We start from the raw sequence: 56,482 nt of genomic DNA, 5'->3' as shown, positions 1-56,482 counted from the left end.
GGTAGTGAGTGGGAGAAGTTCGACGAGGCCAGTCTCCTCCCCAGACTACTTCCGCAGTAGCCGGTAATCGCTATATTCAGTCGTTACCAAATGTCTGGAATCCCATTCATGGAAAGCCTGATCAGTATCGAATGCTTCGTGCGCAGCGCCGAAGCCGGCAGCTTTGCCGCAGCCGCCCGGCGATTGGGGCTGACGCCGGCGGCAGTGAGCAAGAATGTGGCGCGGCTGGAAAACAACCTTGGCGTGCGCCTGTTCCAGCGCAGCACGCGCAGCCTAAAGCTGACCGAGTCCGGCGAGCGCTTCCTGGACGAAGCCAGCGGCAGCCTGGCAAGCCTGCAGAGCGCCATCGCCAACCTGGCCAGCGCCGATGGCCAGCCCAGCGGCGTACTCAAGGTCAGCATGGGGCTGGTGTTCGGCCGCGACTACATCCTGCCGCTGCTGCCGGACTTCCTCGAACGCTACCCGGCGATCCGCCCGGACTGGCACTTCGACAACCGCCAGGTGGACCTGATCAGTGAAGGCTTCGATGCGGCCATCGGCGGAGGATTCGAGCTGCCGCCGGGCGTGGTGGCGCGCAAGCTCTCGCCGGCGCACCTGGTGCTGCTGGCCTCCCGGGACTATCTCGACACACATCCGCCGATCCGCTACCCCAGCGACCTGCCCAGCCACGACGGCATCCGCATCCGTTCACCGCAGACCGGCCGCGTGCGTCCCTGGCCGTTGGTCAACCGTCAGCACGCGCAGGCTCCCATCGCCCTGAAGGAACGCATGACCCTGAGCGACCCGGAGGCAGCCTGCTCCGCCGCCCTCATGGGGCTTGGCATCACCCTGGTGAGCATGCAGCACGCCCTGCCGTACCTGGACGATGGCCGGCTGGTGCGGGTGCTGCCGGAGTGGTACGTCAATGCCGGCAACACGTCCATCTACTTCACGGCACAGAAACTGCTGCCGGCCAAGACCCGCGCGTTCGTCGACTACGTCGCCGATCACTTCCGCAACAGCGGCCTGGAGCAGCGATTTTCGGCGATCTGACGAGTGACGCGATAGATCCGCTCTTTCCTGATGGACATCAGAATTACAGTGAATTCGTCGTGAAAACGCTTGTCGATAATTAGCAAGCTAACTTAATTTCGAACTTCTTCGAGACGCAAACATCAGGAGAACCCGAATGAAAAAGTACGCTCTGCTGCTCGCCGCAGTGTTTTCCGTACCGGCCTTTGCCGACAGCGCACTGTGCGATAGCAACCTGCAGACCCTGAACGACTTCATGGCGACCGCCAGCCAGAACGCCACCGGGGTGAAAGTGAACGTCGTCCACGACTACATCGCCAAAGCCGAGGAAGCCAAGAAGGCCGGCGACTACAAGGAGTGCGTCAACCAGACCACCCAGGCGCTGCGGGTGATCCACAAGCCGGCCAACCGTTGACCGGCGCACGAAAAAAAACCCCGCTTGGCGGGGCTTTTTCATGGCACAGGGACGAACTCAGCCACAGGAAACCTGGTGAACCACGCCCCGATCGTCGACATCGATGTTCAGGCGCTGCGAGTTGTACTCCATCGTCACCGGCTCGTGCGGGCGCAGTACGCGGGAAACGCTGGCGCCGGCATCGCGGCGGGCCTCTTCGGCCAGCGTCGGGGTGATGGCCTTGCCGATCAGCGACTGCACGGCCTTGGCATTGCAGGCGCCGGACAGCGCGGGCGGAGTCTGCGCAGCCTGTGGGGCGGTATCGGACGAGGAGTCCTTCGAGCTGCACCCGGCCAGCGCGGCAACGGCGAAGATCGACAGCAGTGTGCGGTTCCAGGACATGGGGTTCGAGGGCATTGAAGGTCTCCCTGATTGCGTGAAAGAGCGCAACCTTACCAGCATGACCGTGCCGCCGGGGCGGCCAAGTATTGCAACCTGATGCACGGAAGAGCCGGCACAGAGCCACAGCTGGCCTTTTACACAACATTTACACTGCCGCCGTTACGTTTCCCGCCCGGGCGGATGTCTCATGGATACGGACCCCACGTCGGGCTCTCCAGGAGGTGCATCATGCTTCGCCGTCTCCCCCAGTTCGCCGTCCTCTGCGGTTGCCTGGCCCTCGCCGGACAGGCATCGGCCAACAGCAACAGCGATGCCGCCGCCATCGGCGCGGTAGTCGGCGCCGTGGTCGGGGGCGCTATCGTCGCCGGATCGGCCCCGGCGCCCTACTACGCGCCGCCCCCTCCGGCGGCCTACTACCCGCCCCCGCCACCGGTGTACTACCAGCCCTATCCGGTCTACCGGCCGGTGGTGGTGGTCCCGCCACCGCGCTACTACAGCCCGCGCTATTACGCGCCGCGCTACTACGGTCCGCCGGCCTACTACGGCCCGCCCGGCCATTACCACCACTGGTGACCACTCCAGGCCCCGCTTCGCGCGGGGCCTGCCGTTTCAGTCAGGCAGGCGGATGCTGCCGGCCAGTTCCTCGAACAGCGTCACCACGGCGCGCAACGCACGGCAGTCCGGGCGAGTGAGCAGCCAGAGGTTGGTGCTGCAGCCGGGCAACTCTCCCCCCAGCACCTGCAAGCCATCGCCGGGACGCAGCAGGAACGCAGGCAATGCCGCCAGCCCAAGCCCGGCGCGGCACAGATCGAGCACCGAGAGCATGCTGTTGCAGCGGTACGCGGGGATCACCGCCGGATACGCCTGCCGGCGCCAGGCGACGCTGGAATGGTCGGGCAGGAACTCGTCCGGGGCGATCCAGCTCATGTCCTGCCAGGGTCGTCCGCCCTGCTCGGCGAGATAGTCGCGGTGCGCGCAGAGCACGTAGTGGACGTCCCCCAGGTTGCGCCCGACCAGGTGCTCGGGCGGCGCACTGGTCAGGCGCAGGGCGATGTCGGCGTCGCGGCGGCTGAGGTTGGCGAAGGCGTTGGAAGTGGTGAGTTCCAGGTTGAGTGCCGGGTAGCGTTTCATGAAACGGGCCAAGGCCGGCAGCAGCAGGCCCTGCAGCACGGTGTCCGAACAGGTCAGGCGCACGGTGCCGCTGAGCACGTCGTGGCCCTGCTCCAGGCCGAGCCGCGCGGCTTCCAGCGCCTGCTCGGCCAGCTCCGCCTGGCCGAGCAGGCGCTGGGCGGTAGCGGTCGGCAGGTAGCCGTTGCGGCCCTTCTCGAACAGCGCCGTGCCCAGCGCCTTCTCCAGGCGGCGCACGGCGCGGAACACCGTGGAGACATCCACATCCAGCAGCTCCGCCGCGCGGGCCAGGCTGCCGCCGCGAACCAGTGCCAGCACCAGGGCGAGGTCGGCGTACTCAAGGCGATATTGCATAGGTGCATTCCCGGATTGCGCAACCGCCCATTTCGATTGCGTCTGCGCAACTATAAATTGCCACCATCGACACGCCAATGGGCACCAGCGCAACGGGGGAAGCAAGCATGGGACGGCGACGCAAGGTTCTACGAATCGGCCTGATCGGCGACCGCGACAGTCGAGTGCTGGCCCACTGGGCGATTCCCCTGGCCTTGCAGCAATCCCTGCTGCCGCACTCCGGCACCTTGCGCGTCGATTGGCTGGACACGCAGCGCCTGGCCGACGGCCTGCCCCTGGAGAACTACTCCGGCTTCTGGTGCACGCCCGGCGGCCCATACCGCGATACCGAAGGCGCACTGCGCGCCATCAGCTACGCGCGCACCCGCGGCGTGCCCTACCTGGGCACCTGTGCGGGCTTCCAGCATGCATTGCTCGAGCGCGCGCGCAACCATCTTGGCTGGAGCGACGCAGCCCACGGCGAACTGGACCCACAAGCCACCCGGCCAGTGATCGAGGCGCTGCCCTGCTCGCTGGTGGAAGTCAGCGAGAACATCCGCCTGCGCCCCGGCTCGCGGCTGGCGGCGATCTACGGCATGCCGGGCATCCGCGAAGGCTACCGCTGCAACTACGGGGTCAACCCCAGGTACCAGGCGCAACTCTTCGGCGGCGGCCTGCACGCCACCGCGCACGGGGAGGATGGCAGCATCCGGGCGCTGGAGGCCAGCGACCATCCGTTCTTCATCGCCACCCTCTTCCAACCTGAACGCAAGGCCCTGGCCGGTATCTCCGTGCCGCTGGCGGAAGCCTTCCTCTGCGCCGCTTTCCGTCACGCGGCGAACACCACAAGGAGCCCGGCATGACCCCGCAACCACCCTATTACGCTGTGATCTTCACCTCCCGCCGCAGCGAAATCGACAGCGGCTACGCCGACACCGCCGAGCGCATGCTGGAACTGGCGGCCCGGCAGGACGGCTTCCTCGGCGTCGAATCGGCGCGCGGCGCGGACGGCCTTGGCATCACCGTGTCCTACTGGCGCGACGAAACGGCAATCGCCGCCTGGCGCGCGCAATTCGAACACCGCCAGGCTCGGCAGCGCGGGCGCCAGGAATGGTACGACGCCTTCGATGTGCGGGTGAGCCGCGTCGAGCGGGCCTATGCCTTCCGCCGCGACGGCGACAGCGGCAGCCAGAGGCTGGCCATCGACGCGAGCACGCAGGCCACCCCGACCAGTTGAGCGGCGCCCACGCGCTCGCCCAGCAGCAGCACGGCGAACAACAGCGCACTCACCGGCACCAGCGCGGTGAACAGCGACGCCTCGCTGGCGCTGACCCGCGCCGCCCCCGCGTACCACAACAGATAGCCGCCCACTGTCGGAACGATGGCGTAGTACAGCACAGCGAGGCTTGCCGCACCGAAGCGCAGTGCCGGCTCGAAGAAAGCCGGGATGGCCGTCAGCAACAGGCCGATGGCGCACATCAGGGTCGACAGTACCAGCGGCTCCACCGGCCGCCGCAGCGCCTTGTTCAACAGAATGAACAACGCCTCGCTGGCGACCGCCCCCAGCACCAGAAGGTTACCCAGCCACGAACCGGTACCATCGCCTGCAGCGGTCGTCACCAGCAGCACGCCGGAGGTCGCCAGCCCCAGCGCTGCCAGCAACCGCCAGGATGGACGCTCGCGCAGCACGACCAGGGAAAACAGCGCCGCCACCACCGGCAGCAGCCCCATGATCACCCCGGCGGAAGAAGCCGAGGTGAGCCGCAGGCCCTCGATCAGCAACACCGTGTAGCCCACGCTGCCAGCCGCGGCCTGGGCCACCAGCAGCATGCCGTCACGCCACCCCGGCCGCGGCCAAGAAAGCCCGCGCCAGTACATCAGGCCAAGAAACAGCGGTAGCGCAAAGGCCAGGCGCAGCGCGCTGGCGACGAAGGGCGAGAGACCGTCGGCGATCACCTTGCTGGCAGTGACGGTACTACCGACCAGGATCATGGCCAGCGCGAGACAGCTATAGGGGTACAGCTTGGACGACATGGGCAGCGGCTCCGTGAATGACGAGCCGCCAGTGCATCAGCCGACAGCCATCGGCTTCTTGAAGGAAATTGCAGTCAGCGCAGCGAAACGGCGTAGCGGTACGGAGAAAGACCGTAGAGCCGGCGGAACAGGCGGGTCATGTGGCTCTGATCGGCGAATCCGCAACGACAGGCGACATCCGCCAGCGTCCCACCCTCGGCCAGCAACCGGCGCGCCAGCTCCAGGCGGCGCTGCAACAGGTAGGCGTGAGGCGTCAGACCGTAGGCGCGGCTGAACCCGCGCAGCAACTGGAAGCGGCTGAGCTCCGCCGCCTCGGCGAGGTGCGCCAGGGTCAGCGCCTGGCCTGGCTCGTCATCGATCAACGCCCGGGCGCGCGCCAGACCCGAAGCAGTATGCAGGCTCGCGGCCAACGGTGCGCAGGCTCCCACGATCCGTAGCAGGTCGAACAGCGCCTCTTCGCCTGCGAGCGCCGCCGCACTTCCCCTCGCGAGCGTCAGGCTGCCATACAGCCGCTCGAACGCCGCCTCGGCGCGTGGGTCGAGCAGCGCCGGCGAAGCCAGGGACGGATGGCGCTCCCCACGGTCGCCGGCTTCGTGCAGCGCCGCGGCCAGGAGGTCAGGCGCGAAGTAAAGCATCCGCCATGCGCGCGGTTGCTCGCCAATGGGCGTGCCGTCATGCAGTTCGCCGGGGTTCACGCTGATGGTCCAGCCTGCACCCGCCTCGACCATCCCGCGCCCACTGAGCGAGCGTTGTGCGCCCCGGTCGATCAGGCCGATGCCGTACTGATCGTGGGAATGCCGGGGAAAGCTGTGCTCGCTCACGGCCTCGACGGCGTGTATGCCAGGTCGATGGCAGGGCGGCGAAGTGAAACGGCCGATCGCCACGGCGCAACTCCTGCAGGAAGGTAATCGGCAGGGTAACCGCTCACCCGGCCTCTGCGAATGGCCGGCGCGACGTCTTCGCGACATCTTCCGCTCCAGCGGCGACAACCGACGCCCAGCGCACGCGCAGCTCCGCTACGCTGAGACAGTCGAATACGGGAGAGCTCCATGCACCCAAGAAGCCGCGAATTACAGGCCGCGTACCTGAGCGAAATCCGTGGCGAGGCGTTCTTCCTCGCCCTCGCCGGCTACTTTCACGAAGGCGCCAGCGCGCTGCGCCTGCTGGCGCGCCTGGAGCTGCGCACCGGCCAGCGTATGGCGAGCCTGCTGCACCGGCACGGACTACCACTGGGTGACCTCGACGCCGCCCGCGCCAAGGGGCGCGAGCGGGCCCGGGAATGGTCGACACTCAACTGGCAGCAGGCACTGGAGCGCCTGGAGGACCTCGTGCGGCCCTTCGTCGAGCAGTACGACACCCTGGCCGAACAGGCCAGCCGGGCCGACCAGCCGGCGCTCGATGCCCTGGCCCTTCACGAACGCGCGCTGCTCGACTTCACCCGCCTGGCCCGCCAGGGCCGGATGGAAGCCGCGCAGGAGGTCATCCACCGCCAGCTCGCCGAACCGGCATGAGCGGGCCAACGCACGCGGAGCAGAGCATGTCCCCTTTCCACCTGGCCATTCCCGTCCACGATCTGCCCCTGGCGCGCCGTTTCTACGGCGAAGTATTCGGTCTGCGCGAAGGGCGCAGCAGCGAACGATGGGTGGACTTCGATTTCTTCGGCCACCAACTGGTCATCCACGAACACCCCCGCACCGCCAGCCAGGAAGCCGCGCACACCAACCCGGTGGACGGTCACGACGTGCCGGTACCGCATTTCGGAGTGGTGCTGCCCTGGGAAGAGTGGGAGCGCCTGGCCCGGCGCCTGCGCGAACGCAATACACAGTTCGTCATCGAGCCCCACGTGCGCTTCAAGGGACAAGTCGGCGAACAGGCCACCCTGTTCCTGCTCGACCCATGCGGCAACGCTCTGGAATTCAAGGCGTTCAAGGACATCGGCCAACTGTTCGCCCACTGAACCGCTCGTCCATCCTAGAATTACCCTTCACAAGCAATGGAAACTTCCTACATAAACTGACGGAACGTCGCCATAGGATCGCTACCGTGTCGAACTGCGAGGTGACCCGGTGTGCGTCCAATCCGTTTGCTTCCCGTACTCCTGCTGCTGGCCCTGAAGGCACCGCTGATCAAGGCGGACGAACTCGATGTGCCTGTCTGGCGCAGCTACTCCGCTGAATACGCCACCAGCGACGTGCAGGCATCGCCCGTCGCCAGCGCCAGGCCACGCGACTTCAGCCCCACCCGTCAGCGCATCGTCCAGCGCGCCCGCGAGTTGATCGGCCAGCCCTATCGCTGGGGCGGCGAATCCCTGGCGACCGGTTTCGATTGCAGCGGGCTGCTGGTGTACCTGTTCCGCAGCGAGGCCAATCTCACCCTGCCACGCACCACGGCGTCGATGATCCAGCAGAGAGAGCTGGAGGTGGCGCGCAGCGACCTGCAGCCCGGCGACGCGGTGTTCTTCAACCGCAACGGCAGCGGCAACACCCGCCATGTGGGCCTGTACATCGGCAACGGGCGTTTCATCCATGCGCCGCGCACCGGCCAGACGATCCGCATCGACTCGCTGAGCAACCTGTACTGGCAGCGCAGCTATACCACCGCACGCCGCTTCCGCGGCTGAGCCCGGGCTCAGCGCGACGCGGCGGCATCGCCCTCGCTGGCGATCCGCGAGCTGTCCCAGCCGCCGCCCAGCGCGGCGATCAGTTGCACGCTGGCGGTCAAGCGGGTGCCCAGCAGGGTCAGCACGGTGCGCTCGTTGGACAGCGCAGTGGCCTGGGTGGTGACCACACTGCTGTAGTCGATGGTGCCGGCCTTGTACTGGTTGGTGGTCAGCCGCAGCGCTTCGCGGGCGGAGTCGAGCGCTTCCTGCTGCACGCCGCTCTCCTCCTCCAGCACCTTGAGCTGGACCATGTAGTCCTCCACCTCGCGGAAACTGTCCAGCACGGTCTGCCGGTAGCTGGCCACGGTCTGGTCGTAGCTCGCCTCGGCCTGTTCGACCTGGGAAGCGATCAGGCCGCCGTCGAACAGGGTCATGGCGAACTGCGGGCCGATGGACCAGTAGCGGTTGGGCGTCTCGATCCAGTTCTGGAAACTGCCGCTGCGGTAGCCGCCAGCGGCGGTCAGGGTCAGATCCGGGAACCAGGCGGCCTTGGCCACGCCGATCTGCGCGTTGGCGGCAATCACCTTGCGCTCGGCCGAGGCGACATCCGGGCGCCGCTCCAGCAGTTGCGACGGCAGCAGCGCCGGCACCTGCGGCAGGCCGGGCACGGCGTCCACCACGGCGAGGCTGAACTGCGCCGGCGGCACGCCGACCAGCACGGCGATGGCGTGCTCCAGTTGGGCGCGCTGGTACTTCAGGTCGATGGCCTGGGCTTCGGTGCTCTTGAGCTGGGTGCGCGCCTGGGCCACGTCAGCCTTGGTGACGATGCCTGCGTTGTACTGGTTCTCGGTGAGTTTCAGCGAGCGCTGGTAGGCCTCCACCGTCTCGTTGAGCAGCTTGATCTGCCGATCCATGACCCGCAGTTGCAGGTAGTTCTGCGCCAGCTCCGATTGCAGCGACAGGCGCGAAGCGGCGAGGTCGGCGGCGCTGGCATCCATGCTTGCGGTATCGGCTTCGAGCTGGCGGCGCAGCTTGCCCCACAGGTCCATTTCCCAGCTCACGCCGAGGCTCGCCGAGTAGCTGTTGCTGATCGAGCTGCTGCCACCGCCGCTGCTCACCGTGGAGCCGTCGGGCAGGCGCACGCTGCCGCCGCTGCCGGTGCCCTGGCCGGAGCGGGTCTTGCCGACGTCGGCGCTGACCGTGGGGAAGAACGACGAGCGCGCGCCCCTGGTCAGGGCCTGGGCCTGGCGGTAGGAAGCCACCGATTGCGCCAGGGTCTGGTTGGCGGCAACCAGGCGCTTCTGCAGGTCATTGAGCGTGGCGTCGCCGTACAGCTCCCACCAGGCGCCGTGATGCAGCACATCCTGCGGCTGCGCCAGGCGCCAGCCGTCGCCCTCCTTGAAGCTGGCCGGAACCGTCAGCTCGGGACGCTGGTAGTCCGGGCCGATGGCGCAGCCGGCCAGGGCCGCGGCCAACGCCAGGGCCGACAGCGGAATGAGCAGGGAACGCGAGCGGGTCATACGGGTGTCTCCAGGGCGCCATCGGTGCGCACGCCTCGCTTCTGGTTGACCCAGTGGCGCAGGCGGTCGAGGTAGAGATAGACAACGGGGGTGGTATACAGGGTCAGCAACTGGCTGCCGATCAGGCCGCCAACGATGGTCATGCCCAGCGGGCGGCGCAGCGCGGCATCGCCGCCAATGCCGAAGATCAGCGGCAACGCGCCGAGGATCGCAGCCAGGGTGGTCATCATGATCGGCCGGAAGCGCTTCATGCAGGCTTCGAGGATCGCGTCGCGCGGCGACAGGCCGAGGGTTCGCTCGGCGTCGAGGGCGAAGTCGATCATCATGATCGCGTTCTTCTTCACGATGCCGATCAGCAGGATCACGCCGATCAGCGCGATCAGCGACAGCTCGGTGCGGAACAGCATGAGCGTGAGCATCGCGCCGACGCCGGCAGAGGGCAGCGTGGACAGGATGGTCAGCGGGTGCACATAGCTTTCGTAGAGGATGCCGAGGACGATGTACACCGCCACCAGCGCCAGCAGGATCAGCCAGGGCATGTCGTTCTGGGTGTCCTGCACCGCGCCGGCATTGCCTTCGAAGGTGGCCTGGATTTCCATCGGCAGATGCAGCGGCTCCAGCGCCGCCATCACCGCGTCGCGGGCCGGGCCGATCAGCGCGCCGGGCGCCAGGTTGAAGGAGAAGGTGGTGGCGGCGAACTGCCCCTGGTGGTTGACCGTCAGCGGCGCGCGGCTCGGCTCCACGTGGGTGAACGCCGACAGCGGCACGCGCTGGCCGTCGCTGCCGATGACGTAGACCTGGCGCAGCTCCTCCGGCGATTCCTGGTAGGGCTGGTCCACCTCCATCACCACGTGGTACTGGTTCAGCGGGTTGAAAATGGTCGATACCTGGCGCTGGCCATAGGAATTGTTCAGCACCGAATCCACGTCGGCGACGTTCACGCCGAGGCTGGCCGCGCGGTCGCGGTCGATCACCAGGCGGCTCTGCACGCCCTTGTCCTGGGCATCGCTGTTCACGTCGGTCAGCAGCGGAATCTTGTTCAGCACCGCCTCGACCCTGGGCGCCCAGTCGCGCAGCAGGACCAGGTCATCGCTGCGCAGGGTGAACTCGTACTGGGCGTTGCTCTGCCGGCCGCCGATGCGCACGTCCTGGCCTGCCTGCAGGTACAGCGTGGCGCCGGGAATCTTCGCCAGTTGCTTGCGCAGGCGGTTGACGATGACATCCGCCGAGTCGCGCTCGCCGATGTCCTTCAGGGTGACGAAGAAGGAGCCGGTGTTGCTCGACTGCCACTTGCCGCCACCGACGAAGCCCACCACGTTCTCCACCCCCGGATCCTGGGAGAGGATGTTGCGGAACTCCGCCATCTTCTGGTCCAGGGCCTGGAACGAGATGCTCTGGTCGGCCACCGCGAAACCGCGCAGCCGCCCGGAATCCTGTTGTGGCAGGAAGCCCTTGGGCACCACCACGAACAGGTAGAAGTTCAGCGCGATGCAACCGAACAGGATCACCACCATCAGCCGCGAATGCTCCAGCGCCCAGCTCAGGCTGGCGCGGTAGCGCTGCATGAAGGCGACGAAGTAGCGGTTGCTCTGGCGCCCCACCGAGGCCTTCTTCGGCCCCCGCTCGACCGGTTTGAGCAGGCGTGCGCAGAGCATCGGCGTCAGCGTCAGCGACACCACCAGCGACACCAGGATCGCCGCCGCCAGGGTTACCGAGAACTCGCGGAACAGCCGTCCGGTGATGCCCCCCATCAGCAGCAGCGGAATGAACACCGCCACCAGCGACAGGGTCATCGACAGCACGGTGAAACTCACTTCCCGCGCGCCACGGATCGCCGCCTTGATCGGCGGGTCGCCCTCCTCGATGCGCCGGGCGATGTTCTCCACCACCACGATGGCGTCGTCCACCACGAAGCCAGTGGCGATGATCAGCGCCATCAGCGACAGGTTGTTCAGCGAGAAGCCGGCCAGGTACATGACCGCGAAGGTGCCCACCAGCGATACCGGCACCGCCAGGCTGGGGATCAGCGTGGCGCGGCCATTACGCAGGAACAGGTAGACCACCAGGATCACCAGCACCACGGAAATGATCAGGGTCAGCTCGGCTTCCTCCAGCGAGGAGCGGATCGACGGGCTGCGGTCGTCCATCACCGACAGCTTCACCTGCGGGCCGAGCACCTCCTGGATGATCGGCAACTGCTCGTGGATGGCGTCGGTGGCCTCGATGATATTGGCGCCCGGCTGGCGGGTGATGATCAGCAGCACCGCCGGAAGGTTGTCGGAGAAGCCGGCGTTGCGCACGTCTTCCACCGAGTCGCTGACCCGCGCCACATCCTTCAGGCGTACCGCCGCGCCGGTCTCGGCGTTGTAGTGGACGATCAGCGGCGCGTACTCGCTGGCCTTGCGCAACTGGTCGTTGGCGTCCACCTGCCAGTGCCGCTCGCCGAACTCCAGCGCGCCCTTCGGGCCGTCGGAGTTGGTGTTGGCGATGGCGGTGCGGACATCGTCCAGGGAGATACCGTAGTGGCTGAGCTGGTCCGGATTGACATCGACCCGCACCGCCGGCAGCGAGGAACCGCCGATGCTCACCTGCCCCACGCCCTTCACCTGGGCCAGCTTGGGCGACACGATGGTCGAGGCCAGGTCGTACATCTGCCCGCGGGAATAGGTATCCGAGGTCAGGGTGAGGATCATGATCGGCATGTCCGACGGGTTCGCCTTGCGGTACGTCGGGTTGTTCGGCATGCCGGTGGGCAGCAGGCTCATCGCCGCGTTGATTGCCGATTGCACTTCGCGCGCCGCGCCGTCGATGTCCTTGGACAGGTCGAACTGCACGATGATGGTGGTGTTGCCCAGCGAACTGCTGGAGGTCATGTCGGTGACCCCGGCAATGCGTCCGAGCGAGCGTTCCAGCGGCGTAGCCACCGTGGACGCCATCGTCTCCGGGCTGGCGCCGGGCAGCGAGGCCTGCACCATGATGGTGGGGAAATCCACGTTGGGCAGCGGCGCCACCGGCAGCAGACCGAACGAGAGGATGCCGGCGAGCATCAGCGCCAGGGTCAGCAGGCTGGTAGCGACCGGACGCAGGATGAACGGGCGGGAGATATTCATCACCCGCGCTCCGCCGGATCGATGCTGTTCACATCAAGCCCATGACGGCCACGCCAGGCCGCCCAGCGTGCGGCGAGGCGGTCGAAGTACAGGTAGATCACCGGCGTGGTGAACAGCGTCAGCAACTGGCTCAGCAGCAGGCCGCCGACCATCGTGACGCCCAGCGGCCGGCGCAGTTCGGCGCCGGCTCCACCGGCGAGCATCAGCGGCAGCGCGCCAAGCAGCGCCGCCATCGTGGTCATCAGGATAGGCCGGAAGCGCAGCAGGCACGCCTGGTAGATGGCTTCGTGCGGCGGCTTGCCTTCGTTGCGTTCGGCGTCGAGGGCGAAGTCGATCATCATGATCGCGTTCTTCTTCACGATGCCGATCAGCAGGATGATGCCGATGATCGCCACGATGCCGATGTCCTGGCCCGCCAGCATCAGCGCCAGCAACGCCCCCACACCCGCCGAGGGCAGCGTGGAAAGGATGGTCACCGGGTGAATGAAGCTTTCGTAGAGGATGCCCAGCACGATGTACATGGTGATGATGGATGCCAGCACCAGCAACAGCGTGTTCGACAGCGACGACTCGAAGGCCTGGGCCGCGCCGCGGAAGCTGCCCTGCAGGCTCACCGGCATCTCCATCTGCGCCTCGACGTCGCGGATCGCCTGCACCGCCTCGCCCAGGGCCACGCCCTTGGCGAGGTTGAAGGAGATGGTCGCCGCCGGGAACTGGGCGATGTGGTTGATCGCCAGCAGCGTGTGGCGCTCCTCCACCCTGGCAAGGCTCGACAGGCGCACCTGGGTACCGTCGCTGGACGGCACGTAGAGGTTCTCCAGCGATTGCGGGCCGATCTGGAACTCCGGCGCAACCTCCAGCACCACGCGGTACTGGGTGGCCTGGGTGAAGATGGTTGAGATCAGCCGCTGGCCGAACGCGTTGTACAGCACGCTGTCGATGCTCGACAGGCTCACGCCCAGGCGCGAAGCGGTGTCGCGGTCGATGTCGATGTAGGCCTGCAGGCCCTTGTCCTGCCAGTCGCTGGCCACGTCCGCCAGCTCCGGCAGTTGCTCCAGGCGGTCCACCAGTTTCGGCACCCATTCCGACAGCACCTCGGGATCGGCGTCCTGCAAGGTGAACTGGTACTGGGTACGTGCGATACGGTCTTCGATGGTCAGGTCCTGCACCGGCTGCAGGTACAGGCGGATGCCGGCGACCTTGTCCAGTTCCGGTTGCAGGCGCTGGATCACCTCGGTGGCCGTCAGGTCACGGTCGGCGTGGGGCTTGAGGTTGATCAGCAGCCGCCCGGTGTTGAGGGTGGCGTTGGTGCCGTCGACGCCGATGAACGACGACAGGCTCTCCACCGCCGGATCCTGCAGCACTACCTTGGCCAGCTCCTGCTGACGGCTGGCCATCGCCTGGAAGGAAATCGACTGCGGCGCTTCGGCGATGCCCTGGATCACCCCGGTATCCTGTACCGGGAAGAAGCCCTTGGGCATGACGATGTACAGCAGCGCGGTGAACGCCAGGGTGGCGATGGCCACCAGCAGGGTCAGCGGCTGATGGCGCAGGACCACGCGCAGGGCGGCGGCATAGCGCTCGATCATCTGCTCGATGAAACGGCCGGCGGCGCGGGCGAAGCGGCCCTCCTTCTCCGGCTCGACATGGCGCAGCAGCTTGGCGCTGAGCATTGGCGTCAGGGTCAGGGAAACGAAGCCGGAAATCAGGATCGCCACTGCCAGGGTAATGGCGAATTCGCGGAACAGCCGCCCGGCGACGTCGCCCATGAACAGCAGCGGAATGAGCACCGCGATCAGCGAGAAGGTCAGCGAGATGATGGTGAAGCCGATCTGTTTCGACCCCTTGAGCGCGGCGTCCAGCGGCGAGTCGCCCTGTTCCAGGTAGCGGGCGATGTTCTCCACCATGACGATGGCATCGTCCACCACGAAGCCGGTGGCGATGGTCAGCGCCATCAGCGTCAGGTTGTTGATCGAGAAGCCGGCCAGATACATCACGCCGAAGGTGCCGATCAGCGACAGCGGCACGGCGAAGCTGGGGATCAGGGTGGCGGAGAGGTTGCGCAGGAACAGGAAGGTCACCATCACCACCAGGCAGACGGCGAGGAACAGCTCGAACTGCACGTCGGCGACCGAGGCGCGGATCGTCGTGGTGCGGTCGGTGAGCACCGTCACTTCGAGGCTGCCCGGCAGGGTCGCCTGCAACTGCGGCAGCATCTTCTTGATGCTGTCGACCACCTCGATGACGTTGGCGCCCGGCTGGCGCTGAATGTTCAGCACCACTGCCGGCGAATTGTTGGCCCAGGCAGCCAGGCGCACGTTCTCCGCATCGTCCTCGACGCTGGCGACATCGCGCACGCGCAGCGGCGAGCCGTTCTTGTAGGCGATGATCAGGTCACGATAGGCGTCGGCCGACTTCAACTGGTCGTTGGCATCCAGCGTGGACGAACGCGTAGGCCCGTCGAAGCTGCCCTTGGGCCCGTTGAGGTTGTTGTTGGTGACCGTGGTTTGCAGGTCTTCCAGGCTCAGCCCCGCCGCGGCCAGTGCGGCCGGGTTGGCGCGAATGCGCACCGCCGGGCGCTGGCCGCCGCTGATGCTGACCAGGCCGACGCCGGAAATCTGCGAAATCTTCTGCGCGAGGCGCGTGTCGACGAGGTCCTGGATCTGCGGCAGCGGCATGTCCGGCGACATCACCGCCAGCGTCAGGATCGGTGCGTCGGCAGGGTTCACCTTGCTGTACACCGGCTGGTTCGGCAGGTCCTTGGGCAACAGGCTCTGAGCGGTGTTGATCGCCGCCTGCACTTCCTGCTCGGCGACGTCGAGGTTCACCTGCAGGCTGAACTGCAGTGTGATCACCGAAGCCCCGCCGGAGCTGGTGGAAGACATCTCGTTGAGGCCGGGAATCTGCCCAAGCTGGTTCTCCAGCGGTGCGGTGACCGAGGACGTCATGATGTCCGGGCTCGCGCCGGGATACAGGGTCACCACCTGGATGGTCGGGTAGTCCACCTCCGGCAACGCTGAAATCGGCAGGAAGCGGTAGGCGATGATCCCCGACAACAGGATCGCCACCATCAACAGCGTGGTGGCGACCGGCCGCAGGATGAACAGGCGTGACGGGTTCATTCGCTCTTACCGCTGTCCCGGACCGGGTTGTCGGAGCCGAACGGCTTGGCCGAAGCCTTGTCGCCCTGCTCGCTGGCAGCCGCGCGGGCCTTCTCGTCGGACTCGACGATATTCATGCGCATGCCGTCGCGCAGTCGGTCGGTGCCCTCGACGACCACGCGGTCGCCCTCCTTCAGGCCCTCGGTGACTACCACGCGCTCACCCTCGCTGGTGCCCAGGGTCACCAGTTGGCGCCTGGCCTTGTTCTCCTCGCCGACCATGTACACATAGGTGCCATCGTTGCCACGTTGCACGGCGTTGGCCGGAATGGTCAGCACGCCGGGCAGCATCTCGGCGAGCAGGCGCACGTTGACGAACTGGTTGGGGAACAGCTTGTGATCGTCGTTCTCGAAACCGGCCTTGAGCTTGACCGTACCGGTCGTGGTGTCGATCTGGTTGTCCAGCGTCTTCAGCACGCCGTTGGCCAGGATCTGGTTCTGGTTGCGGTCCAGTGCCTGCACCGGTACCGGCTTGCCGCTATACAGTTCGCGGGCGATGGTGCCGAGTTGCTGCTGCGGCAGGCTGAACACCACGGAGATCGGCTTGACCTGGGTGATCACCACCAGCGGCGTGGTGTCGCCGGAGGTGACCAGGTTGCCGACGTCCACCTGGCGCAGGCCGACACGCCCGGAAATCGGCGCGCGCACCTGGGTGAATTCGAGGTTGAGCCTGGCGTCGCTGACCTGGCCCTGGTTGGTCTTCAGGGTACCTTCGTACTGGCGCACCAGCGCTTCCTGGGTGTCGAGGGTCTGCTTGGCGATGGAATCTTCGGCATACAGGCCCTTGTAACGTGCCAGATCGATCTGCGCGTTCTTCAGTTGCGCCTGATTCTGCTGCAACGTGCCCTGGGCCTGGTCCAGCGCGGCCTGGAACGGGCGCGGATCGATCACCGCCAGCACATCGCCGGCCTTCACTTCCTGGCCTTCCTGGAACGGCACCTTGACCAGTTGGCCGCTGACCCGCGCGCGGACATTCACCGTGTTGTAGGCCGTGACGGTACCCAGCGCGTGATAGTGCACCGGCAGGTCGCCCCTCACCGTCGGCGCGACACTGACGGTCACCGCCGTGCCCTGCCCCGCCGCCATCTGCCCCGGACTCGGTCGCCCGCCGCGACCGCCCTGGGCCGCCGGCGTGCCCGTGGACGTCGAATGCAGCCACATGATCAGCCCCACCACGCCGGCGAAAATGATCGCGGTGAGAAGCCAGGGGCGCAGGGTGCGAAGTTTCGAGGGCGTTCCGTTGCTAGGGGTCATGGTCGTCGTCATGGCGAAAAGAAATGAGGATAGCGAGGCTGAACGATAAGCACAGCCTGGCCGCAGGCAAAGTCTCTTTACCCGCTATTTACCTTTGATTTACCGGGGGTTACGAATCTCCGGGGCATTGCGACCCGGATCGGCCCGGGAGGTTCCCGAGCAACCGGACCGACCCGTGCGATCGGTCCGGCAGTCTCACGCCAGCAGAGGATCAGCTCAGGGCGGCGATGGCGGCAGCGTAGTTCGGCTCGTCGGCGATCTCGCCAACCAGTTCGCTGTGCAGCACCTTGTTCTGCTCATCCAGCACCACCACAGCACGGGCGGCCAGGCCGGCCAGGGGGCCATCGGCGATGGCGACGCCGTAGTTATCGAGGAACTCGCGGCCACGCAGGGTGGACAGGTTCACCACGTTTTCCAGGCCTTCGGCGCCGCAGAAGCGAGCCTGGGCGAACGGCAGGTCGGCAGAGATGCACAGCACGACGGTGTTGGCCAGCTTGCTCGCCTCGGCGTTGAACTTGCGCACGGAAGTGGCGCAGGTCGGGGTGTCGACGCTGGGGAAGATGTTCAGCACCTTGCGCTTGCCAGCGTAGGTTTCCAGGGTGACGTCGGACAGGTTGCCGGCGACCAGGGACAGTGCCGGAGCCTGCTCGCCCTTCTGCGGCAGCTTGCCATTGACGGAAACCGGATTGCCTTTGAGGGTTACTTGAGCCATTGCTTGGATCCTTCTATGAGGGGTGGCTGCGCCAGCGGAATGCCAGCGCCGCCGGAGGAATCGGGGCCGGGCGCAAATCCTAGCACGACTTGCCTGAGTGGATTACTCGGGATATTCGGCTGCGGCTTCCTGCAGCGGATTTCTTCGGGTCTGCAGCGAACTTGCCCACGGGTACGCCGCGCCTCTATTGCCCGTGGCTCTGGAGCTCGACACGGCGGAACTGGATGCGATCTTCCTCTTGGGCGTCGCCGCGAGTGGGCACTACAGCGAAGAGGTGATGCGCCCGATCCAGTAACCGTTGATGTCACGGACGCCGTGAGCGGCCGCCGGCAGTTATGCTGGCGGCGCTCACCGGAGGTCCCATGCGATTCATCCTGCCCATCCTGTTGTTCTCCCTTCCCGCTGCCGCGCTGGCCCACGAGCAGTGCACGGTGCGCGCCATAGAAAATGGCGAGCAGCTCGTCTGCCTGGGCGAGGACGGCACATCCCGGACCGTTCGCCTGCGCGGCATCGAGGCGCCCGGCGAGCCGTTCGACCAGCGCGCCAGCGAAGCTCTGCGCCAGCTCGCGCTCGGCAAGCTCGCCAGCCTGCACGCGCCACAGAAGGAAGCCGACGGCACGACTCGCGCCGCCATCTGGGTGGAGCCAGCGGACTGCCCCGGCTGCGGCCAGACACTGGACGTCGGCCGCGCGCTGCTGAGTGTCGGCCTGGCCCGCTGGCGGCAAGCCGACCGGCAGGGCGCCGAGGAACGGGGCCAGTACAAGTTCGAAGAACAGCAAGCGCAGGCGCGCCACATCGGGCTGTGGCGCACCCCCTAGGCGAAACGGCGAATCAGCGCTGCGCGCGAGCGCGAAGGTACTCGACCACTTCGTCCTGGGTGCCGCGGAACTCGATGCGCGAATCCTTGCTCTGGCGCTGGAAGGCGTACATCGGGTCGTAGTACTCGCCCAGCAGGCCCTCGATCCAGCCACGGTGCAGGTCCACCGCGCCGCTGCGTCGCTGCTCCTCCAGCGCCGCGTCCATGATCGCCGCCAGCCGCTGGTAGCGCTCGCCACCCAGGCGCTTGACGATGCCCGACAGACTCTTGCGCAGGTAGGTGGCAAATGCGTCGAAACCACCCTCCTCACCCACCACCTGGAGATGGTCGGCGCACAGGTCCACCACATAGTCCTTGAGGATACGCTCCACGCGCTGCTCGAAGCTGTCGTCCAGCCACACCAGCGGGTACTGCTGCATGCCCTGGTACAGCTCCAGCGGCACCGAGCAACTGCCGACGATGCGCCCCTCGTCTTCCAGCACGAACTGCTCCATGCCGACGTGGCGCTTCTTCAGAATGTCGATGGCCAGGCGGTTCTCGAAATCGATCTGCGCCGGCTGCGGCGTGGCGCGCCGGCCGAACGCCGAGCCACGGTGGTTGGCGTGCCCCTCCAGGTCGAGACTGTTGGACAGCCGGGCGATCACCTCGGTCTTGCCGGTGCCGGTCAGGCCACCCACCAGCACGAACTGGCACTCCTCGACGGCGGCGCGGGTGGTGTCGTACAGGAAGCCGCGCATCGCCTTGTAGCCGCCGACTACACGCGGGTAGTCGATGCCCGCCTCGGTCTTCAGCCATTGCTGGGTGATCTGCGAACGCAGGCCGCCACGGAAGCAGTACAGATAGCCGTCCGGGTTGGCCCTGGCGAAGTTCGCCCAGGCCTCGATACGCGCCGCCTTGAGCTTGCCGCAGACCAGTTCGTGGCCCAGCGCGATGGCCGCCTGCTGGCCATTCTGCTTGTAGCAGGTGCCGACCTTCTGCCGCTCGGCATCGTTCATCAGCGGCAGGTTCACGGTATGCGGGAATGCGCCCTTGCCGAATTCGACCGGGGCGCGCACGTCCATCATCTTCACATCGCCGAGGAACAGTTCGCGGTAGTGGCGGGTGTTGTCGCGCATCAGGCCACCTCGACCGCGTGACTCTGTCGACCGACCAGCTCGCCGATAGGCGCGAGGTCCAGGCCAAGCTCCTTGGCGGTGGCGAGGAACTGCGCCTCACCCGCCGGCTCCACCGCCACCAGCAGGCCGCCGCTGGTCTGCGGATCGCACAGCAGCAGCTTGTGCAGCTCCGGCAGCGGCGCGATACGCTCGCCGTAACTGTCGAAATTGCGCAGGGTGCCGCCAGGCACGCAGCCGGCTTCCAGGTAGTACTCGACGCTGGCGAGGCGCGGCACGGCGTCGTACCGGACGCGGGCGGTCAGGCCGCTGCCATCGGCCATTTCGACCAGATGGCCAAGCAGGCCGAAGCCGGTCACGTCGGTCATCGCGCGCACTCCGGCCAGTTTGCCGAAACGCGCACCGGGCTTGTTCAGGGTGCACATCCAGTCGCGGGCGACGCCAACGTCCTCGGCACGCAGCCTGGACTTTTTCTCGGCGGTGGTGAGGATGCCGATGCCCAGCGGCTTGGTCAGGTACAGCTTGCAGCCTTCGGTGGCGGTGTCGTTGCGCTTCATGAAGCGCTTCTCGACCATGCCGGTGACGGCCAGACCGAAGATCGGCTCTGGCGCGTCGATGGAATGGCCGCCGGCCAGCGGGATGCCTGCCTCGTCGCAGACCTTGCGGCCACCGGCGATCACATCGCGGGCGACTTCCGGCGCCAGCACGTTCACCGGCCAGCCGAGAATGGCGATGGCCATCAGCGGGTCACCGCCCATCGCGTAGATGTCGCTGATGGCGTTGGTGGCGGCAATGCGGCCGAAATCGAAGGGATCATCGACGATAGGCATGAAGAAGTCGGTGGTCGAAACCACGCCGCGCTCCTCATCGATGGCATAGACAGCGGCGTCATCGCGCGAGGCGTTGCCAACCCAGAGCTTCGGATCGAGGTTCTGCGCGCCGCTGCCGGCGAGGATCACCTCCAGCACCTTTGGGGAAATCTTGCAGCCACAGCCAGCACCGTGGCTGTACTGGGTCAGGCGGATCGGTTCGCTCATCGCAGGCTCCGGCGGAATGAAACAAACGGCGATTCTAGCAAAGGCAGCCTTGGCGAGGCTTGTCTGCGGGCGTATCGTCGAAACGACTCGCAAGGGGGGAATTGCCCGATGTCAAAACAGATTGCGCTGGTGCTCGGCTCCGGCGGAGCGCGCGGCTATGCGCATATCGGCGTGATCGAGGAAATCGAGCGGCGCGGCTACGAAATCGTCTGCATCGCCGGCTGTTCGATGGGCTCGGTGATCGGCGGCATCTACGCCGCCGGCAAGCTCGCGGAATACCGCGACTGGGTGGAAAGCCTCGACTACCTGGATGTGCTGCGCCTGCTCGACGTGAGCTTCCGCCTCGGCGCCATCCGTGGCGAACGGGTATTCGGCAAGATTCACGAAATACTCGGCGAGATCGACATCGAGAACCTGCCGATTCCCTACACGGCGGTGGCCACGGACCTCACCAACCAGCAGGAGATCTGGTTCCAGGAAGGCTGCCTGCACCAGGCCATGCGCGCTTCGGCGGCGATCCCGAGCCTGTTCACCCCGGTCATGCAGGGCACGCGCATGCTGGTGGACGGCGGCCTGCTCAACCCGCTGCCAATCGTCCCGGTGGTCTCGACCCACGCTGACCTGATCGTCGCGGTCAACCTCAACGCCACCAACCAGCGCCAGTACTCGCTGCCGGTGATCGAGCGCCCACCGGCGCTCAAGGGCCGCTTCGACGCGGTGATCGGCAGCCTCAGCAGCAAACTGAGCTTCTTCCGCCGCCAGGGCGGCGAGAACGAAACGCCGCCGGAACTGCTGGCCGACGCCCTGCTCCACCCAGTTCCCGCGCTTGCCGAGGAACCCGCCGAGCCGGAAATGCAGCAACCCGCCGCCGCGCCCCAGGCCAAGGGCTCGCCGCGTTCGGCCAGCGGCAGCCGGGTGATCGAAAGCAGCAGCCCGGCTTCCCTGCTGGAGCTGGTGAACCAGAGCTTCGAGGTGATGCAGACCTCGCTGGCGCAGTACAAGATCGCCGGCTACCCGCCGGACATCCTGATCAACGTGCCCAAGCGCGTATGCCGCTTCTTCGAGTTCTACAAGGCCCCGGAGCTCATCGCCCTGGGCCGGCAGATCGCCAGCGATACGCTGGACCGGTATGAGGCGGAGAATCCTTACTGAATTGAGCTGCCACCCAGGCGCGCGGCCCGGACAGGATCCACGCCCGGGTGGCAAGAAGCATCGGAGCTGGCCCACAACCACCTCGGAGGACGAGCGATCAGGCTTCGCGCAAGCGGTACCCGACACCGGCCTCGGTGACGATGAACCGCGGCGTTGCCGGATCGTCAGCGAGCTTCTGCCGCAGATGCCCGACCACCACCCGCAGGTAGTGCGTGTCTTCGGTATGCGTCGGGCCCCAGATGTCCTTGAGCAATTGCTGCTGGGTGACCACGCGCCCCACGTGGCGGGCCAGGGTCGAGAGCACCGCGTACTCCTTGCGGGTCAGAGCCACTTCGGCGCCGTCCAGCAACACGCGGCGGTAGGAGAAGTCGATGCTCAGAGGCCCGACCGTCACCACCGCCTCCTGCGTCTCGCCACTGCCGCCCTGGCGGAGCAGCACGCGGACGCGAGCCAGGAACTCCTGGATACCGAACGGCTTGGTCACGTAGTCGTTGGCGCCGCCGTCCAGCGCCTGCACCTTTTCGCCCTCGCTGGCGCGTACCGAGAGCACCAGCACCGGCACCTGCGACCACTCGCGCAACTCGCGCAGAACGTCCTGGCCGTCCTTGTCCGGCAGGCCGAGGTCGAGCACCACGAGATCGGGGCGCCCCAGCGCAGCCTGGGCCAGGCCCTCCTCGCCGGTCCCGGCTTCCAGCACCTTGTAGCCGCCGGCATTCAGGCTGATGCGCAGGAACTTGCGGATCTGCGGCTCGTCATCGACGACCAGAATGGTGGCGGCGCTAGCGTTCATCGGTGCGTTGGGCTGGCTGGAACAGGCGTCCAGCTTGAGCCTTTCAACCGGCGGCATCAAGTTCCTCCAGGTCCGGCTGCTGTTGCAGCGGCAGGTGCAGGACCAGGGTAGTGCCGCGCCCGTCGATGCCATCTTCCACGGTGATGCGCCCGCCATGCGCGCCGACCATGCCCTGGCAGATCGCCAGGCCCAGCCCGGTGCCCTGCCCACCGCGGTCGCCACGGGCGGCGGTGTAGAACATATCGAAGATCTTCTCCCGCTCGGCCAGAGGAATGCCCGGCCCCTCGTCGCCGACCGAGAAGCGCAACTCGCCGTCGCCCTGTTCCACCGCCACCCTCAGGCGGCCTTGCGGGGGCGAAAAACGTGCCGCGTTTTCCAGCACGTTGACCAGCGCCTGCTCGATCAGCGCCGCATGCACATACAGCAGCGGCAGTTCGGCCGGCACACGGGTTTCCACCCGATACGGGGCGACCACAGCGCGCAGGCGATTGAGTGCGCTGCCGACGATGTCGCCGGGCGACACCCAGTCGCGCGACAGCTTCAGGCCGCCGTGTCCGAGGCGCGTCATGTCGAGCAGGTTCTGAATGTAGCGGTCCAGCCGCTCGGCTTCGTCGCGCGTGCCTTCCAGCAGCTCGCGGCGGTCGTCCGGCGGAATCGCGTCGCCCAGGGCCAGCAGGCTGTCGATGGCGCCACGCATGGAGGTCAGCGGCGTACGCAGATCGTGGCTGACAGAGGCCAGCAAGGCGCTGCGCAACTGTTCAGTCTCGCCGTGCAGGCGTGCGGCTTCGAGGTCTTCGGCCAACCGTGCACGGGCCAGGGCTTGCGCCAGCGGCTGGCCGAGGGCGGCGAGCAGGCGACGCCGCGAACCCGGCAACGGCTGGCCGTCGCGCGGGCTGATGCCCAGCAGCGCCAGCGGGCCGTCCTCGCCGGACAGCGGCCACCACCACCAGCGTCCGCCCGGCAAGGTACCGGTGCCCAGGCCGGCGGGCTGGTCATGCTGCCATGACCAGTCGGCGGCGGCACGTTCCTGGTCCTCCAGGGAGCGTTGCAGCCCACCCTCCACCTTCCACTCGCCGTGATTGCGGCCCAGCAGGCAGATGTCCAGATCACCCCAGCCTCCCAGTTGCTGCGCGGCGGCGGCCATCACCGCCTGGCGGTCGGTGGCAGCAGTCAGCTTGCGCGACAGTTCGAGCATCTGGCTGGTTTCCTCCTGGGTCTCGCGCAACGCCTGTAACTGCCGGCGCTGGCGGGCCGCCAGGTTACCGGTGAGGCCGGCCATGAGCAGGAAGAACAGCAGAGTCAGCACATCTTCTTCGCGCTGGATGGCGAAGGAGAAATGCGGTGGGATGAACAGGAAGTCGTAGGCCAGGAACGACATCACGGCACAGGCCAGCGCCGGCCCCAGGCTGCTGCGCACCGCCACCAGCAGGACGGCAGCGAGGAACACCAGGGAAATGTTGGGTAGTTCCAGTACGCTGGCCACCGCCCAGGCCAGGGCACTGGCACCCGCGGCGGCGAGCACCGCCAGCAGGTAGTCGGCCCAGGGCCAATGCGCCACGGGGCGCCGTTTCGGCGGGGCGAGGTCGGCCTCGCTGTCGAGCACGCTGATTTCCAGCCCGTCGCCCAGGCGCAGCAATCGCGCCGCCAGCCCGCCGCCGAACAGCCGTCGATTCCAGCGTTGCCGCGAACGGCCGACCAGCAGCAGGCTGGCGCGGCGCTCCCTGGCATGTTCGATCAGGGTCCGCGCCACTTCTCCCCCGCGCAACTCGACCACATCACCGCCAAGGCGCTCGGCCAACTGCTGGGCACTCTGCAACTGCATGCGCGACTCTTCGCTGCGCGCCTCGCCGGTATCGACATGGACCAGCGACCAGGGCAGGTGCCGGCGTTCGGCGACGCGGCTGGCGTGGCGCACCAGGCGCTCGGCATTGTGTTCGCCGTCCACCCCTACCAGCAGGCGTCCGCGCACCGCAGGCGCCTCGCCGCCCTGCTGGCGATAACGATGGGCAAGGTCGTCGTCGACGCGCGCCGCCGCCGTTTGCATGGCCAGTTCGCGCAGCGCGGTGAGGTTGGTTTGGCTGAAGAAGGCATCGATGGCCGCGCGCGCCTGCTCGGGAACATAGACCTTGCCTTCGCGCAGGCGCTCCAGCAATTCGCGCGGCGGCAGGTCGACCAGCAAAAGTTCGTAGGCTTCCTGCAGCACCCAGTCGGGCACTGTCTCGCGCACCTGCACGCCGGTAATGTCGCGTACCTGGTCGTTGAGGCTTTCCAGGTGCTGGACGTTCACCGTGGTATAGACGTCAATGCCCGCCGAGAGTAGCTCCTGGATGTCCTGCCAGCGCTTGGCGTGACGGCTGCCGGGGGCGTTGCTGTGGGCCAGTTCGTCCACCAGCGCCAGTTGCGGCGGGTCGGCCAGCAGGCCGTCGAGATCCATCTCCACCAGTCTGATGCCACGGTACTCGGTGCGCTTGAGCGCCTGCTGCGGCAGCCCGGCGAGCAGCGCCTCGGTCTCCGCGCGACCGTGGGTCTCGACGATACCGACGCGCAAGTTGACGCCCTGGCGCAACTGGCTCTGCGCGGCCAGCAGCATTGCGTAGGTCTTGCCGACACCCGGTGCGGCGCCGAGGAAAACCTTCAGACGGCCGCGCCCCATGCGCGGCAGATCGGCAAGCAGGGCATCGGCGCGGTTGGGGTCGGTCATCTCACAGTCCTCGAAGCGCCGGCGGCGCTGGTTTCTGATGGCAGCTCGGGCGGGCCCTCGCCCCTGCCAGCGCACATGCAGGCGGTCGGACTCGGCCACCTGGAGTGCATTGGCGCGGAGTCTAGCGAGGCAGGCTCGCCAGGGCCATGTTAAGCGCCAGCACGTTGACCACCGCCGGGCCTACCAGCGGCCGCTCGGTGTGAGCCTCCACCAGCTTCTCCAGGCTGGCAGCCGGTACGCCGCGCTCCAGGGCGATACGCGGTACCTGGTACAGCGCGGCGGCTGGCGGCAACTGCGGGTCGAGGCCGCTGGCGGAAGTGGTGACCAGCGCCAGCGGCACCGGAGAGTCGCCTATGCGAACCGCCTCGGCGTCCTTGGCGATGCGCTCGACCAGCGCCGGGTTGCCGGGGGCCAGGTTGCTGGCGCTGCTGGAAACGGTGGCGAAGTCACCCGCCGAGGGCCGCGAATGGAACCATTGGGCGCCATCGAACTTCTGCGCGATCAGCGCCGAGCCACGCACATTGCCCTGGTCATCGCGCACCAGGCTGCCATTGGCCTGGTCGTGGAAAGCGACCTGGGCGATGGCGGTGACGGCCAGTGGGTAGACGACGCCGGTAAGCAGGCTGAGCAAGGCCAGCGATGCGAGGGCGGGACGGAGGTACTTGAGCATGTTCGGTGTTCCTCTGTTGGATTCGGAGCGAGGGCTTTCCCTCGCCCCTGCCATCCCCGGAGGGAGGGCGGGCAGTTCGCACACCGGGCGCAGCGGCGCCCGGCGTGGTCCGGTTGTTTATCGCTTCGCTCCACGCCAGCCTGCGGAGAGCCGGCCAACCAGCCGGGAGCGTCAGGCCAGTCCGACGGCAACCAGCAGCAGATCGATCAGCTTGATCCCCACGAAGGGCGCGACGATCCCGCCCACGCCGTAGATCAGCAGATTGCGCCGCAGCAGGTGCGAGGCGTCGCTGGCCTGCACGCGCACGCCCCGCAACGCCAGGGGGATCAGCGCGACGATGATCAGCGCGTTGAAAACGATGGCCGAAAGGATCGCGCTCTGCGGGCTGGCCAGCTTCATCACGTTGAGTACGCCAAGCTGCGGATAGATGCCGGCGAACAGCGCGGGCAGGATGGCGAAGTACTTGGCCACGTCGTTGGCCACCGAGAAGGTGGTCAGCGCGCCACGAGTCACCAGCAGCTCCTTGCCCACCTGCACCACGTCCAGCAGCTTGGTCGGGTCACTGTCCAGGTCCACCAGGTTGGCAGCCTCGCGGGCGGCCTGGGTGCCGTCGTTCATGGCCATGCCGACGTCGGCCTGCGCGAGTGCCGGAGCATCGTTGGCGCCGTCGCCGCACATGGCAACCATGCGGCCTTCGCCCTGCTCCTGGCGGATGCGCGCCAGCTTCTTCTCCGGCGTGGCCTCGGCGATCACGTCGTCCACGCCCGCTTCTGCGGCGATGGCAGCGGCGGTCAGCGGGTTGTCGCCGGTCACCATCACGGTGCGGATGCCCATGCGGCGCAGCTCCGCGAAGCGCTCGCGAATGCCCGGCTTGACCACGTCCTTCAGGTGGATGGCGCCCAACAGCCTGCCGTCGGCCACCACCAGCAGCGGAGTACCGCCGCTCTGGGCGATGCGCTCGATCTCCTTGGCCAGGCTCTCCGGCATCTGCGTACGGTCCAGCCCGACGAAGGCCAGCGCGGCGTCCACGGCGCCCTTGCGATAGACGTGGCCGTCGAAGTCGATGCCCGACAGGCGCGTTTCGGCGCTGAAGGCCACCGGGGTTACGCGGTTGCGGTCAGGTTCCGGCAGGATGATCTGCGCGCGGAGGAACTCGACGATGGACTTGCCCTCGGGGGTGTCGTCGGCCAGCGAGGCGAGGAACGCGCCCTCGGCCAGCTCCAGCGGCTGCACGCCGGGAGCGGTGTGCAGCGCACTGCAACGGCGGTTGCCGAAGGTAATGGTGCCGGTCTTGTCGAGCATCAGCACATGCACGTCACCGGCCGCCTCCACGGCGCGCCCGGACTTGGCGATCACGTTCAGACGCACCAGGCGGTCCATGCCTGCAATACCGATGGCCGACAGCAGGCCGCCGATGGTGGTCGGGATCAGGGTCACCAGCAGGGCCACCAGGAACACCAACGGCAGGGTTCCGCCGGCGAACAGGGCAAAGGGTTTCAGGGTGACGACCACCAGCAGGAAGATCAGGGTCAGGCCGATCAGCAGGATGTCCAGCGCCACTTCGTTGGGAGTCTTCTGCCGCTTGGCGCCTTCCACCAGGGCGATCATACGGTCGAGGGTCGACTCGCCGGGGTTGGCGGTGATCTTCACCAGCAGCCAGTCGGAGACCAGCCGGGTGTTGCCGGTCACCGCCGAGCGGTCACCGCCTGATTCGCGGATCACCGGCGCGGACTCGCCGGTGATGGCAGCTTCGTTGACCGCCGCCACGCCTTCGATCACCTCGCCGTCGCCGGGAATCAGCTCGCCGGCCTCGACACGCACCACATCCCCCTTGCGCAGGCTGCTGGCAGCAACCTTCTCGAAGTTACCGCTGGCGGTACGACGCAACGCCTGCAACCCCTGGGTGCCGGCCTTGAGGCTGTCGGCGCGAGCCTTGCCACGACCTTCGGCGAGGGCTTCGGCGAAGTTGGCGAAGAGTACGGTGAACCACAGCCAGATGGCGATCTGCACCGCCACGAAGGTCGGCACCGACTCGCCACCCACCATGCAAAGCACGGTGGTCAGCACCGCGGTCAGGGCCACCACCAGCATCACCGGCGAACGTTGCAACTGGCGTGGGTCGAGCTTGACGAAAGCCTGCACCAGCGCCGGTTTCCACAACGCGGAAAAAGCTGTGGTCGGGCGCTTTTCAACGCCTCTGGACGGGGTCTTCAAGGCGAGATCCTGGGTACGCGCATTCATTGCGAAAGCTCCTCAGAAGCCAAGCGTCAGGTGGTCGGCCACCGGGCCAAGCACCAGCGTCGGCAGGAAGTTCAGGCCGCCCACGAGCAGGATGGTCGCGGTCAGCAGGCTGACAAACAGCAGGCCGTGGGTGGGGAAGCTGTTCGGCCCGACCGGTGTGGCCTTCTTCGCCGCCAAGCTGCCGGCGATGGCCAGCACCGGGAGGATGTAGCCGAAACGGCCGATCAGCATGGCCAGGGCGATCATCAGGTTGTGGAACGGGGTGTTGGCGCCGAAGCCGGCGAACGCCGAGCCGTTATTGGCGGTGCCCGAGGTGTAGGCATAGAGCAGTTGGCTGAAACCGTGCGGCCCCGGATTGGTCACGGCCGACGCCGGGCCAGGCAGGCTGGCGGCGATGGCACCGAGCACCAGGACGCCCACCGGCATCACCAGCAGCGTCGCCACGAGCAGGCGGACTTCGCGGGCTTCGAGCTTCTTGCCCAGGTATTCCGGGGTACGCCCGACCATCAGCCCGGCCAGGAACACGGCGATCAGGACGAACAACAGCATGCCGTAGAGACCTGCGCCGACACCGCCGAAGATCACCTCGCCGAGCATCATGTTGATCATCGCCACCATGCCCGACAGCGGGTTGAGACTGTCATGCATGGCATTCACCGAACCATTGGAGGCCGAGGTGGTGGTCACCGCCCAGAGCACGCTGGCGGTGGTGCCGAAACGGCTTTCCTTGCCCTCCATCGGCGCGCCCTGCTCCACCGGCAGCGCGCTGAGCGCCGGGTTCGGCTGGTATTCGGCCCACAGCGAAGTGCCCAGGCCAAGCGCGAACAGCACCAGCATGCAGCCGAGGATGGCGCGGCTCTGGCGCAGGTCCTTGACGTAGTGGCCGAAGGTGAACACCAGCGCAGCCGGGATGAGGATGATCGACGCCACTTCGAACAGGTTGCTCCAGATGGTCGGGTTCTCGAAGGGGTGCGCCGAGTTCACGCCGAAGAAGCCGCCGCCGTTGGTGCCCAGTTGCTTGATGGCGATCTGGCTGGCGGCCGGGCCGAGCGGGATGGACTGGTCGGTGCCCTGCAGGGTCAGGGCGTGGGCATAGTCGAGGAAGGTCTGCGGTACGCCCTGCCAGACCAGCAGCAGCGCCAGCAGCAGGCACAGCGGGAGCAGGCCGTAGAGCGTGGCGCGGGTCAGGTCGACCCAGAAGTTGCCCAGGCTGTTGCTGGACTTGCGCGAGATGCCACGGGCAAGCGCGACCAGCACGGCCAGGCCCACGGCGGCACTGACGAAATTCTGCACGGTCAGGCCGAGCATCTGGCTCAGGTAGCTGAGCGAGGCTTCGCCGCTGTACGCCTGCCAGTTGGTATTGGTGACGAAGCTCACCGCGGTGTTGAACGCCAGCGTCCACTCCAGCCCCGGCAGGTGTTGCGGGTTGAGCGGCAGCGCGCCCTGCAGCAGCAGGATCGCAAACAGCAGGAGCAGGCCGGCCAGGTTAAAGGCCAGCAGCGCCACGGTATAACCCTTCCAGTCCTGCTGGACCTCAGGGTCGATGCCGCAGGCACGGTAGATCAGCCGCTCGACCGGCTGGAAGATCGGGCTCAGGAACGTGCGCTGCCCTTCCATCACCTTGTAATAGAAACGCCCGAGGAATGGCGCCGGCACCAGCACCAGCGCCAGGAAGGCAGCGATCAGCAATACGTCATGGCTGTTCATGGCCACCTCTAGGAACGGTCGGCGCGCAGCAGCGCCACCAGCAGGTAAATGAACAGTCCCGTGGCAAGGACCAGGGACACACCGTCGAGCACGCTCATGATTCTTTTCTCCTCACGCGGGCGACTCCATCGCTTGGGCGGCCGTTGCCGCTTGACGGAAATTTTCCGCAAGGGATGCGTAAAGGAGCGATTCCCCAGGCCGTGGCGCGGCATAAAGAAAGCGTAAAAAACCGCTCTGCGACGGTGCTGGCAGCCATTTGTATCGACATCGATACAGTACCGACATGCTGCCGACACCCGCCTGCCCCAGCCTCGCTGAGCGTGGCCCCGCCCACGGCGCCGGGTTAGCATGCGCACCGTCGCCTACCCGCGGCTTGCCGGCCCGCCCTGCCCCCGTTTCCTGCGACAGGCCCCCACATGCACACCACTTCCGACGACACGCGCCGCTGGACCACCCGCGCCCTGCTGGTGGACGACGACGAGCCGATCCGCGAGCTGCTCTGCGGCTATCTCGCACGCTTCAACATCGAGGCCCACGGCGTAGCCGATGGCGTAGCCATGCGCCGCGCCCTGGAAAGCGACAGCTTCGATGTGGTCGTGCTCGACCTCATGCTGCCCGGCGAGGACGGCTTGTCGCTGTGCCGCCACCTGCGCGCCGAGTCGGACATCCCGATCCTGATGCTCACCGCCCGCTGCGAACCGGCCGACCGCATCATCGGCCTGGAGCTTGGCGCCGACGACTACATGGCCAAGCCCTTCGAGCCGCGCGAACTGGTGGCTCGCATCCAGACCATCCTGCGTCGCGTGCGCGGCGGCAACCTGGCTGGCGACGACAGCAGCCGTGGCGAGCCGCGCGCCCAGGTGCGCTTCGACCAGTGGCGGCTCGACAGCGTACTGCGCCAGTTGCACGCGCCGGACGGGCTGGTGGTACCGCTGTCCAATGCCGAATTCCGCCTGCTCTGGGTATTCCTCGAACGCCCGCGCCGGGTGCTCAACCGCGAGCTGCTGCTGGACGCCGCCCGTGGTCGCGCCATTGAAGCTTTCGACCGCAGCATCGATCTGCTGGTCTCGCGCCTGCGGCAGAAACTCGGCGACGACCCGCGCTCGCCGAGGCTGATCAAGACTGTGCGCGGCGAAGGCTATCTGTTCGATGTCCGCGACATCGCCTGACCCCATGCACGACGAAACGAAGAAACGCCCGCTCGAACGCGCCGACAGCCTGTTCGCGCGGCTGTTCGGGGTCTTCCTGCTGGCCATCGTGCTGGCTCATCTGCTGGCGTTCGCCTGGTTCTCCCACTACGGCCCACACCAGCCGCCACCGCCTCCCCCACCGGAAACGGCCTTCGAGCAGGAGCCGCCGCCCGGCCCGCCACCGCCGCGCCATCCGCCGTTCTGGAGCGCGCCGTTCCTCTTCCAGTTGCTCGCGCTGGTGGCCGCCGCGGGTATCGGCGCCCGCCTGCTGGCGCGCCCGGTCAGGCGCATGGGCGATGCCGCGCTGCGCCTGAGCGAAGACCTCGACAGCCCGCCGCTGCCGGAAACCGGCCCGCACGAGGCGCGCCAGGCGGCGCGTGCCTTCAACCGCATGCGCGAGCGCATCCGCGACCAGGTACAACAACGCAGCCGTATGCTGGTGGCGGTATCCCACGACCTGCGTACTCCGCTGTCGCGCCTGCGCCTCAGGGTAGAGGAAATCGACAACCCGCAATTGCGCACGCGCATCGGCCAGGACCTGGCGGAAATGATCGGCATGCTCGACTCCACCCTGCACTACCTGCAGCAGGAGCGCGCCAGCGAGCCGCTGCAATGGTTCGACATCAAGGCACTGGCCGACTCCCTGGCCGAGGATGCCTGCGAACGCGGCGCCGATGTCGGCGTGGAAGGCTACTGCACGCCGTTGAAGGTACAGCCGATGGCGCTGCGCTCGTGCCTGAACAACCTGCTGGATAACGCCCTGCGCTATGCCGGCGACGTCACTATCGAACTGCGCGACGGAGCCCGTCAGGTGGAAATCCGCGTACGCGACCACGGCCCGGGCATTCCCGCCGAACTGCGCGAGCAGGTGTTCGAGCCGTTCTTCCGCCTGGAAGGTTCGCGCAACCGCAACTCCGGCGGAGTCGGCCTCGGCCTTGCCATCGCCCGCGACGCCGCCCGGCGCCAGGGTGGCGAACTGTTCTTCGAAGAAACTCACGGCGGCGGCGCTACCGCCGTACTGCGCCTGCCGCGCAGTTGAAAGCCTGCCTGCGCCATCGCGAGCTGGCTTAGGCGCAGAGCGAGCGGAGTTTGGGATCGGTAGATGAACATCTGAGGCCGATCAGCAACGACCTGCCACCGACGCGCAGCGGTTCGCAGGCAGGTTCTGTAGAAAGCCGCATACAAAGCGCACATACCTGCGACACAGACGCCACCGAGGCTGCGAAAACCGGAGATCCCTCCGGGCAACCACGGAGAAATTCCCATGATCAGCGGCGTCAGCAGCTATTCGAGCTACTACACAGGCTCGACGCTCGCCAGGCCCCAGACCGCCGCCAGCAGCACGACCGGGCACCAGACCGGCAACTGCGGCGGCACGACGGGCGCGGCGAAGTTCCAGGAAGACCTGTTCAAGTCCATCGACAGCGATGGCGACGGCAACATCAGCAAGGACGAGCTGACCAGCGCGCTGTCGTCCACCGACGACGGCGGCGACAGCAGCATCGATATCGACGACCTGCTCAGCCAACTGGACAGCGACGGCAGCGGCGGCATCTCGCAGAGCGAGCTGTCGGCGGCCATGCCACCGCCACCGCCGCCGGGCGGAATGGGTGGCCCCGGAGGCGCCGGCGGCTCCAGCGAGGACCTGCTCAGTTCGCTGGATACCAACGGCGACGGTGTGATCAGCGCCGATGAGCTGGCCGCCGCGAGCTCCAGCGACGACAGCGACAAGCTCAGCGAGCTGTTCAGCAAGCTCGATGCCGACGGCAGCGGCGGCATCAGCAGCGACGAACTGGCCAGCGCCTTCAAGGCCGAAGGCCGTGGCGACGGTCCGCCGCCTCCGCCGCCGTCGGGCAGCCAGCCCGCGGGCGACAGCAACACCGGCGAGGCCTACCAGAAACTGGTGGCCAACCTGCTCAAGCAGTACCAGAGCAACGACGCCACGGTAGCCCAGGCCACCAGCGGCAGCCTGCTCGACATCGCCGCCTGACCTCCAGGCTGGCCGCCGGAACACCTCCGTTCCGGCGGCTTCCCGCATTGCATCCCTCCTCGCCTTTGCACTAGGCTGGCGCTCCCGAAATTCATCCGATGATTGGATGTTTCCATGCCCAGCCCCATTCAGAAGCGCTCACTGGTGGATATCGCCCTTGAGCAGATCCGCATCCGCATCGACGAAGGCACCTGGCCGCTGGGCAAGCGCCTGCCGCCCGAGCCGGAACTCGCCGAAACCCTTGGCATGAGCCGCAACACCGTGCGCGAAGCGGTGCGCGTCCTGACCTTCTCCGGCGTGCTGGAAGTACGCCAGGGCGACGGCACTTACGTGCGCGCCTGCGCCAACCCGCTGGACACCATGCTGGTGCTGGCGCGCAGCTCGGTGGAACAGGCGCTGGAAGCGCGCGGCATCATCGAGGTGGAAGCCAGCCGGCTGGCCGCACAGCGCCGCAGCGAGGCCGATATCCTGGCCCTGCGCGCGGCGCTGGAAGCCTCGGCGGTGCGCCACGGCGGCGCGCTGGACGACTACATCGAACATGACCTGATCTTCCACCAGCGGGTGGTCGACAGCGCCCACAACCCGGTGCTCAGCGAGCTGTACCGCTACTTTTCCCAGGTCATCCGTGCGGGCCTGGAACGCACCATCGGCGATCCGGGCCGGCCGCAGCCGAGCTTCGAGCTGCACCGCGAGCTGCTCGACGCCATCGAGCGCGGCGATGCCGATGCCGCCGCCAGCGCCAACCGAGCGCTGCTGATCTGACCACCCTTTCGCCTTGCCTGCTGGAATGCCCACCATGTCCCTGCCCGACTCTCCCCACGACGCCGAACACAAGGTGTCCTGCCCTCCGGAAGAACTGCTGGTCGACGCCGAGGCCAACGATGCGCCGACGCCGCCGGCCCGCCCGCAGCGCACCTGGCTGCTGCTCCTGGGCCTGGTGCTGGTGGCGCTGAACCTGCGCCCGGCATTGTCCAGCCTCGCGCCGCTGCTCAACACGGTGCGCGACGGCACCGGGCTGTCGGCGGCGGCGGCCGGCCTGCTGACCACTCTTCCGGTACTCTGCCTGGGCCTGTTCGCCCCGCTGGCCCCCATGCTCGCCCGCCGCCTCGGCGCGGAACGTACGGTCCTGCTGATCCTGCTGACCCTGGCCGCCGGCATCGTACTGCGCAGCCTGTTCCCGGTGACGGGGCTGTTCCTCGGCAGCCTGGTGGCCGGCGCCAGCATCGGCATCATCGGTGTGCTGCTGCCGGGCATCGTCAAGCGCGACTTTCCGCGCATCGCCGGGACCATGACCGGCGTCTACACGATGGCGTTGTGCCTGGGCGCCGCCACTGCCGCAGGTTCCACCGTGCCGCTGGCCGGGTTGATGGATGACAGTTGGCAACCGGCACTGGCCTTCTGGGCCATCCCGGCGATCATCGCCGCTGTGATCTGGCTACCGCAGACGCGGCAGAACCATCACGCCCACCGCGCGGTGTACAAGGTCAAGGGGCTGTGGCGCGACCCACTGGCGTGGCAGGTCACACTGTACATGGGCCTGCAATCGTCGCTGGCATACATCGTCTTCGGCTGGGTGCCGTCGATCCTCATCGACCGCGGCCTGAGCGCCGTGGAAGCGGGCCTGGTGCTATCCGGCTCGGTGATGGTGCAACTGTTCAGCGCGCTGGCCGCACCGTGGCTGGCCACCCGTGGCAAGGACCAGCGCGTGGCGGTGGTGATCGTCATGGGGCTGACCCTGGCCGGGCTGCTCGGGCTGCTCTACGCGCCTCTGTCGGGCATCTGGGGCTGGGCGGTGGTGCTCGGCCTCGGCCAGGGCGGCACCTTCAGCATCGCGCTGGCGCTGATCGTACTGCGCTCACCGGATGCCCACGTGGCCTCCAACCTTTCCGGCATGGCCCAGGGCGTGGGCTATACCCTGGCGGCCTGCGGGCCGTTTCTGGTCGGCGTGGTACACGACGTCACCGGCGGCTGGGCGGCAACCGGGGTGATCTTCGTGGCGGTGACGGTCGGCGCCATCGCCTTCGGCCTGGGCGCCGGACGGGACAAGCTGGTGCAGGTGAAGAGCGAGCACGTCTGAGGACCTCTCGCCAAGGCGCGCCCTGCCCTCGCCGGGCCGGGCGCGGAAGCGCCTCACGCCGCCGGAGGTGGCGGCGGTGGCCGGCGCGAGCTGTCGACCCAGGCGCTGATCAGGTTGTAGACCACCGCCAGCAGCACCGGCCCCAGGAACAGGCCGATGAAACCGAAGCTGAGCAGCCCGCCAAGCACGCCGAGCAGCACAACCACCAGCGGCAGGTTGCCGCCGCGGCTGATCAGGTAAGGCTTGAGGATGTTGTCCACGCCGCTGATCACGAAGAAGCCCCAGATCGCCATGAACGCGCCGTAGCCGTAGCTCTCCTGGTAGAACAGCCAGACCGTGGCCGGCCCCCAGATCAATGGCGGCACCATCAGCAGGCTGCAAACGAAAGTCAGGAGCCCCAGCACCAGCGGCCCCGGCACACCGGCGATGAGGAAGCCGATGGTCGCCAGCGCGCCCTGGGCGGCGGCGGTGCCGATCACACCGTTGACCACCCGCTGCACGGTGCCGGCGATGATGTCCATGTACTGCTGCGCGGCGTCGCCGATCAGGCGTTCGAGCATGCCGTGGGCAAAGGCCTGCAGGCGCAGGCCATCGCGGTAGAAGAAGAAGATCAGCACCAGGCTCAACACCAGTTCGAAGATGCCGGTGCCAAGCTTGGCGCTACGCGCCAGTATCCAGTTGCCGACCTCACCCATGTATGGCTTGAGTGCGGAGAACATCGCCATGCCCTGCTGGTCGGCCTGGTACCACCAGCCGACCAGGCGATCGCCGATCAGCGGCACGCGCGCCATCCACTCCGGCGGCGGCGGCAGGCCGGACATCTGCAGATTCTTCACCAGTTCGACACCCTCGCGCACCCGGTCCACCAGGCCGAAGCCCAGCCACACCAGCGGTAACGCCACCAGGATGATCCAGCAGGCCGTGAGCAGGCCGGCCGCGGCCGACTCCCTGCCTCCGAGCAACTGCGAGAGCAGGCGCATCAGCGGCCAACTGGCGAAAGCCAGCACGGCAGCCCAGACCAGTGCTGACCAGAATGGGAGCAGCACCCAGATGCTGGCCGCGAGCAGGCCAAGCAGCAGCAGGCGCAACAACAGGCGATCATTGTCGAACATCGAAACTCCCGGTTGGCTGGAAAGCGCCCAGTGTAGAGCGCTTCGACCTTCAGAGTAGGCGAATCAGCGCAGCCAGGTGAGATGCAAACCGTCGCTGCTGTCCTTGCCCTGCTCCAGCCGCGCGTCGCGCACGCCCTGGGCAGTCAGCGCGGAGCGCCAGTCGCCAGCGTGCTTGCCGGCCAGTTCGACGCGCACGCCGGTATCCAGGCGCAGGGTGCGTACCAGCAGGTCAAGCCAGGCTCCGCCGGGTTGCTCGGGCACGTGGCTCAGGGTCAGCTCGCCATTGGCCTTGAGCAGGCGCATCAGGGTTGCCGGGCTGGGCAGTAGCTCGCCCAGGGGCGCGCCGGCGTCGAGCTGCTCGGCGTGCAGGTAGGCACGGCGGTTGCCGCGGGTGATGGTGTAGACCGCCAGCAAGCTGTTTTCGCGGGGCGCCGCCAGGCGCACCAGCAGATACGCCTGCCGGTCGTCCGGACCGTAGAGCTTGGAGTTGCCGAACACTGCATTGGCCAGCAGGCTGCTGGAGCCGCAGTCCCGGCTTTCGCACCAGAACAGCGGGGTCGCCTCGGCCTGAAGCAGGTCCTTGCGCGCGGCGGCAAAGGCGCTCTGGCTGGAGTCTTCGTCAGGCAGGCGGTAGGTGACGGCGGTGAGGTCGCCGATGGCGCGCACCTCCCCTTCCATGCGCAGGCGCCCGCTGATGCGGCTGATCGAGCCTTGCGGGTAGATCCGCTCCTGGTTCGCCGCCTGGTTGAAATCGACGATTTCCGAGCGCGGGAAGCGCGGCAAGATGTCCAGGTCGTGACTGTCGGCCAGGTCGGCGGCGAAACTGCCGGCGCTGGCGGACAGCAGTCCGGCGAGCAGCAGGGAGTGAAGGAGCCTTGGCATCCGGGGCCTCTGCGCGGCGGTGTGGGGCGTCCCGTTGAAGCACTGGCGCGCGGCGGTTTGGATGTCGAGCATGCACAATCTCCCTGAAGCGATCCGTGCAGACTCGCGGCAGGTCCCGCTTTAGTCAAGCTCGGCGCCACTACGGGGTGTTTCCCCGAGTGCCTGACGCACAGGCGCCGGATGAGTTTTTCAGGACAGCAGGAAGGGGCGGAAAACCGCGGCCACCGCCTCGGCACCCGCCTCGTCGTCCAGGTGCAGGTGATGCTGGCCGGGGATTTCGTGGACATCGATGGGGCGATCCCGAAGCAGCTCACGGGTCGCCGGCTCCACCGTCAGCAACCCGTCCTTCGCCAGCACCAGGCTCGTCGGGCACTGGATCGACTGCACGAACTGCCGCGCATGGGCGCGGGTCAGGCGCAGCGGCGACGGCAAGGTCAGGCGCGCATCGGTACGCCAGGTGTAACCGCCCGGCACCGGCACCAGCCCACGAGACGCCAACAGCTCGGCAGCCTCGCGGCTCACCGCGCCAACACCTTTCATGCGCGCCTCCACGGCGCGGTCGATGGCTTCGTACACCGGCTTGCGCTTGTTCGGCAGCGCCAGTTGCGCGCGCAGCGCTTCGCCCAGTTTCTGCGGCGAGGTTTCGGCTTCGCCGGTATAGGGCACCAGGCCGTCGATCAGCGCCAGGCGCTCGATACGTTCGGGCATCGAGCCGGCCAGCAGCACGGAGACGATGGCGCCCATCGAATGCCCGAGCAGGGAGAAGCGCTCCCAGCCCATCTGGTCGGCCACCATCAGCACGTCCAACGCATAGTCCCACAGCAGGTAGCTCGCTCCGGGCGCGCGATGGGCGGAGTGGCCGTGGCCGGCGAAGTCCAGAGCGAGAATGCGCAGCCCCGGCAGCTTCGGCGTCAGGCGGGCGAAGCTCATGGCGTTGTCCAGCCAGCCGTGCAGGGCAATCACCGGGCGGCCATCTTCCGGGCCGACCAGGTGTGCCGCGAGTTCGATGTGCGGCAGGTTCAGGCGGATTTCCTGGACTTGGGCGGTCATGGCGATTCCTTATGTGTTGGCGCGCTGCTGCCAGCGCGCGAAGACGGTCTTGAGCAGCGCGGCGGTATCCTGCGGGCGCTCCAGCGGGAACATGTGTCCGCCCGGCAACGACAGGCTTTCGCCCTGCGGGACGCGGCTGACCAGCCGCGCATGATGCGGCAGCACTACCCGGCTGTGGCGGCCGCGCACCATCGTCAGCGGCACCGCCAGTTGCTTCGCCCGGCCTGGGCTCGTGTGCGGCACGTTGCGGTAGATGCTGATCTCGGTGGCCGGGTCGAACTTCAACCGCAGGCCCTGTGTCGACGACGGCGACAGGCCGTGGCGCACGTAGGCTTCCAGGCAGTCGCGGTCGAAGCGCTTGAACAGCGGCTTGCCGGCGAAGTATTCGAGGGCCTCGGCGATGTCGCTGAAATCCTCACGGCGACCGAGCGTGCGGCCGGCGGGCGTCAGGCGGTCGATGAAGCCGAAGCGCTTGGCAGCGCGGATCACCAGTTGGTCGGCGAAGGTCAGCAGCGGCGAATCGAGCATCACCACACCTCGGTAGAACTCCGGCCGGCGCAGCGCCGCATGGTAGTGCAGCACCCCGCCAAGGGAATGGCCGACGCCCCACACCGGCTCGTCGAGGCCCTCCAGGTGGTGCAGCAATTCTTCCACCAGGTTTTCCCAGTTGGCGTTCACCGGGAAGCGTGGATCATGGCCGTGCATGTCCAGCCGGTGGACCCGGTAATCCGGCTCCAGGGCATCGAACAGCTTGCTGTAGGTGCCCGAGGGAAAGCCGTTGGCGTGGGCGAAGAAGACCGATTGCGACATGCCGGCAAACTCAGGGGAATGACAGCCTGAATTTTCCGACAGTGGCAGAGGTGCGGCAATGACCCGTACTCCCGCGAATGACGGCAGTACGGCCAAAGTCCATGACGGTTAGGCGGATTTGCCCTGTTCTCTCCCTTTTTTACGGCGGATAACTTGTTCCAAGTTATCCGCCCTACGATGGCGTTCTCGTAGGGCGCATAACGCGGCACGCGTTATCCGCCGCAAGCCTCACACCCAATGGGTCGCGTGACTCACCACGCTGAACAGGATGCCGCCCGCCACCAGCAGGAACACCACGCCGCATGCGCCGTCGATGGCGGGAACGGCACGCAGCAACCGCCGCTGCCACAACGGCCGGGTGAGGAGGATGCTGAGCAGGCTGAACCAGGCGAAACCGGTACAGAACAGCATTGCCGCCACCGCGACCTTGCCGGGCGCGGACATGTTCACCGGGATCAGGCTGCTGAGCAGCGCCAGGAAGAACACCAGGGCTTTGGGGTTGAACAGGTTGGTCGCCAGCCCTCGCAGCCAGGGCCCGAGCCGGGATTCCGGCAGTTCACCGTCGATCCGCCCTGCGCTGCCGGGCTTGCGCAACGCACGCAAGGCACCGATCCCAAGCCAGCCCAGATAGGCCGCGCCGACCAGTTGCAGCAGGCCGAACAACAGTGGCGAACGACTGAGCAGCAGCGACACGCCGGTCAGCACCAGGGTACCGTGGACGAGGATGCCGCAAGCCAGCCCGAGGGCACTGAGCACGCCGGCGCGGCGCCCCTCGCGCAAGGCGGTGCGCACTACCAGGGCGACGTCCGGGCCGGGGCTGACCAGGGCAACGGCGAATACGGCAGTGAGCATGAGCAAGACGTGAACCTCCTGCATCGCGGGATTCTCCAGTGGGAAAGGGAAACGATGTGTCGGGAGCTCAGCGCGGACGCAGGCGCGCGGGTGGCAGCCCGTAGGTACGGCGGAACAGGCGGCTGAAGTGCGCCTGGTCGTAGAAGCCCAGGCTCAGGGCGATTTCGCTGAGCGGCTGGCCTTCGATCACGCGCGGCAAGGCGCGCTCCAGGCGCAGTTGGGTCAGCCACTGGTGCGGCGGCAGCCCGCACTGATGGCGGAATCGGCGCAGCACCTGCCAGGGGCTCAGGTCGCAGAACTCGGCCAGCTCCTCCAGCGTGGGCGGAAATTCGAGCCGCGACTCCAGCCACTCACGGATGCGCCGCCAGGTATGCGCATCGAAGCCCTGCGCCGGCTCGCGGATGCGCAGGCTGGAGGCTCGTTCCAGCAAGGTGGCCAGCGCCTGCCAGAGCTGCCCTTCCTGCGCCAGCCGCTCACCGCCCAGCAACAGCGCGTGGGCCTGTTGCAGCTCGGCCTGCAGGCCGGGGTCGCGCAACTGCGCGGCAGCCAGGCGCGGTGCGCCCTGCTTGCCATCGCTGAAGGCGCGGCAGGCGTCGTCCAGCCAGTGCGGATCGATCGACAGCACGCGAATGCGGTAGCCGCCATCGCCCTCGCTGGAACCGTCGTGAATGCTTTCCGGGCTCATCAGCAGGATGTCGCCATTCCCGGCCAGCGAACGCTCACCGCGATGGGTATAGCGCTGGTGGCCGTCGAGCATCAGCCCGACGTGATAGTCGAGATGAAAGTGCCGGGGAAAGGCGAAACGGCGGTACTCGGCGTCGATGAAACGGACGCCGGGCAAGCCGCTGCTGTGGTGTTCGATGCGTTCCATGCGCCTACTTTACCGGCGCAGGAACGGTGGGTCTTGGACAAAATTGCGCGGTTGCCGAGCGGCGCTCGGGAGCGCAGGGAGCGCCTTTGCAGGATGGGTATCGCGCGCGTCGCTCCACGCCATCCCGGGGCACCCGCCAGGACAATACCGCGACTGGCTCAACGCTCCAGCGGCACTACCGCCATCGTCAGCCGCGAGATGCAACTGGGCTTGCCGTCATCCCCGTGCAGGCGGATTTCCCAGACATGGGTGGAGCGGCCGATGTGCACCGCCTTCGCCACCGCCGTCACCCGCCCGCTGCGCAAGCCGCGCAGGTGGTTGGCGTTCACCTCCAGGCCGACGCAGTAATACTTGCTGGAGTCCAGGCAGAGGTAGCTGGCGGTAGACCCGACGGTCTCCGCCAATACCACCGAGGCACCGCCATGCAGCAGGCCATAGGGCTGATGGGTACGCGAATCGACCACCATGCTCGCTGTCAGCGAATCCTCATCGAACGCCTCGAAACGAATGTCGAGCACTTCGCCGATGGTGTTCTTCAGGTTCGCGTTGAGTTTTTCCAGATCGGGCGTGCTGCGCCAGGTCATCGTTTTCCCCCTTGTTCAGTCATGCCACAGCACCGCCTCGCGGCGCTCCGCCCATTCATTGAAGCGCTTGCCGTAGGTGCCTTCCACCACGTTGCGCTTGATTTTCAGGGTCGGCGTGAGGAAACCGTTGTCCACCGTCCAGACATCCTTGACCAGCACCAGCCCGGCCAGGCGTTCGTGTTTGTCGAGGGCCTCGTTGACCTCTTCAAGCAGTGTGCGCAGGCTCTGCTCGAGCTGGCTGCGCGAGCCGTTCAGCGCTTCCTGCCGGCCGATATCGGAAAGCACGCAAAGCCCCAGCGGTGCAATCAGCCCATCGCCCACCACGCAGATCTGCTCGATGCGCGAATGTACGGCCAGGCGGTTTTCGATAGGCGCCGGAGCCACGTACTTGCCCTTGGCGGTCTTGAAGATTTCCTTGATCCGCCCGGTGAGACGCAGGTTGCCGCTGGCGTCCTGCTCACCCTTGTCGCCGGTTCGCAGGAAACCGTCCTCGGTGATGGTTTCGGCGGTGCGCTCCGGGTCCTTGAAGTAGCCGGTCATGGTCGCGCCGCTGCGAACCTGGACTTCGCCGTCTTCGCTGATGCGCACTTCCACGCCGGGGCTGTTGCGGCCGATCCAGCCGGCCTTCTGCTCGCCGGGGCGGCAGACGTGGGAATAGCCGCAGTTCTCGGTCATGCCGTAGACCTCCAGCACGTTCAGCCCCAGGCGCTGGTACCAGTCGAGCAGGGCCTCGGGCACCGGCGCGGCACCGCATAGCGCATAGCGCACGGCATCCAGGCCAAGGCCGGCGAGCACCTTGCGCCCCACCATGCGGCCGATGATGGGCAGGCGCAGCAGGCGGTCGAGCTTCTTCGCCGACATCTGCGCGTACACGCCCATCTGAAACTTGGTCCAGATCCGCGGCACGCCGAAGAACACCGTGGGCCGCGCGCGGCGCATGTCGGCGACGAAAGTATCCAGGCTCTCGGCGAAGAAGATCGTCTGCCCGGCGTAGATCGACGCCATCTCCACGAACATCCGCTCGGCCACGTGACACAGAGGCAGGTAGGACAGCAGGCGGTCGTTTTCTCCCACGCCGAACAGGTCGATGGCATGGCTGGCGGCGAAGGCGAAGTTGCCGAAGGTGTGCATCACGCCCTTGGGCGTGCCGGTGGTGCCGGAGGTATAGATGAGGGTCGCCAGGGTCGAGGCGTCGGGACGCGGATCGTCGCGGATCGGCGACTGCGCCAGGAGATCGGCCCACTGGTGATCGAAGCGGCCTTCCGGGTGCAGTGGCAGCGCAACCGTCGGCACGCCCTCGGGAATGCCATCGGCCATCGCCGGCCAGTCGTCCAGCTTGCCGATGAACGCAACGGCGGACTCGGAATGCGTCAGCACCTGGCGCACGGAGTCGGCGCCAAGGTTCGGGTAGAGCGGCACCGACACGTGGCCGGCCATCCAGATGGCGATGTCGGCGACGACCCAGTGCGCACAGTTCTTCGAAATGATCGCCACCCGGCTGCCGGGGGCCAGCTCCAGGCTGCGCAGCCAGGCCGCGGCACGTCGCGCCTGGTTGCCCACTTCGCCCCAGGAGAGCGTTTCCACCTCGCCCGCACCGAGCGGTTGCACCAGGTAAGGTTTATTGGGATGGCTTGTCTCGCGCTGATAAAACAGATCGAGCGGTAATCGGACTGCAGTGACCACATGCCCCTCCTTTCTTGTTCTTCTTAGAAAAGTAGCTTCAGAGGTGTAGCGATAGATCAACCAAGCACTTGCTTGGTCGAATATTCCACGCATGGGGGCTAACGACAAGACTGATCGTGTGAACTTTTGTAGGAACCGAGCCGCGAACCGGACACAACCGCTCTGGCATGCGGCCCCGGCGCGAAACATTCGGCGACGATTTGCTCTACCGCAGCGCCTGGCGTGTGAAGGCGCACTAAGCTTTCGGAAAACCGCGACGGACATCCGCCATGCCGGAAGCCTTCCAGATTCCCCCGGACCAGTTCGACCTGCTGCTGAACCTGCTGATCGCCACCGCCTGCGGCGGCCTCATCGGGCTCAACCGCGAACTGCACAACCGCCCCGCCGGCCTGCGCACCCACGCCCTCACCGCCCTGGCCGCGGCGCTGGCGGTCAGCGTCATCCTGCAACTGCACCCAACCAGCGCCGACGCCGCCAGCCGGGTCGTCCAGGGCGTGCTGACCGGCATCGGCTTCATCGGCGCCGGCGTCATCGTCCACCACGAACGCCGCTACCGCGTGGAGGGCCTGACCACCGCCGCCACCATCTGGGTATCGTCGATGATCGGCATCGCCTGCGGTAGCGGCCACGCAATCACCGCTCTCATCGGCGTAATGCTCACCCTGCTGATCCTCAGCCTCGGCAGTTGGCTGGAACACCACATCGACGCCCGCTTCCGCAAACCACCACCCAACCTCACGGACGACGACGAAGCACAGAAATGAACAAGGCCCCGGTTGGGGCCTTGTCCAAGAGCAGGCAAGAGCCTGGCTCAACCATGCCGAGGATGGTGCAGCGATACCAGTTGCATCAGCCCCGCCACCGGGTATTCGCCTTCCAGTTCGGCGAGCGTTGCGGTGCTGAATGGTACGGCGTCGCTGCGGCTGCCGTGTATCAGCAGGCCGGCCAGGGAGCCGACCAGAGGTTGGTGGCTGACCAGCAGGAGGTTTTTCTCGCCACGGCCGTCGAGGAAGCGCAGGACGTCACGCGGGTCGTCGTCCGGCGTCAGCCAGGGTGCGGTGCCGACGGAGCCGTCGAAGCCCAGGGCTTCGCGGACCAGTTCGGCGGTTTCCTGGGCGCGGACGTAGGGGCTGGCGAGGATGCCATCGAGCGGCTGGCCGGCCAGTTGCGCGGCGCTCTTGAGGACTTCCTTGCGGCCGTGGGCGGTCAGGCGGCGCTCGGCGTCGCGCCGGGCTTGCGGTTCGGCCTCACCGTGGCGCAGCAACCAGACTTTCACAGCCTGGGCTCCTGGTCACGTGCCGGGTGCTCTGCCGGCGGCACGCTGTGCGGTTGTTCGCCTTCGGGGCTGCGCGGGGCCGGCCAGTCGGCGAACGGCCAGGGCTTCTCGTCGGTCTGGAAGGTGCCGAAGCGGCCGATCTGCGCGAAGTACTGGCTCAGGCTGTCGCCGAATGCGATCAGACTGCCGCTGGGCGCGCCGTAGATGATCCGGTAGATCAGTTGGATCACCACGACAGCGCCGAGGATCATTTCGGCGACGAACCAGACCAGGGTGAAGACCAGCATCCAGACGACGCGCAGGACGAGGGATTCCTTTTCCAGACGATCAGCGGACATGGCGTTCCCTCTCTCAGAATCCGGTGGTGGGAATGAAGTCGATATCGGTCTTCGGCTCGCCGCTCATCAGTGCTTCGATGACCTGCGCCAGGGTGCGGCCACCGAACAGGATGGCGTTCAGGCCGGCCACCAGTGGCATGTAGACCTGCAGTTCGTCGGCCTTGGCCTTGAGCACTTTCAGGGTGTTCACCCCCTCGGCGGTCTCGCCCATGCGCGCCACGGCGTCTTCCAGGCTCAGCCCTTCGCCGAGCGCGTAGCCGACCTGATAGTTACGGCTCTTGGGTGACGAACAGGTAACGATCAGGTCGCCCACGCCAGCCAGGCCGAGGAAGGTCATGGGATTGGCGCCTAGCTTGACGGCGAAGCGGGTCATTTCCGCCAGGGCGCGGGTGATCAGCATGCCTTTGGTGTTCTCGCCCATGCCCAGCGCAGCGGCCATGCCGGCGATGATGGCGTAGACGTTCTTCAGCGCACCGCCCAGTTCGACGCCGAAGCGGTCGCTACTGGCGTAGACGCGGAAGGTGCGGCCATGCAGGGCCTGCTGAACGCTTTCGCAAAGGGCTTCGTCCTCGCTGGCAACCACAGTGGCGGTGAGTTCGTGCTCGGCGATCTCGCGAGCCAGGTTCGGGCCGGAAATGACGGCGATGCGGGCCTTGGGAGCGATTTCTTCGAGGATCTGGCTCATCAGCTTGAAGGACTGAGCCTCGATGCCCTTGGTCAGGCTGACCAGCATTTTGCCGGCCAGGGCCTCGCTGCGCCCGTCGAGTACCTTGCGCAGTGCGCTGGAAGGCACGGCGACGAAGATCATCTCGCAGTCGGCCAGGGTCGCGGAGAGATCGGTGGTCGGCTCGACGCCGGCATGTATGCGCACGCCTTTGAGGTAGCGAGGATTCTCGCGCAGGGTGCGGATCGCCTCGGCCTGCTCTTCGTCGCGCATCCACTGGCGAACGCGCTGGCCGTTTTCCGCCAGCAGGTTGGCGAAGGCGGTGCCGAAACTGCCACCGCCAAGGACGGCGATCGGTTGCTGCTCAGTCATGTCTATTCCATCACGGGCCGCCCGGAGCGGCGATTGAGGCATTATAAGGCCCCGTCGCCGACCGAACAGTCCGGATCGCCCGGACTGGCAAACAGCGTCACCTCGTTTAACATCCGTTTATCGAATTCGTTCGCCCCATAAGAAACCGAGAACAAGGCCGTTCCGTGCATATCGCCACCCGCGCTCCCCTGCCTCTGTCCCTGTTTGCCGCATTGCTGGCAGGCAAGGCCGTAGCCGGCGATCTGTTCGTCGACCGCGTTGATGTTCCGGAGGTGCTGACCGCCAGCCGGCTGAAACAGTCGCCGGCCGAAGTGCCGGGCAGCATGACGGTGCTCGACCGCGATCTGATCCGCGCCTCGGGTGCCCGCGATATCCCGGAGCTGATGCGCCTGGTGCCGGGCATGATGGTCGGCTACCTGTCGGGCAACCAGGCAACGGTGAACTACCACGGTACCAACGTTACCGAGGCGCGTCGCTTGCAGGTGCTGGTGGATGGTCGCTCGGTGTACCGTCCCGGACTGGCCACGGTGGACTGGACCGATATCCCTGTGGCGATCGAGGATATCGATCGCATCGAGGTGTTCCGCGGCCCGAACGCGGTGAGCTACGGCGCGAACGCGCTGATGGGGGTCATCAATATCCTCACCCGCCACCCGGCCGACAGCCAGGGTACGCGCCTTAAGTACACCGCCGGCCAGGACGGTATCAGTGACTGGTATGCAAGCCAGGGGTTGCGTGGCGAATCCAGCGACTATCGGCTGTCGCTGTCGGGCCAGCAGGACGATGGCTTCGATCACGACCAGTTCGACCGAGCTTATCGTGACAGCCGTCGCCTGAGCCGCTTCAACCTGGTGGCCAACCACAGCCTCGACCTGCGCCATAGCGTCGATTGGCAACTCGCCGCGAAAGAAGGTACCAACCAGCGCCCCTACAGCTATCGGCCGATCTTCGGCAATGTGCCCAACGGCAGCGACAACTCGGACCTGACCGCCCGCGACTACGCCGGCTCGCTGCGCTGGACTTTCGATGTCAATCCAGAACACAGCTTTTACATGCAGGGCTATGCCGAGCACTGGGAACGCCTGCAGGACTTCCGCGCGTGCGAGGCGCAGGTGGCGTTCAGCCCTCAACTGGCGGAGTTGTGGGCGCTCGATCCGAAGTATGTCGAGAGGCTGTCGGAGTCGCTGCCGCGCATTCCTCCCGGCACGGCGAAGGAGCGTGCCCTGGCCAGCCAGGTGTTGCGCCAGTTGCGCACCGGTGCGGCCCGATCCTCCTGCGGCCAGGTCAACCAGAACATCCGCGAAACCCGCTACGACCTGGAGATGCAGGACATACTGAGCCTTGCGGACGGCGTGCGGCTGCTGACGGGCATGAGCTATCGCCATGATCAGGCGACCTCGGAAACCTATTTCGACGGCACGGTGAACAATGAGATCTGGCGGCTGTTCAGCCAACTGGAGTGGCACCTGACGCCCCATTGGCTGCTGCAGGGCGGCGCCATGCTGGAAGACGACCAGCTTTCCGGCAGTTCGGCCAGCCCGCGAATCGCGCTGAACTATCTGATCACGCCGCGGCACAGCTTGCGCGCGGTGTATTCCGAGGCGGTCCGTTCTCCCGACATGTATGAGAACGAGGTGGACTGGAGCTATCGGGTACGCAATATCACACCTGCGGCCTATGGGCAGAACAGCGCCTACTATTTCGCCCGCGCCCACGGCCCGGGGGACCTCGACCAGGAGCGTATGCGCTCCCGCGAGGTTGGCTACAACGGGCAGTTCGATGAGCTGTCAGTGGATATCAAGGCGTACTACGACGAAATCCACGGGCTGATCAGCGATCCGCTGAAGGTCTCGGACTTCGAGCCGACCAATGACAATTCGATCCGCTTCAGCGGTGCGGAGACGCAACTGGACTGGCGAGCCAGCCTGCGCGACCGTCTGCGCCTGACCTATGCCTACGTGGACTACGATGCCACCAGCCGCTATGACCGCCGCCTTACTGCCCGTAACAGCGGCTCGGCGGGCTGGATGCGCGACTGGGGGCATGGCTGGTCCAGCTCCGTCTTCTATTACGGAGACGACGCGCTGAACGAGTACCGCTTCGAGCGCGTGGACCTGCGTATGGCCAAGCGCATTCCCCTGGGGCGCGCATCGCTGGAACTGGCGGGCGTGCTGCAGCAACGCCTCGACGACGAGCCGCTGACCTGGCCGGAGAACCGCTACGATAGCCGCCACCTGCTGTACTTCAGTGCCGAGGTGGATTTCTAGCATGCTCGCCCGACGCTCATGGACGAGCCCCGGACGCATCCTCAGGCCCCTGCTGCTCTGTCTGGCTCTGGTGCTGACGCTGCCGGCGCATGCACGGGAAATCCTGCTGGTAAGCAGCGATCAGGGGCCCTCGGTGCAATCCTTCTATCAGGCACTGGCCGATCGACGGCCTGAGGACCAGGTGCGTCTGGAGTCTCCTGACGACCTGCCCCCCGCCGCTACGCTGGACAAGGAAACCCGACTGTTGCTGCTCGGCAGCAACGCACTGAACTGGCGCCTCGCCAGCGAACAGGCGCCACCCGCGCTGGTGCTGCTGGTCAGCCGCGTGGATGCGCACCAATTGATCGCCGACCGGCAGTTGACGGGCATCAGCCTGCTCTGGAGCGACCCTCCGCCGGGCCGTCAGTTGCAATTGGCGATGCAACTGAGCCCGCGCCCACAGCGCATTGGAGTGCTGCTCAGCCCGGCCAGCGAGTTTCTCGCCGGTGATCTGGCGCATCAGGCTGCCGAGCTCGGCATCGAGCTGATCACGCAGGTCCAGACGGCGAGCGACGACACGCGCCCTTTGCGCGAGCTGCTGGACAACAGTGACCTGCTGCTCGGGCTGGACGACAAACAGCTTTACAACCCGCGAACCATCAAAGGCATTCTGCTGAGCGCCTACGCTGAGAACCGCGCGCTGATAGGCCCCACGGCGGCGTTCGTCAGGGCCGGCAGCCTGGCCAGCACCTACAGCGACCAGAACGACTGGCTGGACACCCTCGACCCGCTGCTCGATCAGCCACCATCGCAATGGCCATCGAGCCTCTACCCTGAACGTTTCAAGGTGCTGAGCAACCGCCAGGTGGCGCGTTCGCTGGGCATCGACCTGCAGGACGACGCCTCGCTCACGCGTCATCTTGGCGAAGGAGAATCACCATGAGTGCCCGCAAGAGCTGGAACATCCAGACGCGCATGCTGGCCATCAGTCTAGGCCCGGCGCTGCTGCTGACTCTGCTGCTGACTGGCTACTTCACCTACTCGCGCCTGCAGGACCTGCGGCAGGAGTCCAACCATACTGGCCAACTGATCGCCAACCAGCTCGCCCCGGCGGCCGAATACGGTGTCATTTCCGGCAACCTGCCGGTATTGCAGAGCCTGCTGCGCGCCACCTTGAGCACTGCTCACGTGCGTTTCATCGAGGTGCGCGACCGTGCCGACAATATTCTCGTCTACGTCGAGCACCCGGCAGACCCGGCACAGACCTCAACCAAGGTGGAAATCTTCCATGCGGCGATCCAGCGCGAAAATATCAGGCTCAACGACAGCAATCTGGGCGTCGCCCTCGATGCTGCCGTGGTGCCACCCAGCGGCGATTACCTGGGTCGTGTGGTGGTTGGAATGGCCAACGATGCCTTCAGCGAACGCCAGCAGGAAATCCTGCTCAAGGCGAGCCTGCTCGCTCTATTCGCGCTGATTCTCACCTACCTGTTGGCACGTCGCCTCGCACGTCGCCTGGCAGCGCCGATCCGCACGATGGGTCGCGCCGTACAGGCAATCCAGACCGGCGACTATCACTCCACCCTGCCGGTGCCCGATGACGGCGAAATCGGCGATCTGGCCCGCCACATCAACAATCTTGCCCGTGGCCTGCAGCAGGCCAGCCTGGAGCAGGACCGCAGCATCGCCCAACTGGTGGCAGCGCGCGAGGAAGCCGAAGAGGCGAACCGCGCCAAGTCCGACTTTCTGGCGATGATGAGTCATGAGCTACGCACACCGATGAACGGCGTGCTGGGCATGCTGCAACTGCTGGAAACCACCGAGCTGAACCAGGAGCAGGCCGAGTACAGCGCGCTGGCCACCGAATCCACCGAACACCTGCTAAAGGTGATCAACGACATACTGGACTTCTCGCGCATCGAGCGTGGAGCCCTGGAGCTGGAGCGCATTCCGTTCAACCTGCTGGAGCTGATCCAGAGTTCGGTCCAGGTGTTCCAGCACAGCGCTCACCAGAGAGGGCTGCAGATGGAGCTGGCGGTACAGGACGGCCTGGAATCGCTCGAAATGCAAGGCGACCCGACGCGTATCCGGCAGATTCTGGTCAACCTCCTGGGCAACGCATTGAAGTTCACCGAGGAAGGCGGTGTGCGACTGGAAGCCAACTGGCAGGCGCTGGACGACGAGGTGCTTTGGCTCACCTGTTCGGTGCAGGACAGCGGTATCGGCATCTCCAGGGAACGACTGGAGCACATGTTCGATGCCTTCCAGCAAGCCGACTCGTCGACATCCCGGCGCTACGGCGGAACCGGACTGGGGCTCACCATCGCCCGCACGCTCGCCGAACGAATGGGCGGCACACTCAGTGCCAGCAGCGAGGAAGGTTGCGGGTCGACCTTCACGCTGGAAATCCCCCTGCCCTTCCGAGAGCGCCAAAGTGACGCAGGTGAAGGCTATTCGGGTATGGATACGCTTGCCGCTGGTCAGTCCGTCCTGTTGGTAGAGGACAACCCGGTGAATCAAACGGTCATAGAAGCTATGTTGCGCAGCCTGGGTTATCGCGTCACGCTGGTAGGTGACGGAGCGCAGGCAGTCCGCACGTCGGAGCGCGGAGAGTTCGCGGCGATCCTCATGGACTGCCGGCTGCCGGTGCTCAATGGCTACGAGGCAACCCGGCAGATCCGCGCACGGCCGGGTGGCGGGGAAGTGCCGATCATCGCCCTGACGGCAAACGCCCTGCAAGGTGATCGGGAAACCTGCCTGGAGGCTGGGATGAACGATTATCTTGCCAAGCCGTTCAAGCGGGCGGAATTGCAGCGGATTCTGCAGCGTTGGGTTGCTCCAGGCCGTTGATCCTGACGGGTATTTGCCCCCACACTGCGGGCGGGCCCGGGGCACGCCTCCCCCGGGGAAAACCTGGCGTCGGCGAAAAGTGAACAAGCGTTCGCCGGCTGCTGTGACTTTCACTCAAAGGCAATAGTCTATGACTAGGCTGCCGCATGACGCCGTAACAATAACCCCGGCGCACGGAGCCGCAGGCGGAAGCATGAACGCCTGACATCCAGGATTTTTGAGGAGCTCGCATGACCAAACAAAACGCCTTCACCCGAGAAGACCTGCTGCGCTGCAGCCGCGGCGAGCTCTTCGGCCCGGGTAATGCGCAACTGCCCGCCCCCAACATGCTGATGATCGACCGCATCACTCACATCAGTGACGTCGGCGGCAAGTATGGCAAGGGCGAACTGGTCGCCGAGCTGGATATCAACCCGGATCTGTGGTTCTTCGCCTGCCACTTCGAAGGCGACCCGGTGATGCCGGGCTGCCTGGGCCTGGATGCCATGTGGCAGCTGGTGGGCTTCTACCTCGGCTGGCAGGGCAACCCCGGTCGTGGCCGCGCCCTGGGTTCGGGTGAAGTGAAGTTCTTCGGCCAAGTCCTGCCGACCGCCAAGAAAGTCACCTACAACATCCACATCAAGCGTACGATCAATCGTTCGCTGGTTCTGGCCATCGCCGACGGCAGCGTCAGCGTCGATGGCCGCGAAATCTACAGCGCCGAAGGCCTCCGCGTCGGCCTGTTCACTTCCACTGACAGCTTCTAAGGGTATCCGCATGCGTCGCGTCGTGATTACCGGTCTGGGTATCGTTTCCTGCCTGGGCAATGACAAAGACACCGTCTCCGCCAACCTGCGCGCAGGCCGTGCCGGCATTCGGCACAACCCGAGCTATGCCGAGATGGGTCTGCGCAGCCACGTTTCGGGTTCGGTCAACCTGAACCTGGAAGAGCTGATCGATCGCAAGGTCCTCCGCTTCATGGGCGACGCCGCCGCCTACGCCTATCTGGCGATGGAACAGGCAATCAAGGATTCCGGCCTTACTCCAGAGCAAATATCCAATCCCCGTACCGGCTTGATCGCTGGCTCCGGCGGTGCATCCACCCTGAACCAGATGGAAGCTATCGATACCCTGCGCGAGAAAGGCGTCAAGCGTATCGGCCCATACCGCGTAACCCGCACGATGGGTAGCACCGTTTCGGCCTGCCTGGCGACCCCCTTCCAGATCAAGGGCGTGAACTACTCCATTTCCTCGGCCTGCGCCACTAGCGCACATTGCATCGGCCAGGCGATGGAGCAGATCCAAATGGGCAAGCAAGACGTCGTCTTCGCCGGAGGTGGTGAAGAAGAGCACTGGAGCCAGAGCTGCCTGTTCGACGCAATGGGCGCCCTCTCCACCCAGTACAACGACACCCCGGAAAGGGCCTCTCGTGCCTACGACGCCAAACGTGACGGCTTCGTCATCGCCGGTGGCGGCGGCATGGTCGTTGTCGAAGAGCTGGAGCATGCCCTCAAGCGCGGCGCCAAGATCTACGCGGAAATCGTCGGCTACGGCGCTACTTCCGATGGCTACGACATGGTTGCCCCGAGCGGCGAAGGTGCCATCCGTTGCATGCAGCAGGCCCTGTCGACCGTGAACACCCCGATCGACTATCTGAACACCCACGGTACTTCCACCCCGGTCGGCGATGTCGCCGAAATCCGTGGCGTCCGTGAAGTATTCGGCGCCAACGCCCCGGCAATCAGCTCCACCAAGAGCCTGTCCGGTCACTCCCTGGGGGCCGCTGGCGTCCATGAGGCAATCTACTGCCTGCTGATGATGGAAGGTAACTTCATCGCCGGCTCAGCCAACATCGACGAACTCGACCCGGAAGTCGCAGACATGCCGATCCTGCGCGAAACCTGCGAGAACGCAAAGATCGATACCGTCATGAGCAACAGCTTCGGCTTTGGCGGCACCAACGCCACCCTGGTTCTGAAACGTCATAACGGCTGATCACCGACCAAAAGCAGAAAGGCGCCTAAGGGCGCCTTTTTTGTTGTCTGCGAATCGTGGCTGATCTCATGGCAGACCTGGGGAGACGTTTAGCCTGTAGGCAATCCTACTCCCTGCCTGTTTACTCAGGCCGATCTGCGGGGTCTGGTCTGTCCCGGAACCGGTGGACAGGCAGTTAAGAGCTACTGCTCGCATTTCGCCGCTCAAACTCAATCGGACTGAGATAGCTCAGCGTCGAGTGGCGGCGACGGTGATTGTAGAAGCGGATGTAGTCGAACAGGTCGGCTTTCGCCTCGTGGTAGCTGGCATAGCGCGTCAGGTATACCCGCTCGGCCTTCAGCGAGCGGAAGAAACTCACCATCGCCGCATTATCCCAACAGTTTCCCCGCCGCGAGTGATTGGGCACGATGCGATGCCGCCACAGCAAGGCTTGGTAGTCGTACGCGCAGTATTGGCTGCCACGATCCGAGTGCAGCAGTACCTCTTCCTGCGGCTGTCGGCGTGCCACGGCCATCTCCAGTGCGGCGTGTACCAGGGCCTGCTGCATGCGGTGGTGCATCGCCCAACCGACGACGGCGCGTGAATAGAGATCGAGCACGACGGCCAAGTACAACCAGCCTTGGGCTGTCCGCACGTAGGTCATGTCCGAGACCCAATGCCGGTTGGCGCGATCCGAGGCGAACTGGCGATCCAGATGATTCGGGGCAATCGGCAGAGCATGACGACTGCTGGAAACCAGCCGCCAGCGCTTGCGCGAACGAACTCGCAGTCCGGCTTCGCGCATCAGGCGAGCGACCCGGTGCCGACCACACGCATGCCCCATGTCCGTCAACTCGGCCTTGATGCGGCGATGGCCATAGATCCCGTTCACCTCATGGTGGATGGTGCGGATCTCCTTGCTCAGACGCCGATTCGCCATCTCTCTCGCCGAGGGAGGCCGTTGCTGCCAGGCATAGAAACCGCTGCGTGACACCTGCAGCAGCCGGCACATCGGCGCTACGGGATAACGACCGGCCAACGCCTCGATGGCGCGAAACCTCACTTCGTGGGCTGCGAGAAGATGGCGAGCGCCTTTTTTAATACGTCGCGCTCCATGATGACCTGGGCCAGTTGCTGGCGCAGGCGACGCAGCTCCGCGCTTTCGCCACGCTGCTTGCCGTTACCCGGAAAGGCATCGTCACCTTGCTGTTCGTACTGGCGCTTCCATTTGCCCAACAGGCTTTCAGCGATGCCGAGCGTCTCGGCCACATGACGAAGCGGCATGCCGGCAAGCACCTGGTCTACCGCTTCGCGTTTGAAGGATTCGGGAAAACGTCGTCTGGTCTGGGTCATGAACACTCCTTGCGGCGGACATTATCCACCTTAAGTCAGTGTCCACTCAGTCGGGGACAGACCACTACCGTATTGACTGCCCACGACGAGGCGCGCCTTCGGTTTGCACCACCAGAGCGTCATGAGCAGGCCATACAGCCGTGCCTACTCTCGCCCAAAAGCAAAGCCCCCGACCAGCGAGGCTGATCAGGGGCTTTGGGATAGGAGCTTGACGATGACCTACTCTCACATGGGGAAACCCCACACTACCATCGGCGATGCGTCGTTTCACTACTGAGTTCGGGATGGGATCAGGTGGTTCCAACGCTCTATGGTCGTCAAGCAATTCTTTAGGATGCTCGTGGCCTTGGCACACGCTCATCCAGATTCGGGTATGTGACAGGTATTTGCGGTTCACACGAACTTTCGGTTCGTCGACTTCACCGTCTAACACCAAATTGTTTGGGTGTTATATGGTCAAGCCTCACGGGCAATTAGTATCGGTTAGCTCAACGCCTCACAGCGCTTACACACCCGACCTATCAACGTCGTAGTCTTCGACGGCCCTTTAGGGGAATCAAGTTCCCAGTGAGATCTCATCTTGAGGCTAGTTTCCCGCTTAGATGCTTTCAGCGGTTATCTATTCCGAACATAGCTACCCGGCAATGCCACTGGCGTGACAACCGGAACACCAGAGGTTCGTCCACTCCGGTCCTCTCGTACTAGGAGCAGCCCCTCTCAAATCTCAAACGTCCACGGCAGATAGGGACCGAACTGTCTCACGACGTTCTAAACCCAGCTCGCGTACCACTTTAAATGGCGAACAGCCATACCCTTGGGACCGGCTTCAGCCCCAGGATGTGATGAGCCGACATCGAGGTGCCAAACACCGCCGTCGATATGAACTCTTGGGCGGTATCAGCCTGTTATCCCCGGAGTACCTTTTATCCGTTGAGCGATGGCCCTTCCATACAGAACCACCGGATCACTAAGACCTACTTTCGTACCTGCTCGACGTGTCTGTCTCGCAGTCAAGCGCGCTTTTGCCTTTATACTCTGCGACCGATTTCCGACCGGTCTGAGCGCACCTTCGTACTCCTCCGTTACTCTTTAGGAGGAGACCGCCCCAGTCAAACTGCCCACCATACACTGTCCTCGATCCGGATAACGGACCAGAGTTAGAACCTCAAGCATGCCAGGGTGGTATTTCAAGGATGGCTCCACGCGAACTGGCGTCCACGCTTCAAAGCCTCCCACCTATCCTACACAAGCAGGCTCAAAGTCCAGTGCAAAGCTACAGTAAAGGTTCACGGGGTCTTTCCGTCTAGCCGCGGATACACTGCATCTTCACAGCGATTTCAATTTCACTGAGTCTCGGGTGGAGACAGCGCCGCCATCGTTACGCCATTCGTGCAGGTCGGAACTTACCCGACAAGGAATTTCGCTACCTTAGGACCGTTATAGTTACGGCCGCCGTTTACCGGGGCTTCGATCAAGAGCTTCGCTTTCGCTAACCCCATCAATTAACCTTCCGGCACCGGGCAGGCGTCACACCCTATACGTCCACTTTCGTGTTTGCAGAGTGCTGTGTTTTTAATAAACAGTCGCAGCGGCCTGGTATCTTCGACCGACATGGGCTTACGCAGTAAATGCTTCACCCTCATCGGCGCACCTTCTCCCGAAGTTACGGTGCCATTTTGCCTAGTTCCTTCACCCGAGTTCTCTCAAGCGCCTTGGTATTCTCTACCCGACCACCTGTGTCGGTTTGGGGTACGGTTCCTAGTTACCTGAAGCTTAGAAGCTTTTCCTGGAAGCATGGCATCAACCACTTCGCTCTCTAAAAGAAAGCTCGTCATCAGCTCTCGGCCTTGAACACCCGGATTTGCCTAAGTGTTCGGCCTACCACCTTAAACTTGGACAACCAACGCCAAGCTGGCCTAGCCTTCTCCGTCCCTCCATCGCAGTAACTAGAAGTACAGGAATATTAACCTGTTTCCCATCGACTACGCTCTTCAGCCTCGCCTTAGGGACCGACTAACCCTGCGTCGATTAACGTTGCGCAGGAACCCTTGGTCTTTCGGCGTGGGAGTTTTTCACTCCCATTGTCGTTACTCATGTCAGCATTCGCACTTCTGATACCTCCAGCAAGCTTCTCAACTCACCTTCACAGGCTTACAGAACGCTCCTCTACCGCGCATCTTGCGATGCACCCGTAGCTTCGGTGTGTGGTTTGAGCCCCGTTACATCTTCCGCGCAGGCCGACTCGACTAGTGAGCTATTACGCTTTCTTTAAAGGGTGGCTGCTTCTAAGCCAACCTCCTAGCTGTCTAAGCCTTCCCACATCGTTTACCACTTAACCACAACTTTGGGACCTTAGCTGACGGTCTGGGTTGTTTCCCTTTTCACGACGGACGTTAGCACCCGCCGTGTGTCTCCCACGCTGACACTTCCAGGTATTCGGAGTTT

At 65.8% G+C, this 56,482-nt stretch carries 51 protein-coding genes and 2 rRNA genes (1 of these 53 running past the window's edge); 21 read left to right on the top strand and 32 right to left on the bottom strand.

Annotated elements, in window-relative coordinates:
• Window positions 1–108: 108 nt before the first annotated feature.
• Window positions 109–1,032 (top strand): LysR family transcriptional regulator, encoded by a 924-nt coding sequence (locus tag OU419_RS11330; RefSeq protein WP_254473348.1) that lies wholly within the window; start codon window positions 109–111, stop codon window positions 1,030–1,032.
• Window positions 1,033–1,168: 136 nt separating this feature from the next.
• Entirely contained in the window at window positions 1,169–1,426 is a 258-nt protein-coding gene (locus OU419_RS11325) for a hypothetical protein (protein WP_254473350.1), read from the top strand.
• 57 nt (window positions 1,427–1,483) lie between these two features.
• On the opposite strand, the gene OU419_RS11320 is transcribed toward OU419_RS11325, so the two are convergent.
• Entirely contained in the window at window positions 1,484–1,822 is a 339-nt protein-coding gene (locus OU419_RS11320; RefSeq protein ID WP_254473352.1) for an I78 family peptidase inhibitor, read from the bottom strand.
• Window positions 1,823–2,035: 213 nt separating this feature from the next.
• Between OU419_RS11320 and OU419_RS11315 the strand changes: the two genes are divergently transcribed.
• A complete protein-coding gene (locus tag OU419_RS11315; RefSeq protein WP_254473354.1) occupies window positions 2,036–2,380 on the top strand; it encodes a hypothetical protein in 345 nt (114 codons plus the stop codon).
• Window positions 2,381–2,416: 36 nt separating this feature from the next.
• On the opposite strand, the gene OU419_RS11310 is transcribed toward OU419_RS11315, so the two are convergent.
• Window positions 2,417–3,289, bottom strand: a complete 873-nt coding sequence (locus tag OU419_RS11310) for a LysR family transcriptional regulator (protein ID WP_254473356.1) — start codon at window positions 3,287–3,289, stop codon at window positions 2,417–2,419.
• Between the two features lie 107 nt (window positions 3,290–3,396).
• On the opposite strand from OU419_RS11310, the gene OU419_RS11305 reads away from it, so the two are divergent.
• Both OU419_RS11305 and OU419_RS11300 read left to right on the top strand, forming a co-directional pair.
• On the top strand, window positions 3,397–4,131 hold the full coding sequence (locus OU419_RS11305; RefSeq protein WP_254473359.1) for a CTP synthase C-terminal region-related (seleno)protein: 735 nt from the start codon (window positions 3,397–3,399) through the stop codon (window positions 4,129–4,131).
• Window positions 4,128–4,505, top strand: coding sequence for an antibiotic biosynthesis monooxygenase family protein (locus OU419_RS11300; protein WP_254473361.1), 378 nt, complete (start codon window positions 4,128–4,130; stop codon window positions 4,503–4,505). Before OU419_RS11305 ends, OU419_RS11300 begins: the two co-directional genes overlap by 4 nt.
• Here the strand turns inward: OU419_RS11300 and OU419_RS11295 are convergent.
• Window positions 4,424–5,302: a DMT family transporter gene (locus OU419_RS11295; RefSeq protein WP_254473363.1), complete on the bottom strand. Its 879-nt coding sequence runs from the start codon at window positions 5,300–5,302 to the stop codon at window positions 4,424–4,426. The genes OU419_RS11300 and OU419_RS11295 overlap by 82 nt on opposite strands.
• 74 nt (window positions 5,303–5,376) lie before the next feature.
• Window positions 5,377–6,186, bottom strand: coding sequence for an AraC family transcriptional regulator (locus OU419_RS11290; RefSeq protein ID WP_254473365.1), 810 nt, complete (start codon window positions 6,184–6,186; stop codon window positions 5,377–5,379).
• Between the two features lie 165 nt (window positions 6,187–6,351).
• On the opposite strand from OU419_RS11290, the gene OU419_RS11285 reads away from it, so the two are divergent.
• The 3 genes from OU419_RS11285 (at window position 6,352) to OU419_RS11275 (ending at window position 7,922) form a co-directional block, all read left to right on the top strand.
• Window positions 6,352–6,813, top strand: coding sequence for a hypothetical protein (locus OU419_RS11285; RefSeq protein WP_254473367.1), 462 nt, complete (start codon window positions 6,352–6,354; stop codon window positions 6,811–6,813).
• A complete protein-coding gene (locus OU419_RS11280; RefSeq protein ID WP_254473369.1) occupies window positions 6,810–7,259 on the top strand; it encodes a VOC family protein in 450 nt (149 codons plus the stop codon). Before OU419_RS11285 ends, OU419_RS11280 begins: the two co-directional genes overlap by 4 nt.
• Before the next feature lie 111 nt (window positions 7,260–7,370).
• Window positions 7,371–7,922: a C40 family peptidase gene (locus OU419_RS11275; protein WP_408004938.1), complete on the top strand. Its 552-nt coding sequence runs from the start codon at window positions 7,371–7,373 to the stop codon at window positions 7,920–7,922.
• Window positions 7,923–7,930: 8 nt separating this feature from the next.
• On the opposite strand, the gene OU419_RS11270 is transcribed toward OU419_RS11275, so the two are convergent.
• From OU419_RS11270 to tpx, 5 genes are all read right to left on the bottom strand, one after another.
• The gene (locus OU419_RS11270; protein WP_254473371.1) at window positions 7,931–9,421 is read right to left on the bottom strand and encodes an efflux transporter outer membrane subunit; all 1,491 of its coding nucleotides are present in this window, start codon (window positions 9,419–9,421) and stop codon (window positions 7,931–7,933) included.
• Entirely contained in the window at window positions 9,418–12,531 is a 3,114-nt protein-coding gene (locus tag OU419_RS11265) for a multidrug efflux RND transporter permease subunit (RefSeq protein WP_254473373.1), read from the bottom strand. Before OU419_RS11265 ends, OU419_RS11270 begins: the two co-directional genes overlap by 4 nt.
• Window positions 12,531–15,653: an MdtB/MuxB family multidrug efflux RND transporter permease subunit gene (locus tag OU419_RS11260; protein ID WP_254473381.1), complete on the bottom strand. Its 3,123-nt coding sequence runs from the start codon at window positions 15,651–15,653 to the stop codon at window positions 12,531–12,533. Before OU419_RS11260 ends, OU419_RS11265 begins: the two co-directional genes overlap by 1 nt.
• Window positions 15,650–16,945 carry an MdtA/MuxA family multidrug efflux RND transporter periplasmic adaptor subunit gene (locus OU419_RS11255; RefSeq protein WP_254473383.1) on the bottom strand — a complete coding sequence of 432 codons (1,296 nt, stop codon included), beginning with the start codon at window positions 16,943–16,945 and terminating at the stop codon, window positions 15,650–15,652. Before OU419_RS11255 ends, OU419_RS11260 begins: the two co-directional genes overlap by 4 nt.
• A gap of 211 nt (window positions 16,946–17,156) precedes the next feature.
• Window positions 17,157–17,657 (bottom strand): thiol peroxidase, encoded by a 501-nt coding sequence (gene tpx / locus OU419_RS11250; protein ID WP_254473385.1) that lies wholly within the window; start codon window positions 17,655–17,657, stop codon window positions 17,157–17,159.
• Window positions 17,658–18,019: 362 nt separating this feature from the next.
• Between tpx and OU419_RS11245 the strand changes: the two genes are divergently transcribed.
• On the top strand, window positions 18,020–18,475 hold the full coding sequence (locus OU419_RS11245; protein ID WP_254473387.1) for a thermonuclease family protein: 456 nt from the start codon (window positions 18,020–18,022) through the stop codon (window positions 18,473–18,475).
• A gap of 13 nt (window positions 18,476–18,488) precedes the next feature.
• Here OU419_RS11245 and mnmH read toward each other — a convergent pair whose 3' ends face one another.
• Window positions 18,489–19,589, bottom strand: a complete 1,101-nt coding sequence (mnmH, locus tag OU419_RS11240) for a tRNA 2-selenouridine(34) synthase MnmH (protein WP_254473389.1) — start codon at window positions 19,587–19,589, stop codon at window positions 18,489–18,491.
• Window positions 19,589–20,623, bottom strand: a complete 1,035-nt coding sequence (gene selD, locus OU419_RS11235; RefSeq protein WP_254473391.1) for a selenide, water dikinase SelD — start codon at window positions 20,621–20,623, stop codon at window positions 19,589–19,591. Before selD ends, mnmH begins: the two co-directional genes overlap by 1 nt.
• Window positions 20,624–20,731: 108 nt before the next feature.
• Between selD and OU419_RS11230 the strand changes: the two genes are divergently transcribed.
• Window positions 20,732–21,775: a patatin-like phospholipase family protein gene (locus OU419_RS11230; RefSeq protein WP_254473393.1), complete on the top strand. Its 1,044-nt coding sequence runs from the start codon at window positions 20,732–20,734 to the stop codon at window positions 21,773–21,775.
• A 97-nt stretch (window positions 21,776–21,872) separates the two neighbouring features.
• Here OU419_RS11230 and OU419_RS11225 read toward each other — a convergent pair whose 3' ends face one another.
• From OU419_RS11225 to kdpF, 6 genes are all read right to left on the bottom strand, one after another.
• Window positions 21,873–22,565, bottom strand: a complete 693-nt coding sequence (locus OU419_RS11225; RefSeq protein WP_254473510.1) for a response regulator — start codon at window positions 22,563–22,565, stop codon at window positions 21,873–21,875.
• Between the two features lie 43 nt (window positions 22,566–22,608).
• The gene (locus OU419_RS11220; RefSeq protein WP_254473401.1) at window positions 22,609–25,266 is read right to left on the bottom strand and encodes a sensor histidine kinase; all 2,658 of its coding nucleotides are present in this window, start codon (window positions 25,264–25,266) and stop codon (window positions 22,609–22,611) included.
• 121 nt (window positions 25,267–25,387) lie between these two features.
• Window positions 25,388–25,936 (bottom strand): potassium-transporting ATPase subunit KdpC, encoded by a 549-nt coding sequence (gene kdpC / locus OU419_RS11215; protein WP_254473404.1) that lies wholly within the window; start codon window positions 25,934–25,936, stop codon window positions 25,388–25,390.
• A 171-nt stretch (window positions 25,937–26,107) separates the two neighbouring features.
• A complete protein-coding gene (gene kdpB / locus OU419_RS11210) occupies window positions 26,108–28,177 on the bottom strand; it encodes a potassium-transporting ATPase subunit KdpB (protein ID WP_254473406.1) in 2,070 nt (689 codons plus the stop codon).
• Window positions 28,178–28,189: 12 nt separating this feature from the next.
• A complete protein-coding gene (gene kdpA / locus OU419_RS11205; RefSeq protein ID WP_254473408.1) occupies window positions 28,190–29,884 on the bottom strand; it encodes a potassium-transporting ATPase subunit KdpA in 1,695 nt (564 codons plus the stop codon).
• A gap of 8 nt (window positions 29,885–29,892) precedes the next feature.
• Window positions 29,893–29,982: a K(+)-transporting ATPase subunit F gene (kdpF, locus tag OU419_RS11200; RefSeq protein ID WP_009618573.1), complete on the bottom strand. Its 90-nt coding sequence runs from the start codon at window positions 29,980–29,982 to the stop codon at window positions 29,893–29,895.
• A 318-nt stretch (window positions 29,983–30,300) separates the two neighbouring features.
• Here kdpF and OU419_RS11195 point away from each other — a divergent pair, with 318 nt between their 5' ends.
• The 5 genes from OU419_RS11195 (at window position 30,301) to OU419_RS11175 (ending at window position 35,141) form a co-directional block, all read left to right on the top strand.
• Entirely contained in the window at window positions 30,301–31,053 is a 753-nt protein-coding gene (locus OU419_RS11195) for a response regulator (protein ID WP_254473411.1), read from the top strand.
• The gene (locus OU419_RS11190; protein WP_254473413.1) at window positions 31,034–32,113 is read left to right on the top strand and encodes a sensor histidine kinase; all 1,080 of its coding nucleotides are present in this window, start codon (window positions 31,034–31,036) and stop codon (window positions 32,111–32,113) included. Before OU419_RS11195 ends, OU419_RS11190 begins: the two co-directional genes overlap by 20 nt.
• A 225-nt stretch (window positions 32,114–32,338) precedes the next feature.
• Entirely contained in the window at window positions 32,339–33,064 is a 726-nt protein-coding gene (xopAW, locus tag OU419_RS11185) for an EF-hand domain-containing protein (protein WP_254473415.1), read from the top strand.
• A 114-nt stretch (window positions 33,065–33,178) separates the two neighbouring features.
• Complete coding sequence (locus OU419_RS11180; RefSeq protein WP_254473418.1) at window positions 33,179–33,826, top strand: FadR/GntR family transcriptional regulator; 648 nt, start codon at window positions 33,179–33,181, stop codon at window positions 33,824–33,826.
• A gap of 34 nt (window positions 33,827–33,860) precedes the next feature.
• The gene (locus tag OU419_RS11175; protein ID WP_254473420.1) at window positions 33,861–35,141 is read left to right on the top strand and encodes a CynX/NimT family MFS transporter; all 1,281 of its coding nucleotides are present in this window, start codon (window positions 33,861–33,863) and stop codon (window positions 35,139–35,141) included.
• Between the two features lie 53 nt (window positions 35,142–35,194).
• Here OU419_RS11175 and OU419_RS11170 read toward each other — a convergent pair whose 3' ends face one another.
• The 8 genes from OU419_RS11170 to OU419_RS11135 form a co-directional block, all read right to left on the bottom strand.
• A complete protein-coding gene (locus OU419_RS11170; RefSeq protein WP_254473427.1) occupies window positions 35,195–36,253 on the bottom strand; it encodes an AI-2E family transporter in 1,059 nt (352 codons plus the stop codon).
• A 63-nt stretch (window positions 36,254–36,316) separates the two neighbouring features.
• The gene (locus OU419_RS11165) at window positions 36,317–37,135 is read right to left on the bottom strand and encodes a DUF4892 domain-containing protein (RefSeq protein WP_408004953.1); all 819 of its coding nucleotides are present in this window, start codon (window positions 37,133–37,135) and stop codon (window positions 36,317–36,319) included.
• Window positions 37,136–37,324: 189 nt separating this feature from the next.
• Window positions 37,325–38,185 (bottom strand): alpha/beta fold hydrolase, encoded by an 861-nt coding sequence (locus OU419_RS11160; protein ID WP_254473434.1) that lies wholly within the window; start codon window positions 38,183–38,185, stop codon window positions 37,325–37,327.
• A 9-nt stretch (window positions 38,186–38,194) separates the two neighbouring features.
• Window positions 38,195–38,995: an alpha/beta fold hydrolase gene (locus tag OU419_RS11155; protein ID WP_254473436.1), complete on the bottom strand. Its 801-nt coding sequence runs from the start codon at window positions 38,993–38,995 to the stop codon at window positions 38,195–38,197.
• Window positions 38,996–39,223: 228 nt separating this feature from the next.
• A complete protein-coding gene (locus OU419_RS11150; RefSeq protein WP_254473437.1) occupies window positions 39,224–39,871 on the bottom strand; it encodes a LysE family translocator in 648 nt (215 codons plus the stop codon).
• Window positions 39,872–39,914: 43 nt separating this feature from the next.
• Window positions 39,915–40,718 carry an AraC family transcriptional regulator gene (locus OU419_RS11145; protein WP_254473440.1) on the bottom strand — a complete coding sequence of 268 codons (804 nt, stop codon included), beginning with the start codon at window positions 40,716–40,718 and terminating at the stop codon, window positions 39,915–39,917.
• A 158-nt stretch (window positions 40,719–40,876) separates the two neighbouring features.
• Window positions 40,877–41,302, bottom strand: a complete 426-nt coding sequence (locus OU419_RS11140; RefSeq protein ID WP_254473449.1) for a hotdog fold thioesterase — start codon at window positions 41,300–41,302, stop codon at window positions 40,877–40,879.
• 15 nt (window positions 41,303–41,317) lie between these two features.
• Window positions 41,318–42,985 (bottom strand): AMP-binding protein, encoded by a 1,668-nt coding sequence (locus tag OU419_RS11135; RefSeq protein WP_254473451.1) that lies wholly within the window; start codon window positions 42,983–42,985, stop codon window positions 41,318–41,320.
• A 269-nt stretch (window positions 42,986–43,254) separates the two neighbouring features.
• Here OU419_RS11135 and OU419_RS11130 point away from each other — a divergent pair, with 269 nt between their 5' ends.
• Complete coding sequence (locus OU419_RS11130) at window positions 43,255–43,749, top strand: MgtC/SapB family protein (protein ID WP_254473453.1); 495 nt, start codon at window positions 43,255–43,257, stop codon at window positions 43,747–43,749.
• Between the two features lie 47 nt (window positions 43,750–43,796).
• Here OU419_RS11130 and sixA read toward each other — a convergent pair whose 3' ends face one another.
• The 3 genes from sixA to OU419_RS11115 are packed head-to-tail and all read right to left on the bottom strand — an operon-like array spanning window position 43,797 to window position 45,635.
• Entirely contained in the window at window positions 43,797–44,261 is a 465-nt protein-coding gene (gene sixA, locus OU419_RS11125; protein WP_254473455.1) for a phosphohistidine phosphatase SixA, read from the bottom strand.
• Window positions 44,258–44,599, bottom strand: coding sequence for a DUF4389 domain-containing protein (locus OU419_RS11120; protein ID WP_254473463.1), 342 nt, complete (start codon window positions 44,597–44,599; stop codon window positions 44,258–44,260). The genes sixA and OU419_RS11120 overlap by 4 nt, the downstream gene beginning before the upstream one ends.
• 13 nt (window positions 44,600–44,612) lie before the next feature.
• Window positions 44,613–45,635: an NAD(P)H-dependent glycerol-3-phosphate dehydrogenase gene (locus OU419_RS11115; protein ID WP_254473465.1), complete on the bottom strand. Its 1,023-nt coding sequence runs from the start codon at window positions 45,633–45,635 to the stop codon at window positions 44,613–44,615.
• A gap of 164 nt (window positions 45,636–45,799) precedes the next feature.
• On the opposite strand from OU419_RS11115, the gene OU419_RS11110 reads away from it, so the two are divergent.
• From OU419_RS11110 to fabB, 5 genes are all read left to right on the top strand, one after another.
• Window positions 45,800–47,902, top strand: coding sequence for a TonB-dependent receptor plug domain-containing protein (locus tag OU419_RS11110; RefSeq protein WP_254473467.1), 2,103 nt, complete (start codon window positions 45,800–45,802; stop codon window positions 47,900–47,902).
• A 1-nt stretch (window position 47,903) separates the two neighbouring features.
• Complete coding sequence (locus OU419_RS11105; RefSeq protein ID WP_254473469.1) at window positions 47,904–48,824, top strand: ABC transporter substrate-binding protein; 921 nt, start codon at window positions 47,904–47,906, stop codon at window positions 48,822–48,824.
• Window positions 48,821–50,731 carry an ATP-binding protein gene (locus OU419_RS11100; protein ID WP_254473471.1) on the top strand — a complete coding sequence of 637 codons (1,911 nt, stop codon included), beginning with the start codon at window positions 48,821–48,823 and terminating at the stop codon, window positions 50,729–50,731. Before OU419_RS11105 ends, OU419_RS11100 begins: the two co-directional genes overlap by 4 nt.
• Before the next feature lie 230 nt (window positions 50,732–50,961).
• On the top strand, window positions 50,962–51,477 hold the full coding sequence (gene fabA / locus OU419_RS11095; RefSeq protein WP_043250924.1) for a 3-hydroxyacyl-[acyl-carrier-protein] dehydratase FabA: 516 nt from the start codon (window positions 50,962–50,964) through the stop codon (window positions 51,475–51,477).
• 10 nt (window positions 51,478–51,487) lie between these two features.
• Window positions 51,488–52,705 carry a beta-ketoacyl-ACP synthase I gene (fabB, locus tag OU419_RS11090; protein WP_254473473.1) on the top strand — a complete coding sequence of 406 codons (1,218 nt, stop codon included), beginning with the start codon at window positions 51,488–51,490 and terminating at the stop codon, window positions 52,703–52,705.
• A gap of 175 nt (window positions 52,706–52,880) precedes the next feature.
• Here fabB and OU419_RS11085 read toward each other — a convergent pair whose 3' ends face one another.
• The 4 genes from OU419_RS11085 to OU419_RS11070 form a co-directional block, all read right to left on the bottom strand.
• On the bottom strand, window positions 52,881–53,747 hold the full coding sequence (locus OU419_RS11085) for an IS3 family transposase (protein WP_254473475.1): 867 nt from the start codon (window positions 53,745–53,747) through the stop codon (window positions 52,881–52,883).
• Window positions 53,744–54,037: a transposase gene (locus OU419_RS11080; RefSeq protein WP_254473477.1), complete on the bottom strand. Its 294-nt coding sequence runs from the start codon at window positions 54,035–54,037 to the stop codon at window positions 53,744–53,746. The genes OU419_RS11085 and OU419_RS11080 overlap by 4 nt, the downstream gene beginning before the upstream one ends.
• Before the next feature lie 206 nt (window positions 54,038–54,243).
• A 5S ribosomal RNA gene (gene rrf / locus OU419_RS11075) occupies window positions 54,244–54,359 on the bottom strand.
• A gap of 130 nt (window positions 54,360–54,489) precedes the next feature.
• A 23S ribosomal RNA gene (locus OU419_RS11070) occupies window positions 54,490–56,482 on the bottom strand (it continues 899 nt past the right edge of the window).

The organism is Pseudomonas triclosanedens (assembly GCF_026686735.1).
Lineage (GTDB): Bacteria > Pseudomonadota > Gammaproteobacteria > Pseudomonadales > Pseudomonadaceae > Pseudomonas > Pseudomonas triclosanedens.
This window is presented reverse-complemented; position numbering and strand designations above follow the sequence as displayed.

Coding starts and splice junctions, on each gene's coding strand:
- OU419_RS11315 (WP_254473354.1), top strand. CDS start 2,036: ATGCTTCGCCGTCTCCCCCAGTTCGCCGTCCTCTGCGGTTGCCTGGCC.
- OU419_RS11220 (WP_254473401.1), bottom strand. CDS start 25,266: ATGACCGACCCCAACCGCGCCGATGCCCTGCTTGCCGATCTGCCGCGC.
- OU419_RS11190 (WP_254473413.1), top strand. CDS start 31,034: ATGTCCGCGACATCGCCTGACCCCATGCACGACGAAACGAAGAAACGC.
- OU419_RS11105 (WP_254473469.1), top strand. CDS start 47,904: ATGCTCGCCCGACGCTCATGGACGAGCCCCGGACGCATCCTCAGGCCC.
- OU419_RS11175 (WP_254473420.1), top strand. CDS start 33,861: ATGTCCCTGCCCGACTCTCCCCACGACGCCGAACACAAGGTGTCCTGC.
- OU419_RS11165 (WP_408004953.1), bottom strand. CDS start 37,135: ATGCCAAGGCTCCTTCACTCCCTGCTGCTCGCCGGACTGCTGTCCGCC.
- OU419_RS11140 (WP_254473449.1), bottom strand. CDS start 41,302: ATGACCTGGCGCAGCACGCCCGATCTGGAAAAACTCAACGCGAACCTG.
- OU419_RS11080 (WP_254473477.1), bottom strand. CDS start 54,037: ATGACCCAGACCAGACGACGTTTTCCCGAATCCTTCAAACGCGAAGCG.
- OU419_RS11330 (WP_254473348.1), top strand. CDS start 109: ATGGAAAGCCTGATCAGTATCGAATGCTTCGTGCGCAGCGCCGAAGCC.
- kdpA (WP_254473408.1), bottom strand. CDS start 29,884: ATGAACAGCCATGACGTATTGCTGATCGCTGCCTTCCTGGCGCTGGTG.
- OU419_RS11285 (WP_254473367.1), top strand. CDS start 6,352: ATGCACCCAAGAAGCCGCGAATTACAGGCCGCGTACCTGAGCGAAATC.
- OU419_RS11265 (WP_254473373.1), bottom strand. CDS start 12,531: ATGAATATCTCCCGCCCGTTCATCCTGCGTCCGGTCGCTACCAGCCTG.
- tpx (WP_254473385.1), bottom strand. CDS start 17,657: ATGGCTCAAGTAACCCTCAAAGGCAATCCGGTTTCCGTCAATGGCAAG.
- OU419_RS11170 (WP_254473427.1), bottom strand. CDS start 36,253: ATGTTCGACAATGATCGCCTGTTGTTGCGCCTGCTGCTGCTTGGCCTG.
- OU419_RS11300 (WP_254473361.1), top strand. CDS start 4,128: ATGACCCCGCAACCACCCTATTACGCTGTGATCTTCACCTCCCGCCGC.
- OU419_RS11225 (WP_254473510.1), bottom strand. CDS start 22,565: ATGAACGCTAGCGCCGCCACCATTCTGGTCGTCGATGACGAGCCGCAG.
- OU419_RS11255 (WP_254473383.1), bottom strand. CDS start 16,945: ATGACCCCTAGCAACGGAACGCCCTCGAAACTTCGCACCCTGCGCCCC.
- OU419_RS11195 (WP_254473411.1), top strand. CDS start 30,301: ATGCACACCACTTCCGACGACACGCGCCGCTGGACCACCCGCGCCCTG.
- kdpF (WP_009618573.1), bottom strand. CDS start 29,982: ATGAGCGTGCTCGACGGTGTGTCCCTGGTCCTTGCCACGGGACTGTTC.
- kdpC (WP_254473404.1), bottom strand. CDS start 25,936: ATGCTCAAGTACCTCCGTCCCGCCCTCGCATCGCTGGCCTTGCTCAGC.
- OU419_RS11260 (WP_254473381.1), bottom strand. CDS start 15,653: ATGAACCCGTCACGCCTGTTCATCCTGCGGCCGGTCGCCACCACGCTG.
- OU419_RS11150 (WP_254473437.1), bottom strand. CDS start 39,871: ATGCAGGAGGTTCACGTCTTGCTCATGCTCACTGCCGTATTCGCCGTT.
- OU419_RS11120 (WP_254473463.1), bottom strand. CDS start 44,599: ATGTCCGCTGATCGTCTGGAAAAGGAATCCCTCGTCCTGCGCGTCGTC.
- OU419_RS11305 (WP_254473359.1), top strand. CDS start 3,397: ATGGGACGGCGACGCAAGGTTCTACGAATCGGCCTGATCGGCGACCGC.
- OU419_RS11295 (WP_254473363.1), bottom strand. CDS start 5,302: ATGTCGTCCAAGCTGTACCCCTATAGCTGTCTCGCGCTGGCCATGATC.
- OU419_RS11230 (WP_254473393.1), top strand. CDS start 20,732: ATGTCAAAACAGATTGCGCTGGTGCTCGGCTCCGGCGGAGCGCGCGGC.
- OU419_RS11180 (WP_254473418.1), top strand. CDS start 33,179: ATGCCCAGCCCCATTCAGAAGCGCTCACTGGTGGATATCGCCCTTGAG.
- OU419_RS11245 (WP_254473387.1), top strand. CDS start 18,020: ATGCGATTCATCCTGCCCATCCTGTTGTTCTCCCTTCCCGCTGCCGCG.
- fabB (WP_254473473.1), top strand. CDS start 51,488: ATGCGTCGCGTCGTGATTACCGGTCTGGGTATCGTTTCCTGCCTGGGC.
- kdpB (WP_254473406.1), bottom strand. CDS start 28,177: ATGAATGCGCGTACCCAGGATCTCGCCTTGAAGACCCCGTCCAGAGGC.
- OU419_RS11320 (WP_254473352.1), bottom strand. CDS start 1,822: ATGCCCTCGAACCCCATGTCCTGGAACCGCACACTGCTGTCGATCTTC.
- xopAW (WP_254473415.1), top strand. CDS start 32,339: ATGATCAGCGGCGTCAGCAGCTATTCGAGCTACTACACAGGCTCGACG.
- mnmH (WP_254473389.1), bottom strand. CDS start 19,589: ATGCGCGACAACACCCGCCACTACCGCGAACTGTTCCTCGGCGATGTG.
- OU419_RS11145 (WP_254473440.1), bottom strand. CDS start 40,718: ATGGAACGCATCGAACACCACAGCAGCGGCTTGCCCGGCGTCCGTTTC.
- selD (WP_254473391.1), bottom strand. CDS start 20,623: ATGAGCGAACCGATCCGCCTGACCCAGTACAGCCACGGTGCTGGCTGT.
- OU419_RS11130 (WP_254473453.1), top strand. CDS start 43,255: ATGCCGGAAGCCTTCCAGATTCCCCCGGACCAGTTCGACCTGCTGCTG.
- fabA (WP_043250924.1), top strand. CDS start 50,962: ATGACCAAACAAAACGCCTTCACCCGAGAAGACCTGCTGCGCTGCAGC.
- OU419_RS11280 (WP_254473369.1), top strand. CDS start 6,810: ATGAGCGGGCCAACGCACGCGGAGCAGAGCATGTCCCCTTTCCACCTG.
- OU419_RS11310 (WP_254473356.1), bottom strand. CDS start 3,289: ATGCAATATCGCCTTGAGTACGCCGACCTCGCCCTGGTGCTGGCACTG.
- OU419_RS11155 (WP_254473436.1), bottom strand. CDS start 38,995: ATGTCGCAATCGGTCTTCTTCGCCCACGCCAACGGCTTTCCCTCGGGC.
- OU419_RS11100 (WP_254473471.1), top strand. CDS start 48,821: ATGAGTGCCCGCAAGAGCTGGAACATCCAGACGCGCATGCTGGCCATC.
- OU419_RS11115 (WP_254473465.1), bottom strand. CDS start 45,635: ATGACTGAGCAGCAACCGATCGCCGTCCTTGGCGGTGGCAGTTTCGGC.
- OU419_RS11270 (WP_254473371.1), bottom strand. CDS start 9,421: ATGACCCGCTCGCGTTCCCTGCTCATTCCGCTGTCGGCCCTGGCGTTG.
- OU419_RS11325 (WP_254473350.1), top strand. CDS start 1,169: ATGAAAAAGTACGCTCTGCTGCTCGCCGCAGTGTTTTCCGTACCGGCC.
- OU419_RS11160 (WP_254473434.1), bottom strand. CDS start 38,185: ATGACCGCCCAAGTCCAGGAAATCCGCCTGAACCTGCCGCACATCGAA.